At 32.1% G+C, this 57,671-nt stretch carries 60 protein-coding genes and 1 tRNA gene (2 of these 61 cut by a window edge); 27 read left to right on the top strand and 34 right to left on the bottom strand.

Annotated elements, in window-relative coordinates; all coding sequences use genetic code 11:
* Positions 1–731, bottom strand: the 5' portion of a protein-coding gene (gene nadC / locus ACYU7A_RS09530) for a carboxylating nicotinate-nucleotide diphosphorylase (protein WP_460576055.1). 127 nt of this gene lie to the left of the window's left edge; only the first 731 of its 858 coding nucleotides appear in the window; it begins with the start codon at positions 729–731; its stop codon lies beyond the left edge, outside the window.
* Positions 732–871: 140 nt separating this feature from the next.
* On the opposite strand from nadC, the gene ACYU7A_RS09525 reads away from it, so the two are divergent.
* Positions 872–2,521 (top strand): XAC2610-related protein, encoded by a 1,650-nt coding sequence (locus tag ACYU7A_RS09525; protein ID WP_460576053.1) that lies wholly within the window; start codon positions 872–874, stop codon positions 2,519–2,521.
* A gap of 225 nt (positions 2,522–2,746) precedes the next feature.
* Here the strand turns inward: ACYU7A_RS09525 and ACYU7A_RS09520 are convergent, their stop codons facing one another.
* The 3 genes from ACYU7A_RS09520 to ACYU7A_RS09510 all read right to left on the bottom strand — a co-directional run bounded on the left by ACYU7A_RS09520 (position 2,747) and on the right by ACYU7A_RS09510 (position 6,108).
* The gene (locus ACYU7A_RS09520) at positions 2,747–3,220 is read right to left on the bottom strand and encodes a porin family protein (protein ID WP_460576051.1); all 474 of its coding nucleotides are present in this window, start codon (positions 3,218–3,220) and stop codon (positions 2,747–2,749) included.
* Positions 3,221–3,298: 78 nt separating this feature from the next.
* A complete protein-coding gene (locus ACYU7A_RS09515) occupies positions 3,299–4,702 on the bottom strand; it encodes an FAD-binding oxidoreductase (protein WP_460576049.1) in 1,404 nt (467 codons plus the stop codon).
* 122 nt (positions 4,703–4,824) lie between these two features.
* Positions 4,825–6,108 (bottom strand): MFS transporter, encoded by a 1,284-nt coding sequence (locus tag ACYU7A_RS09510; RefSeq protein WP_460576047.1) that lies wholly within the window; start codon positions 6,106–6,108, stop codon positions 4,825–4,827.
* A gap of 45 nt (positions 6,109–6,153) precedes the next feature.
* On the opposite strand from ACYU7A_RS09510, the gene meaB reads away from it, so the two are divergent.
* The gene (meaB, locus tag ACYU7A_RS09505) at positions 6,154–7,236 is read left to right on the top strand and encodes a methylmalonyl Co-A mutase-associated GTPase MeaB (protein WP_460576045.1); all 1,083 of its coding nucleotides are present in this window, start codon (positions 6,154–6,156) and stop codon (positions 7,234–7,236) included.
* Here meaB and ACYU7A_RS09500 read toward each other — a convergent pair whose 3' ends face one another.
* The 4 genes from ACYU7A_RS09500 to ACYU7A_RS09485 form a co-directional block, all read right to left on the bottom strand.
* Positions 7,237–7,464 (bottom strand): hypothetical protein, encoded by a 228-nt coding sequence (locus tag ACYU7A_RS09500; protein ID WP_298115261.1) that lies wholly within the window; start codon positions 7,462–7,464, stop codon positions 7,237–7,239.
* An 11-nt stretch (positions 7,465–7,475) separates the two neighbouring features.
* Positions 7,476–8,054 carry an NUMOD4 domain-containing protein gene (locus ACYU7A_RS09495; RefSeq protein WP_460576042.1) on the bottom strand — a complete coding sequence of 193 codons (579 nt, stop codon included), beginning with the start codon at positions 8,052–8,054 and terminating at the stop codon, positions 7,476–7,478.
* The gene (locus ACYU7A_RS09490) at positions 8,038–9,444 is read right to left on the bottom strand and encodes an MATE family efflux transporter (protein ID WP_460576040.1); all 1,407 of its coding nucleotides are present in this window, start codon (positions 9,442–9,444) and stop codon (positions 8,038–8,040) included. The genes ACYU7A_RS09495 and ACYU7A_RS09490 overlap by 17 nt, the downstream gene beginning before the upstream one ends.
* A gap of 82 nt (positions 9,445–9,526) precedes the next feature.
* On the bottom strand, positions 9,527–10,402 hold the full coding sequence (locus ACYU7A_RS09485; RefSeq protein WP_460576038.1) for a PPK2 family polyphosphate kinase: 876 nt from the start codon (positions 10,400–10,402) through the stop codon (positions 9,527–9,529).
* Positions 10,403–10,461: 59 nt separating this feature from the next.
* Between ACYU7A_RS09485 and ACYU7A_RS09480 the strand changes: the two genes are divergently transcribed.
* From ACYU7A_RS09480 to ACYU7A_RS09460, 5 genes are all read left to right on the top strand, one after another.
* A complete protein-coding gene (locus tag ACYU7A_RS09480) occupies positions 10,462–11,295 on the top strand; it encodes a DUF6929 family protein (RefSeq protein WP_460576036.1) in 834 nt (277 codons plus the stop codon).
* Between the two features lie 136 nt (positions 11,296–11,431).
* The gene (locus tag ACYU7A_RS09475; RefSeq protein ID WP_344814936.1) at positions 11,432–11,932 is read left to right on the top strand and encodes an RNA polymerase sigma factor; all 501 of its coding nucleotides are present in this window, start codon (positions 11,432–11,434) and stop codon (positions 11,930–11,932) included.
* Positions 11,933–11,935: 3 nt separating this feature from the next.
* Entirely contained in the window at positions 11,936–12,841 is a 906-nt protein-coding gene (locus ACYU7A_RS09470; RefSeq protein WP_460576034.1) for a hypothetical protein, read from the top strand.
* Positions 12,842–12,871: 30 nt separating this feature from the next.
* Entirely contained in the window at positions 12,872–13,267 is a 396-nt protein-coding gene (locus ACYU7A_RS09465; protein WP_460576032.1) for a carboxypeptidase-like regulatory domain-containing protein, read from the top strand.
* A 45-nt stretch (positions 13,268–13,312) separates the two neighbouring features.
* Positions 13,313–15,625, top strand: a complete 2,313-nt coding sequence (locus ACYU7A_RS09460; RefSeq protein ID WP_460576030.1) for a vWA domain-containing protein — start codon at positions 13,313–13,315, stop codon at positions 15,623–15,625.
* A 110-nt stretch (positions 15,626–15,735) separates the two neighbouring features.
* Here ACYU7A_RS09460 and ACYU7A_RS09455 read toward each other — a convergent pair whose 3' ends face one another.
* A complete protein-coding gene (locus ACYU7A_RS09455; RefSeq protein WP_345089460.1) occupies positions 15,736–17,370 on the bottom strand; it encodes an ABC-F family ATP-binding cassette domain-containing protein in 1,635 nt (544 codons plus the stop codon).
* 236 nt (positions 17,371–17,606) lie between these two features.
* Between ACYU7A_RS09455 and ACYU7A_RS09450 the strand changes: the two genes are divergently transcribed.
* The gene (locus ACYU7A_RS09450) at positions 17,607–18,830 is read left to right on the top strand and encodes an MFS transporter (protein ID WP_460576028.1); all 1,224 of its coding nucleotides are present in this window, start codon (positions 17,607–17,609) and stop codon (positions 18,828–18,830) included.
* Between the two features lie 2 nt (positions 18,831–18,832).
* Here the strand turns inward: ACYU7A_RS09450 and ACYU7A_RS09445 are convergent, their stop codons facing one another.
* From ACYU7A_RS09445 to ACYU7A_RS09375, 15 genes are all read right to left on the bottom strand, one after another.
* Entirely contained in the window at positions 18,833–19,354 is a 522-nt protein-coding gene (locus ACYU7A_RS09445) for a hypothetical protein (protein ID WP_460576026.1), read from the bottom strand.
* A gap of 31 nt (positions 19,355–19,385) precedes the next feature.
* Positions 19,386–19,739 carry a cupin domain-containing protein gene (locus ACYU7A_RS09440; RefSeq protein ID WP_460576024.1) on the bottom strand — a complete coding sequence of 118 codons (354 nt, stop codon included), beginning with the start codon at positions 19,737–19,739 and terminating at the stop codon, positions 19,386–19,388.
* Positions 19,740–19,746: 7 nt separating this feature from the next.
* Positions 19,747–19,962 carry a DUF2007 domain-containing protein gene (locus ACYU7A_RS09435; RefSeq protein ID WP_298307043.1) on the bottom strand — a complete coding sequence of 72 codons (216 nt, stop codon included), beginning with the start codon at positions 19,960–19,962 and terminating at the stop codon, positions 19,747–19,749.
* 56 nt (positions 19,963–20,018) lie between these two features.
* Complete coding sequence (locus tag ACYU7A_RS09430) at positions 20,019–20,639, bottom strand: DEAD/DEAH box helicase (protein ID WP_460576022.1); 621 nt, start codon at positions 20,637–20,639, stop codon at positions 20,019–20,021.
* 75 nt (positions 20,640–20,714) lie between these two features.
* Positions 20,715–21,878 (bottom strand): sigma-54-dependent transcriptional regulator, encoded by a 1,164-nt coding sequence (locus ACYU7A_RS09425; protein WP_460576020.1) that lies wholly within the window; start codon positions 21,876–21,878, stop codon positions 20,715–20,717.
* A 156-nt stretch (positions 21,879–22,034) separates the two neighbouring features.
* Positions 22,035–22,436 carry a hypothetical protein gene (locus ACYU7A_RS09420; RefSeq protein WP_460576018.1) on the bottom strand — a complete coding sequence of 134 codons (402 nt, stop codon included), beginning with the start codon at positions 22,434–22,436 and terminating at the stop codon, positions 22,035–22,037.
* Positions 22,437–22,441: 5 nt separating this feature from the next.
* Complete coding sequence (locus ACYU7A_RS09415; RefSeq protein WP_460576016.1) at positions 22,442–23,749, bottom strand: ABC transporter permease; 1,308 nt, start codon at positions 23,747–23,749, stop codon at positions 22,442–22,444.
* Positions 23,750–23,837: 88 nt separating this feature from the next.
* Positions 23,838–24,758, bottom strand: coding sequence for an ABC transporter ATP-binding protein (locus ACYU7A_RS09410; protein ID WP_344814944.1), 921 nt, complete (start codon positions 24,756–24,758; stop codon positions 23,838–23,840).
* 163 nt (positions 24,759–24,921) lie between these two features.
* Positions 24,922–26,043 (bottom strand): molecular chaperone DnaJ, encoded by a 1,122-nt coding sequence (gene dnaJ, locus ACYU7A_RS09405; RefSeq protein WP_460576013.1) that lies wholly within the window; start codon positions 26,041–26,043, stop codon positions 24,922–24,924.
* 67 nt (positions 26,044–26,110) lie between these two features.
* Complete coding sequence (locus ACYU7A_RS09400; RefSeq protein WP_460576696.1) at positions 26,111–26,629, bottom strand: nucleotide exchange factor GrpE; 519 nt, start codon at positions 26,627–26,629, stop codon at positions 26,111–26,113.
* A gap of 483 nt (positions 26,630–27,112) precedes the next feature.
* A complete protein-coding gene (locus ACYU7A_RS09395) occupies positions 27,113–28,018 on the bottom strand; it encodes a TIGR01777 family oxidoreductase (RefSeq protein WP_460576011.1) in 906 nt (301 codons plus the stop codon).
* Positions 28,019–28,302: 284 nt separating this feature from the next.
* The gene (locus tag ACYU7A_RS09390; RefSeq protein ID WP_460576009.1) at positions 28,303–29,037 is read right to left on the bottom strand and encodes a head GIN domain-containing protein; all 735 of its coding nucleotides are present in this window, start codon (positions 29,035–29,037) and stop codon (positions 28,303–28,305) included.
* A gap of 2 nt (positions 29,038–29,039) precedes the next feature.
* On the bottom strand, positions 29,040–30,785 hold the full coding sequence (locus ACYU7A_RS09385; protein WP_460576007.1) for a PspC domain-containing protein: 1,746 nt from the start codon (positions 30,783–30,785) through the stop codon (positions 29,040–29,042).
* A gap of 5 nt (positions 30,786–30,790) precedes the next feature.
* Entirely contained in the window at positions 30,791–31,120 is a 330-nt protein-coding gene (locus ACYU7A_RS09380) for a PadR family transcriptional regulator (protein WP_035126226.1), read from the bottom strand.
* 69 nt (positions 31,121–31,189) lie between these two features.
* On the bottom strand, positions 31,190–31,645 hold the full coding sequence (locus ACYU7A_RS09375; protein ID WP_460576005.1) for a DUF4870 domain-containing protein: 456 nt from the start codon (positions 31,643–31,645) through the stop codon (positions 31,190–31,192).
* 198 nt (positions 31,646–31,843) lie between these two features.
* Here ACYU7A_RS09375 and ACYU7A_RS09370 point away from each other — a divergent pair, with 198 nt between their 5' ends.
* A complete protein-coding gene (locus ACYU7A_RS09370) occupies positions 31,844–32,296 on the top strand; it encodes a DUF4442 domain-containing protein (protein WP_460576003.1) in 453 nt (150 codons plus the stop codon).
* A gap of 66 nt (positions 32,297–32,362) precedes the next feature.
* Complete coding sequence (locus ACYU7A_RS09365) at positions 32,363–33,196, top strand: GIN domain-containing protein (protein ID WP_460576001.1); 834 nt, start codon at positions 32,363–32,365, stop codon at positions 33,194–33,196.
* A 100-nt stretch (positions 33,197–33,296) separates the two neighbouring features.
* On the opposite strand, the gene ACYU7A_RS09360 is transcribed toward ACYU7A_RS09365, so the two are convergent.
* A tRNA-Pro gene (locus tag ACYU7A_RS09360) sits at positions 33,297–33,371 on the bottom strand.
* A 152-nt stretch (positions 33,372–33,523) separates the two neighbouring features.
* Here ACYU7A_RS09360 and trxB point away from each other — a divergent pair.
* Positions 33,524–34,471 carry a thioredoxin-disulfide reductase gene (trxB, locus tag ACYU7A_RS09355; RefSeq protein ID WP_460575999.1) on the top strand — a complete coding sequence of 316 codons (948 nt, stop codon included), beginning with the start codon at positions 33,524–33,526 and terminating at the stop codon, positions 34,469–34,471.
* A gap of 281 nt (positions 34,472–34,752) precedes the next feature.
* Here the strand turns inward: trxB and rho are convergent, their stop codons facing one another.
* Positions 34,753–36,501, bottom strand: a complete 1,749-nt coding sequence (gene rho / locus ACYU7A_RS09350) for a transcription termination factor Rho (RefSeq protein ID WP_460575997.1) — start codon at positions 36,499–36,501, stop codon at positions 34,753–34,755.
* 182 nt (positions 36,502–36,683) lie between these two features.
* Between rho and ACYU7A_RS09345 the strand changes: the two genes are divergently transcribed.
* Positions 36,684–37,097: a DUF4293 domain-containing protein gene (locus ACYU7A_RS09345; RefSeq protein WP_344814957.1), complete on the top strand. Its 414-nt coding sequence runs from the start codon at positions 36,684–36,686 to the stop codon at positions 37,095–37,097.
* 181 nt (positions 37,098–37,278) lie between these two features.
* Here the strand turns inward: ACYU7A_RS09345 and ACYU7A_RS09340 are convergent, their stop codons facing one another.
* Positions 37,279–37,773: a metallophosphoesterase family protein gene (locus ACYU7A_RS09340; protein WP_460575995.1), complete on the bottom strand. Its 495-nt coding sequence runs from the start codon at positions 37,771–37,773 to the stop codon at positions 37,279–37,281.
* Between the two features lie 137 nt (positions 37,774–37,910).
* Here ACYU7A_RS09340 and truA point away from each other — a divergent pair, with 137 nt between their 5' ends.
* From truA to ACYU7A_RS09285, 11 genes are all read left to right on the top strand, one after another.
* Positions 37,911–38,657 carry a tRNA pseudouridine(38-40) synthase TruA gene (gene truA, locus ACYU7A_RS09335; RefSeq protein ID WP_460575993.1) on the top strand — a complete coding sequence of 249 codons (747 nt, stop codon included), beginning with the start codon at positions 37,911–37,913 and terminating at the stop codon, positions 38,655–38,657.
* Positions 38,658–38,715: 58 nt separating this feature from the next.
* Positions 38,716–40,470: an ABC transporter ATP-binding protein gene (locus ACYU7A_RS09330; RefSeq protein WP_460575991.1), complete on the top strand. Its 1,755-nt coding sequence runs from the start codon at positions 38,716–38,718 to the stop codon at positions 40,468–40,470.
* A gap of 45 nt (positions 40,471–40,515) precedes the next feature.
* Complete coding sequence (locus ACYU7A_RS09325) at positions 40,516–41,154, top strand: DUF2238 domain-containing protein (protein WP_396144673.1); 639 nt, start codon at positions 40,516–40,518, stop codon at positions 41,152–41,154.
* A gap of 4 nt (positions 41,155–41,158) precedes the next feature.
* Positions 41,159–41,668 (top strand): hypothetical protein, encoded by a 510-nt coding sequence (locus ACYU7A_RS09320; RefSeq protein ID WP_460575988.1) that lies wholly within the window; start codon positions 41,159–41,161, stop codon positions 41,666–41,668.
* Between the two features lie 163 nt (positions 41,669–41,831).
* Positions 41,832–43,220, top strand: coding sequence for a dihydrolipoyl dehydrogenase (gene lpdA, locus ACYU7A_RS09315; protein WP_460575987.1), 1,389 nt, complete (start codon positions 41,832–41,834; stop codon positions 43,218–43,220).
* 140 nt (positions 43,221–43,360) lie between these two features.
* Positions 43,361–44,143, top strand: coding sequence for an MlaE family ABC transporter permease (locus tag ACYU7A_RS09310; protein ID WP_298306790.1), 783 nt, complete (start codon positions 43,361–43,363; stop codon positions 44,141–44,143).
* A complete protein-coding gene (locus ACYU7A_RS09305; RefSeq protein WP_460575985.1) occupies positions 44,140–44,889 on the top strand; it encodes an ABC transporter ATP-binding protein in 750 nt (249 codons plus the stop codon). Before ACYU7A_RS09310 ends, ACYU7A_RS09305 begins: the two co-directional genes overlap by 4 nt.
* Before the next feature lie 8 nt (positions 44,890–44,897).
* Positions 44,898–45,863: an MlaD family protein gene (locus ACYU7A_RS09300; RefSeq protein WP_460575983.1), complete on the top strand. Its 966-nt coding sequence runs from the start codon at positions 44,898–44,900 to the stop codon at positions 45,861–45,863.
* Between the two features lie 56 nt (positions 45,864–45,919).
* Positions 45,920–47,311, top strand: a complete 1,392-nt coding sequence (locus ACYU7A_RS09295; protein ID WP_460575981.1) for an alpha-amylase family glycosyl hydrolase — start codon at positions 45,920–45,922, stop codon at positions 47,309–47,311.
* Positions 47,312–47,419: 108 nt separating this feature from the next.
* Complete coding sequence (locus ACYU7A_RS09290) at positions 47,420–48,133, top strand: SIMPL domain-containing protein (RefSeq protein WP_460575979.1); 714 nt, start codon at positions 47,420–47,422, stop codon at positions 48,131–48,133.
* Between the two features lie 81 nt (positions 48,134–48,214).
* A complete protein-coding gene (locus tag ACYU7A_RS09285) occupies positions 48,215–48,568 on the top strand; it encodes an iron chaperone (RefSeq protein WP_460575977.1) in 354 nt (117 codons plus the stop codon).
* A 1-nt stretch (position 48,569) separates the two neighbouring features.
* Here the strand turns inward: ACYU7A_RS09285 and ACYU7A_RS09280 are convergent, their stop codons facing one another.
* The 3 genes from ACYU7A_RS09280 to ACYU7A_RS09270 form a co-directional block, all read right to left on the bottom strand.
* Positions 48,570–49,691, bottom strand: a complete 1,122-nt coding sequence (locus ACYU7A_RS09280; RefSeq protein WP_460575975.1) for a cysteine desulfurase family protein — start codon at positions 49,689–49,691, stop codon at positions 48,570–48,572.
* Between the two features lie 79 nt (positions 49,692–49,770).
* Positions 49,771–50,328: a Smr/MutS family protein gene (locus ACYU7A_RS09275; RefSeq protein WP_460575973.1), complete on the bottom strand. Its 558-nt coding sequence runs from the start codon at positions 50,326–50,328 to the stop codon at positions 49,771–49,773.
* Positions 50,315–50,497 (bottom strand): hypothetical protein, encoded by a 183-nt coding sequence (locus tag ACYU7A_RS09270; protein ID WP_460575971.1) that lies wholly within the window; start codon positions 50,495–50,497, stop codon positions 50,315–50,317. The genes ACYU7A_RS09275 and ACYU7A_RS09270 overlap by 14 nt, the downstream gene beginning before the upstream one ends.
* 97 nt (positions 50,498–50,594) lie before the next feature.
* Here ACYU7A_RS09270 and ACYU7A_RS09265 point away from each other — a divergent pair, with 97 nt between their 5' ends.
* Positions 50,595–50,876 (top strand): DUF2752 domain-containing protein, encoded by a 282-nt coding sequence (locus ACYU7A_RS09265; protein ID WP_298306769.1) that lies wholly within the window; start codon positions 50,595–50,597, stop codon positions 50,874–50,876.
* A 26-nt stretch (positions 50,877–50,902) separates the two neighbouring features.
* On the top strand, positions 50,903–51,235 hold the full coding sequence (locus ACYU7A_RS09260) for a CCC motif membrane protein (RefSeq protein WP_298306765.1): 333 nt from the start codon (positions 50,903–50,905) through the stop codon (positions 51,233–51,235).
* Positions 51,236–51,293: 58 nt separating this feature from the next.
* On the opposite strand, the gene ACYU7A_RS09255 is transcribed toward ACYU7A_RS09260, so the two are convergent.
* The 4 genes from ACYU7A_RS09255 to ACYU7A_RS09240 all read right to left on the bottom strand — a co-directional run bounded on the left by ACYU7A_RS09255 (position 51,294) and on the right by ACYU7A_RS09240 (position 55,145).
* Positions 51,294–51,752, bottom strand: coding sequence for a hypothetical protein (locus tag ACYU7A_RS09255; RefSeq protein ID WP_460575968.1), 459 nt, complete (start codon positions 51,750–51,752; stop codon positions 51,294–51,296).
* A gap of 35 nt (positions 51,753–51,787) precedes the next feature.
* The gene (gene rocD / locus ACYU7A_RS09250) at positions 51,788–53,068 is read right to left on the bottom strand and encodes an ornithine--oxo-acid transaminase (protein ID WP_460575966.1); all 1,281 of its coding nucleotides are present in this window, start codon (positions 53,066–53,068) and stop codon (positions 51,788–51,790) included.
* A 169-nt stretch (positions 53,069–53,237) separates the two neighbouring features.
* Complete coding sequence (locus ACYU7A_RS09245) at positions 53,238–54,497, bottom strand: NRAMP family divalent metal transporter (RefSeq protein ID WP_460575964.1); 1,260 nt, start codon at positions 54,495–54,497, stop codon at positions 53,238–53,240.
* A 114-nt stretch (positions 54,498–54,611) separates the two neighbouring features.
* Complete coding sequence (locus ACYU7A_RS09240) at positions 54,612–55,145, bottom strand: DUF1697 domain-containing protein (RefSeq protein ID WP_460575962.1); 534 nt, start codon at positions 55,143–55,145, stop codon at positions 54,612–54,614.
* Between the two features lie 160 nt (positions 55,146–55,305).
* On the opposite strand from ACYU7A_RS09240, the gene ACYU7A_RS09235 reads away from it, so the two are divergent.
* Positions 55,306–56,388, top strand: a complete 1,083-nt coding sequence (locus ACYU7A_RS09235; protein ID WP_460575960.1) for a Fic family protein — start codon at positions 55,306–55,308, stop codon at positions 56,386–56,388.
* A gap of 169 nt (positions 56,389–56,557) precedes the next feature.
* On the top strand, positions 56,558–57,671 hold the 5' portion of the coding sequence (rlmD, locus tag ACYU7A_RS09230) for a 23S rRNA (uracil(1939)-C(5))-methyltransferase RlmD (RefSeq protein ID WP_460575958.1). Its footprint extends 302 nt past the window's final position; 1,114 of the gene's 1,416 nt are visible here — the first part of the coding sequence; it begins with the start codon at positions 56,558–56,560; the stop codon falls past the right edge of the window.

The raw sequence follows: 57,671 nt of genomic DNA, 5'->3' as shown, positions 1-57,671 counted from the left end.
GTTAAACATTTTGTTCCAATTAATTCCACTGCTTTTTTTGTATCTTCAAAATTAAAATTGTCAATTAAAATTCTATAAACTCCATCGTTTTGCAAAATTTCTTTTATTTCATCGAGATTTCTTGCTTCAACGATAATTTTCAAATCTTTATTGTTGGCTTTTAAATATTCTTTTGTTTTGTTGATTGCTTTTGTAATTCCACCAGCAAAATCGTTATGATTGTCTTTTAGCATTACCATATCGTACAATGCAAATCGGTGGTTTTCACCACCACCAATTTTTACAGCCCACTTTTCACAAGCTCTAAAACCTGGGGTTGTTTTTCTTGTGTCAAGAACTTTAGTGTTAGTTCCTTCTAGTAAATCAACATATTTTCTTGTTTTAGTTGCAATCGCACTCATTCTTTGCATCGAATTCAATACTAATCGTTCTGCTTTTAAAATCGATTGCGAACTTCCTGAAACATGGAAAACTACATCACCATATTTCACAGTTGAACCATCAGTGATAAACGTTTCTACTTTCATGTTGGCATCAACATAATTGAAAACCATTTTGGCAAATTCAACTCCGGCAATTATTCCATTGTCTTTTACTAATAGTTTAGCTTTTCCTTGTGCATCAGCCGGAATACATGCTAGTGAAGAATGATCGCCATCGCCAACATCTTCACGGATGGCATTTTGTATAATTAATTGGAGTTCGTTTTGAAATTGTGCTTCTGAAATCATAATCTAAATTTGAATGGCTAAAATAATTAAAAATGTTGATTTGCGTTATGATATAAATCTGAAATTATAAATAGATTAACTAAAACTATTCAATTACATTTTTTTATACATTTGATAGCGTTTAATAACTTCAAAAACTCATGAAGAATAGTAATTATTTTATACTTTTTCTTTACATTCTTCTGCTGATAAACGGTTGCAAATCTGTTGTCACCAAGCAAATTGAAAAAACCAACACTTCTGAAGAAGTTGAAGCAAAAATCCCACCATTTCAATATAAACGAACTGACTCAGATTCTATTTTATTAAAACGCTTTTTAGGTCATTACAAAGATATTTATAATAAAGACTCAACACAGTTAAATTATTATGGTGCCGAAATATTCTACGAAAAAGATTCCATTTTTAAAGTTATAAATCTTTATGGAGATTATGTTGGAGCAACCTATAATCCGGTTGCTGAAAGTCATATTGCTTATAGAGATAACTTGTATAAGGAATATGTTAGTGGCGAAACCTTTAGAATTGACAAATTATCGCCTTCTAAATACCTTTTATATACCGATGATTATAATAGATTATCAAGTAATTTTCATTTTTATAACGTAACATTTAACAACGATTCTATAGTAATTGAAGAAACTACAGAACACAAAAATTTCATTTACAATTTTATTGACAAGAAAAAAGAATCCATGGATAACTATCTTGAAGACATTAAAAATTCAAGAAAATTGGAGAGAAATGAACTTTATCAACTTGGAATAGATTCTACAAAAGTTGAAATCAATGAAAAATATTACAGATCACCTGATGCCTTTTTATCTAGAGAAAATCCATATTATTATGGCTCGATTTATTATCGTCAAAAATATGGTGATGAAACTATGAAAGTGCTTCAATTCAATCATAATGACACAATCAAAGAAATTACTTTAGGAATAGTTGGAGGTGATTCTGATAGTTATAAAATGACTTCAGAGTTTGTAAATGATTCTATTTTTATTCAATCACTTGTTAATCAAGAAACCATTGTGGATACCAATGATACTATGGGTTATGCTTTCGATTCAATTGTTACAAAATTCAAGTACAATGAAAAATTTGAATTAGACACTGTTAGCGTAGACACTTTTAAATATAAAAAATACCAATTTAAAAGATATGGTGCACCAGTAGAAAATCATATTTATTACAGTAAACCATTCAAAATCAATAATCTTGAATGTTATTGGGAAACCACACTCGAAATTACTTTTGATGACAATAAAAAACCTTTAAAAACCAAAAATATTACAAGAAAATTAATAAATAGTAAAACTAGAAAGACTCTTTTGATTTCTCAACCAGACATGATTATTGGTGATAAGAAAAGTTTATTCTATTCGTCATCCGATGATTTTAAAGATTTTAATTTTGATGGATATGCAGATTTTTCTATTTATAATTCTACAAGTTCAGGAGCTAGTCATGCGTTTTATGACAACTATTTATTCAATCCCAAGACTAAGAAATTTGATTACAGCAAAAAACTATCTGGTTCAGAAATAACTGTCGATAATAAATTAAGAACCATAACTTTATACTACAATATGGGAAGGTCTTATCATGTTGAACATATCATCCATTATGATTTAAAAGGTAAAATTTTATTTGAAGAAAAATTCATTGAAGAATTGTTAAAAGAAAAAAACTCAGACGAATATTACTATTTGAAAACGTATCAGAAAATTAAAAACAATAAAATTATTTTGAATAAAACTGAAAAAGACAAAAATCTAAGCAGATAAAACTGTAATTCTTACAAATATTTACTACATTTACTTATTAGCAATATTAAAACCATAAATCATGGCAAAAAGTCAAGACGCAAAAAAGACCGTAAAAAAAGAACCTCTTAAAACGGCGAAAGAGAAAAAAGAAGAAAAAAGAATTAAGAAAAACACTCCGAAAAGAGATTAAATAGAAAAGGCACAAATTTTAAAGTTTGTGCCTTTTAATTTTTGAAATTTATATTAAAATTTATATTCAGTTCCAATGAATATTCCACTAATGTTCACATCTCCCATTCCCATAGAATATTTTGCATTTATTCCGAAATCCTCTGAAATTTCATAAGTAGCACCAAAATCTAAATTAAGTTTAAATTGATCTTCCGTAGCATCAAGATAATAATTCAAACTTGGTCCTGCTAAAACACCAAATTTTTCAGAAACAGAGTATTTTCCTAAGATAGGAACACTTAAAAAATTGAAATCTGTAATAGCTACAAACAAAAGTTCTGGTTGCACAGAAAAAGATTCTGAAACTCCAATATTTGCAAATCCACCTGCAAAGTATCCAGTTTCACTTGCTGTAGCTGTAGTTCCTCCAAATTTTACTTTAACTGTTGCTATGTCAACACCAGCTTTAGCACCAAAGGTTGTTTCTTGTGCATTTGAATAAAAAATTGTTCCTAATAAAATTGCTGTAAAAAATAATTTTTTCATCATGAAAATATTTAAAGATTAGTATGATGTAAAACTATTTTACTTTGAAAAGACATGAAATACGTATAAAATCGTATTTTAAACTTCATCAGGAAATATCTTTCCAGGATTTAGAATATTATTTGGGTCAAAAACATATTTAATGCGTTCCATTAATTCTAAATGAACTTTTGAAAAAGCAATATCCATAAAGTTTTTTTGAACAAAACCGATTCCGTGTTCGCCAGAAAGTGTTCCTTTTAGAGCAACAGTTAATTCAAAGATTTCACGAATACCTTTAGGCACTTCTTTCTCCCAATTTTCATCACTCATTTCACCTTTGATGATATTTACGTGAAGATTTCCATCACCTGCATGACCATAACAAACCGATTTGAATCCGTATTTATTTCCTATTTTTTTGATTCCGTTTAATAATTCAGGTAACACATATCTTGGAACAACAGTATCTTCTTCTTTATAAATTGAATTCGATTTTACTGCTTCAGCAACAGAACGTCTCATTTTCCAAAGTGCGTTTTTTTGGTCTTCAGTATCAGCAAATAAAACCTCATCAATTTCAAATTGCTCCACTACATTCATAATCTTTTCAGCTTCTTGCATCAAGATTTCTGGATAATTTCCGTCAACTTCAATCAATAAATGTGCTTGAACATTGTCTTTGACAGTGATGTTAATATTGTCATTGTATTTCAACGTCCAATCAATGGCATCGCGTTCCATAAACTCTAAAGCACTTGGAATAATTCCGGCTCTAAAAATGGCAGAAACGGCTTCACACGCTTGACTTGCTTTGAAAAAAGGAACCAACATTAAAACATTATGTGTGTTTTGAGGAAGAAGTTTGAGTACAATTTTTGTAATCACACCCAGAGTACCTTCACTACCAACCATTAGTTGTGTCAAGTTATAACCTGTTGAATTTTTTAGTGTATTTGCTCCTGTCCAAATGATTTCTCCGTTAGGCAAAACCACTTCCATGTTTATTACATAATCTTTTGTAACACCATATTTCACGGCACGTGCACCACCAGAATTTTCGGCAACATTTCCACCAATCCAGCAACTTCCTTGACTACTTGGATCAACTGGATAAAACAATCCTTTTTCAGCAACTGCTTCACGTAAAACTTGAGTGATTACAGCTGGTTCGACAGTAACTTGAAGGTTTTGTTCGTCAATTTCAATTATTTTATTTAAGCGTTCCATAGAAAGCCCAATTCCTTGATAAATAGACAAAGCACCGCCACTCAATCCAGTTCTTGCACCGATTGGCGTTGTTGGAATTTTATATTCGTTGGCAATTTTCAAAATTTCTGAAATTTCCTTTGTATTTGCTGGTTTTAGAACAACATTTGGAGGAAAAACATAATCTTCTGTTTCATCATGACCGTAATGATTGCGGGTTTCGATATCGGTAAAAATATAAGACTCACCTACAATAGACGTTAGCTTATTTAATATTTCTGGATTTAATTGCATTTTGTATAAATTGTGAAGTAAAAATAGAAAAAGAAAATAGAATAGTGAATAAAGAAAATAGATTTTTACAGCTTAATTGCTTTTGAAATTTTTCATTTACAAAATACGACCTCAAACTAGCCTTAATCTATCTTTTTTTTCAAATTTGGTAAAAAATAACAAATGATACCTATTAATGGCAGGAAAGAACAAACGTGGTAAACGTATTGTATTGAAGTTGCATCGGCAAGTTTTCCGAGTAAAGCCGAGCCTAATGCACCCATTCCGAAGGCAAAACCATAGAATAATCCAGAGACCATTCCGAGTTTTTTGGGAACTAACTCTTGTGCATAAACCAAAATTGCTGGAAAGGCCGAAGAAATAATGATTCCGATTACAACCATTAAAACATCAGTCCAAAATAAATTCACATAAGGTAATACTAAAGCAAAAGGAAAAGCTCCAAAAACAGACAGCCAAATGACATACTTTCTTCCAATTTTATCGCCTAAAGGTCCGCCAATAATGGTTCCAACCGCATACGAAAACAAGTAAATAAACATGTGAAACTGTGCTTGTTTTATGGTTAATCCGAATTTATCGATGATGTAAAATTGATAATAACTTGAAAGACTTGCAGAATAGAAAAACTTTGAAAAAATTACTATCAATAAAATCGCAATAGAAATTTGAACTTTCTTTTTAGGCAGATTGTGCAAATCGATGAAAGGTTGGACTTTATTTTTTCTAAAAACGAGATGCTCTTTGTACCAAAAAGCAATTTTGCTTAAAATTAGTAGCCCTAAAGCAGCAACAATAACAAACCAAAGGATATACTTTTGAGAATTTGGAACAACAATTAAAGCAACCAAAAGTGGACCAAGAGCAGTTCCGAAGTTGCCTCCTACTTGAAAAATAGATTGAGCCAAACCGCGTTTTCCGCCAGAAGCTAAATTAGAAATTCGAGCCGACTCAGGATGAAATATAGACGAACCAGTTCCTATTAAAACTACAGAAGCAATTATCCAATAAAAATTATTGGCAAAAGAAATTGAAATGATTCCTGCCATTGAAAAAAGCATTCCATAAATTTGAGAAAATGGTTTTGGATTTTTATCGGTGTAATAACCAACCAACGGTTGAAAAATAGAAGCAGAAAATTGAAAAGCAAAAGTGATTAATCCGATTTGAGAAAATGTTAGATGATAACTTTCCTTAATTATTGGATAAATGGATGGAATAATGGCTTGAATTAAATCGTTGAGCAAGTGAGCAAAACTGATAGAAAACAGAATAGAGTAAACCGTTTTATTAAGTAAATCCTCTTTGTTTAAAGTTGCAGATTGATTTTGCACAGTTGTAAATTTTGATACTGCAAAAATACTTTTTTTAACGGCAAAGAAGCAAAATTTTATTGCAAAGTTCATAACGAAAATATTTTACCTAAATTTGTAATAGAAATACCATTACTATTGGAACAATCATCAAAAAAATCGGCTTTATCGGAAAAAGATGGCGTTAATCAACCACAGAGTTTGAGTAATTCTTCGGTTGAAGTAATTAAACAAATGCGAAGAAAACAACCTTCTGCGCAAGAGTTAATTGATGGTATTTTGTCAAAAGATAAAGTAGCTTTAAGTCGAGCTATAACTCTCGTAGAAAGCACCAACCCTGAACATTTAGAAAAAGCTAATACCATAATTCAAGCTTGTTTACCTCATGCCAATAAATCAATACGTATTGGAATTACAGGCGTTCCTGGCGTTGGAAAAAGTACCTTTATAGAAGCTTTTGGAAAGCATATCACTTCCTTAGGAAGAAAAGTTGCCGTTTTGGCCGTTGATCCAAGTAGTACTATTTCGCACGGAAGTATTCTTGGTGATAAAACCCGAATGGAAGAATTGGTAAAAGATGAAAATGCTTTTATTCGTCCGAGTGCTTCTGGTGAAACACTTGGAGGTGTTGCAAGAAAAACTCGTGAAACCATAATTCTTTGTGAAGCTTGCGGATTTGATACCATTATCATTGAAACTGTTGGCGTTGGTCAAAGCGAAACCGCTGTTCATAGCATGGTAGATTTCTTTTTACTTTTGAAAATTTCTGGTGCAGGCGATGAATTACAAGGTATAAAACGTGGCATTATGGAAATGGCAGATGCAATTGTAATCAATAAAGCTGATGGCGATAATATTGCAAAAGCTAAATTAGCCAAAACGGAATTCAACAGAGCATTACATTTATTCCCAGCAAAGCTAAGTGGATGGATTCCAACTGCAGCAACTTGTAGTTCTTATACCAAAGAAGGAATTGATAACGTTTGGAAAACAATTTCAGAATATTTTGAATTGGTAAAAACCAATCATTATTTTGAAGAAAAACGTCAAAATCAGAATCAATTTTGGATGATGGAAACCATAAACGAGCAATTAAAATCCAACTTCTATAATCATCCTGAGATTATGAAACAATTGGAAGAAAACAAAAAAGCAGTCCAAAATGATGAAATTTCACCCTTTGCAGCTGCTATGAATTTGTTGGAAAAGTATTTTAGATAATTACTCTTCGTAAGCTTCCATTTCTTTATCGTAGAATTCACCTGCTAGTGTAATTAAATGTTCCATTTCGGATTCTAATTCGGTTTCGTCTTCTCCTTCTAAATCTTCTAAAAACTCCACTTCATCGTCTTTTAAATTGATTATAAAACGTGGAAAATCTAAATGTATAACGAATATATCATCTGGAAAATCGGAGTTGTCGGCTAGTACAAACTTTGGTAATTGCATAGTATTTATTTTTAAACTTTAATGTGTCCCCAGTTTTCGCCAGTTCTTATGCGATATAATTGTTGGGTTGAAATATTGAATTGTTTTGCAATCATAACCAAACGAGTTTTATTCTCTGGTCGTTGCAACATTTTTTTTATTCTTATTACTTGTGTTGAAGTTAACTTAGCTCCATCAGCTTTTTTGTTAAATTCGATAATTCGAGCTTTATTTGCTATAACGTTAGGGTTTTTCGATTGAAAATCAATTTGTTCTCTTTTTGTAGCCCATATCAAATTTTCAACTCTATCATTGTCTTTGCTAAAATCTAAATGAATTACCATCGTTCGCTCTGGATTATCATTAGGAATAAAATATTGAGCTACCAATTTATAAACCAGAAAACCTTTGTCTTTGCGTTTGCCATTTTCTCTAGTTTGATACCTAAAAACTCTGAAACCTTCAGTCAACGCGCATTTTATTTCTCTTCCACTCAAAAAATCATCTGTATAACTAATAATTCTTCCTTGATTGGAAACGGCATATTTCTTTTGCAATGGATGTTCAATAATAATTTGTTTGAACTCTTCTCCTCTATTTAGTTGTATCATTTGGGGTTGATTTTAAACTATCTTTCAAAATTAATGAATTTGTTAGATAATGAAAACGAATGTACAAAAATAATGCTGCAGCTGTTAATCCTGCTAAAAGCCCTAACCAAACGCCTACAGCTTTCAATTCAGTATATTCACCTAAATAATAGGATATTGGAAAGCCAATAATCCAATAAGCTACAAAGGTTAAATACATAGGAATTTTCACATCCTGTAATCCGCGTAAAGCTCCAAGAACTACGACTTGAATTCCATCTGAAATTTGAAAAATGGCGGCAACTAATAATAATTTAGCAGCAATAGTTACAACTTCAGTATTATCAACCAATTGAACTTGATCTTTCATATCCATAAATAATGGCGGCAAGATTTGATGAAAAGCTACAAACAATATGGCAAAAACTACTTCAATTATTATGGCTAATAAAAAAATAGAACGAGCCACCACAACTAAATTTTTATAATCTTGCAATCCTTTTTGATTACTAATTCTAATCATTGAAACTACGCTCAATCCCATAGCAAACATAAAAGTCATTGAAGCCAAACTCAAAGCAATTTGATTAGCAGCTTGACTCGTTTTTCCGATGTTTCCACAAAGCCAAATTGCAGCTGTAAATAAAACTACTTCAAACAACATTTGCATGGCTGAAGGCATTCCTAAATTTACAATTTTGACAATAGTTGCTTTCTTAATTTCATCAAAACTAAATCCTTTGAAGTATTGTTTCAAGCGTTCTTGTTTTGCCAAAATGAAGTGCATAAAAACTACCATAGCAATTCTGGAAATTACAGTTCCAAGAGCGGCGCCAATAATTCCCATCTTTGGGAAAATCCAAATTCCGTAGATTAATAAATAATTGATAATAACGTGAATAATATTTGCTCCAACTATAGCATACATCGAGTATTTTGTCATCGATAAACCATCGGCAAACTGCTTGTATCCTTGATAAATTATTAGTGGAACTAACGAAAAAGCAACCCAATCTAAGTAAGGTTTTGCTAATTCAATAACTTCTTTTGGTTGATGCAGCATTTCCATAATTGGTTTGGCAAAAACAACCATTCCGAATAATGCGAAACCTAAAATGGTACACAAAAGCATTCCGTGATGAAAAGCTGAACGGATTTTATTGTTATCTTTTTCTGCATCAGCTTCACCAATAATTGGTGTCAAAGCAGTTGAAAATCCTATACCAATTGACATTGCAACAAAAATCAAACTATTTCCAAGAGAAACTGCAGCCAATTCGGTGGAACCTAATTTTCCAACCATAATGTTATCTACAATTCCAATTAAAGTATGACCAAGCATACCCAAAATTACTGGATAAGCTAGTTGAAGATTATAACGAAATTCTTTGGTATATTGAGATAAATTCACAGTACTTTTTTTGAGTGCGCAAAGATAATAGAAAGGAACACAGATTTTAGAAATTTTAGAAATTAATAAAATCTGTATTGACTTATTTTTTTAGCTGTTCTCTATAAATCTCAATATTTACTGCAACTTTTGGATCCAACTTTGGTTCGGTGATATCGGTTAATTTTTGCATTTCTTCCCAAATGGTTTTGGCTACAATGTAACGAGCAACTCCTTTATCATCTGCCGGAATAATATACCAAGGTGCAATTTCTGTCGAGGTTTTATTAATAGCTTCTTCGTAATACTTCATGTAATCATCCCAACGTTCGCGTTCTTTTAAATCACCTGTTGAAAATTTCCAATTATCTTCTGGATTTTCCAAACGCTTTAATAATCGTAAACGCTGCTCTTCTTTACTCATGTGAAAATAAAACTTCAGAATTTTAGTTCCGTTCTGCGAGATATGTTTTTCAAAATTGTTGATTTGCTCAAAACGATTTTCCCAAAATTGAGGTTTGATATCTTCTACTTTTTCGATTCCAGGAAGGTTTTCAAATAAAATATATTCTGGATGAACTCTTGTTACCAATACATTTTCATAATGTGTTCTGTTAAAAACAGCAAATTTTCCTTTCTCTGGTAAAGCCAAATAATGACGCCATAAATAATCGTGTTCCAACTCAGTAGAATTTGGAGTTTTAAAACTATGAACCACTACTCCACGTGGATTAAATTCTTTAAAAACTTCACGAATCAAACTATCTTTTCCGCTGGTGTCCATTCCTTGCAAGCAAATTAAAAACGCATGACGATTGTGTGCATACATAGCATCTTGCTTTTTGCTCAACTTTATCTGAACTTTGTCCAACTCTTCTTCCTCTTGTTCTTTATCGGTATCAATATCTAATTTTGTTGGGATTTTTGACAAATTTATGTTTCCAACAACTTTAAAATCTTCTATGTTAATTGATTTCATTTTTAATTCATTTAATTATTGTAAAAATAGTATTTTTGGTTTCTCATACACTACACAAAATGGAAAAATTTCAACTTACGTTACTATTTAAAATCATTGGTCTTGGCTCGGCTTCTGGATTGATTTATCAAGATAATACTATTTTTGCTATTGGTGACAATAGCTCCTACTTATATGAATATCATATCGATAGCAACAAACTTGAACGTCATGCATTAGCTGAAAATTCAGAAGAAAATATTCCTAAAAGCATTAAACCCGATTTTGAAGCCATTACAAAACATCAAGATAGTTTATACCTTTTTGGCTCAGGTTCAACCGTAAATAGAACTATTATGGTTCAAGTTGATGCTAAATCTAAAAGTGTAATTAAATCGCAAGATTTATCCGATTTATATTTGGCTATGCAATCTTTTGGAAAAATAGCTGAAGAAGATTTTAATCTAGAAGGTGCTATTTTTAATGGTGAAACTTGGTTTTTATTTAACAGAGGTAATGGAAAAACCAATAAAAATGTAGTTTTTACTATCGACGGAAAAAACTTAGCCAATGAATTCCGAATTGTATCAAACGAATACAAACTACCTAAAATAAAAGGTATAAGAACTAGTTTTACCGATGCAATTCTTGTTGATGACAAAATCTATTTTCTAGCAACTGCAGAAAATACTGACTCAACTTATAATGATGGTGAAGTGCTTGGAAGCATCGTAGGAAGAATTGATGTAAAGAAAATGAAAATTGATTTTACAAAGAAAATTACCAATACACAAAAATTTGAAGGAATAACGCTTTTCAAAAAATCGGAAAAAGAAATTGAGTTTTTACTTTGTGAAGATAACGATACCGAAGTTTTAGAATCTAATATTTATAAGTTAGTGATTAGTAAATAGTGAAAAGTGAAAAGCATATAGAATAAAACTTTAAAACTTTTTTTCATCTCTTCCCAACCTTTTTATAAAAAATGTTCTCTTTATAATAAATACCTTAATTGTGATAAACGAAACGATACTTATTAACTGCCGAAAAATGCAACGCGATGCACAGCGACAAGTTTACGAACTGATGTCGCCTAAGTTGTATCGCACTTGTAAAAGGTATTTAAAAAAGGAAGAAGAAATTGAAGAAGTATTAGCCGATGCTTTCTACACTATTTTTACCAAAATGGATCAGTTGAAAGAATTGGGCGCTTTTGAAGCTTGGGCAAGAAAAATAACAGTAAATCAATGTTTGCATCAATTGAAAAGAAATGTAAACTTTAATATTTACATTGAAGACGCAAGTATCCAACTGCAACCGGAAACGTTGCCGGAAACTCATTTGGAGGAAGAAGATTTGCTGAATTTACTCAATTTTATTCCAGAAGGATGCAAAACTATTTTTAACCTCTTTGTGATTGAAGGTTACGGTCATAAAGAAATAGCGAGCATGCTAAAAATATCGGAAGGAACATCAAAATCACAATTGAATGTGGCTAAAACCAAACTGAAAGAATTAGTCAACAATCACTATTATCAACAAGTAAAATAAGTCATGGATAATCAAGATAATTTATTCAACAAAATAAAATCGGCTGCTGAAAATGCTGAAACCAAAGATTTTCCCTCGATGGAAAAAGTTTGGTCGAGAATTGATGCAAAACTAGATACCAAAGTTGAAAAGAAACATAACAACAATTGGAAGAAACTTTTAGTTGCAGCCTCAATTGTATTAGTAGTTACCATTGGTTATCAGTTTTTAAAAACCGAAAAAGAAATTGTTTCACCCAATAATGAAATCGTAACAAAAGAAGCTGAAAGACCAATAATTCAAGATTCATTAGAAAATCAAAATGCCATAGTTTCTACAGAAATTGAAAATCCGAATATTAAAGAAAACGCTGATGAAATTTTGAAAGAACAAATTACTGAACCAGTAGTATTTAAATACCATACAGTACCTTCAATTTCAAAAAAATCTGACGACGAAATGATGAAAGCTCCAAGTGTTGGAGCATACAATCAATCAACAAACGCAGCAAATTCAACTTGGTATGGAAATAACAATTTTGAATCACGTGGAGTAACGTATGAAGAAGTTAAGGCAGAAAAGAATGATGATAATTTAAAAAAGAATAAGGATACTAAAAAACAAGATCCAATTGTTGTAATAGATGGTGAAATTTCTAGAGAAAAATTATCTAATATGAATGATGAAGACATTGAATTTATTTTGGAACTACCTGATCCTCTCTATATCATCAATAAAATATATTACACAGAACAAGAATTATTTGGTCCGAATCCGACAAGTCCTTATGCGCCTTTGAATAAACAAAAGATTGAAAGTATTTCTATTTTACCTCCAGAAAAAGCAGTTTCAATTTATGGAGAAAAGGGAAAAAAAGGCATCGTAATTGTCACAACAAAAGACGGAAAACCGTTGCCCAAAAAGGAATAAACCATATTTACATATTAAAAAAACTAAACCATGAAAAGCCTTAAACATATTTCATTAGCCATAACTATGCTTTGTTGTTTCCTTAGTTTTAGCCAAGAAAAAACAATTACAGGAATCGTTTCTGACAAAAACGAAGTACTTCCATTTGTAGTTGTTCAAATAAAAGGAACTAAAACAGTTACTCATACCGATTTTGACGGAAAATTTTCTATCAAAGCAAAGGTTGGTGATACATTGCTATTTAGCTTTATCGGATACGATTCTCTTAAAGTAAAAATAAAGAAGAGAACTAATACATTAAACATAGTTTTAATAAATAATACCATTTTATTGCAAGAAACTTATCCAGTTGAGAGTTCCATTAGAAAACAAAAAAATCAAACAGAAATAATCAAAATTTCAAAAGAAGCTATTGAAAAAACGTAGCTAGAATAACACTTCACACATAGTCTAACCTTAAAATTTAATATTATGAAAAGTTCAAAACTTATTTCATCGGCCATTGCTATGCTTATATGTTTCCTAACATTTGGGCAAGAAAAAAACATCACTGGTACTGTAACCGACAAGAATGGTCCACTACCAGGCGCATCAATTGTTATTAAAGGAACTACCAATGGAGTTGCTTCAGATACTTATGGAAAGTATGCCATAAAAGCTAAAAGTGGTGACGTATTAGTCTTTAGTTACATTGGATACCAAACAAAAGGCGTTACAGTTGGTACTTCAAATACAATCAATGTAGTTTTAAATGAATTATCCAATCAATTACAAGAGGTTGTGGTTGTAGGTTCTGGAAGAAATGCAATTTATTCTGATGATAATAACATAAAATCTGCACCTCAACAATCTGAAATTTCGGAGGTTGTGTATGACAAAAGTGAAAAATCAACTGTATTGAATAATGTAGTTGTTGTTGGTGCATTAGGAATAAAAAGAACAAAAGATGCAACAGTTTCTTCTCAAAAAACAATTAGCTCTAGAGAATTAAACCAAACCTCTAATCCAAATGTTTTACAATCATTGAATGGAAAAGTTTCTGGTTTACAAGTAAATGCTACAAGTAATGGTGTAAATGGAGAAACAAGAGTTGTTTTGAGAGGAAATCGATCAATAACTGGAAATAATCAAGCATTAATTGTGATTGATAATGTTATTTCATCAACTGAAGCATTAAATCAACTTCCACCAAATATTGTTGATAATGTAAATGTTATTAAAGGAGCTCAAGGAGCTGCATTATATGGTGAACAAGGTGTTAATGGAGTAATAGTTGTTACTACAAAAAAAGGATATAATAATAAAACGACCATTGAATATGATGATACAGAAGAGGAAGAAAAAACACCTGTAAAACCAAAATCGACCAAAATTGAAGTTGATCAAGAGGAATATGAAAACTTTATCGAAAATCAATTTGAAAGTCCAAAAAGCGCACCACTTTCTACATTTTCAATTGATGTTGATAATGCTTCTTATACAAATGTAAGACGATTTATAAATAATGGTCAAACAGTTCCAAAAGATGCGGTAAGAGTTGAAGAAATGGTTAATTTTTTCAAATATAATTATCCTCAACCTCAAAATGAACATCCTTTTTCAATAAATACCGATTACAATGATTGTCCTTGGAACAGCAACAATAAAATTGTTCGCATTGGCTTGCAAGGAAAAGATATTCAAACAAAAGATTTACCAAATTCAAATTTGGTTTTTCTTATTGATGTATCGGGTTCAATGAGTGATACTAACAAATTGCCATTACTAAAACAATCTTTAAAAATATTGGTGAATCAACTTCGCAAAGAAGATAGAATATCAATTGTAGTCTATGCTGGAGCAGCAGGTTTAGTTCTGCCTTCTACGTCTGGAAGTGAGAAAGAAACCATAATAAACTCTTTAGATAAACTAAATGCTGGTGGAAGCACTGCTGGTGGCGCTGGCATTGAATTGGCTTACAAAGTAGCACAAGAGAATTTTATTAAAAATGGAAATAACAGAGTAATTCTAGCAACAGATGGCGATTTTAATGTTGGAGCATCATCGAATACTGATATGCAAACTTTAATTGAAGAAAAAAGAAAATCAGGTGTTTTCTTAACATGTTTAGGTTATGGAATGGGAAATTACAAAGACAGTAAAATGGAAGTTCTTGCCGACAAAGGAAACGGAAATTATGCTTATATCGACAACATTCAAGAAGCCAATCGTTTTCTTGGTAAAGAGTTTAAAGGTTCGATGTTTGCTATAGCAAAAGATGTAAAAATTCAAATTGAATTCAATCCGAGTTTAGTTCAAGCTTATCGTTTAATTGGATATGAAAACAGAAAATTGCGTCCTGAAGACTTTAAAAATGATGCCATCGATGCTGGTGAATTAGGAAGTGGTCATACCGTTACGGCTTTATATGAAATTATTCCAACAGGTGTAAAAAATGAATTGTATCAAGAACCATCTGATTTAAAATATACTAAAACAGATGCTTCAAGTACAAATTTCAATAACGAATTAGCTACAATTAAATTCCGTTATAAAAAACCTGATGGTGATAAAAGTACAGAAATGACTGCACTTATTTCTAACAAACATGATGCCTTTTACACTGCATCGTCAGACTTTAAATTTAGTGTAGCTGTAGCATGGTTTGGATTAAAACTAAGAGACTCAAAACTAGTTCTTAATAAATCATCAATAGATATTGCTGCTTTAGCTAAAGAAGGATTGGTAAATGATTCAGAAGGTTACAGAGCTGAATTTATCAGACTAGTTGAAGCAATAAAATAAATAGTTAGGTTAAATTGGTTAATTAAAAAACCCGATAAGTTCATAGAATTTATCGGGTTTACTTTATATGATAGTCTTAATACTTAATACTAAAGTCTTAATACTTAAAATTACTTCTCAATTTCTTTCAAAGAATCCATTTTCTTGTGAGCTAAGAAACCTTTTATGTCTTCAAAATGCTCTTTCACTCGTTTGTTTCCGAATTCAAATACTTTGGTAGCCAATCCGTCAAGGAAATCTCTATCGTGTGAAACTAGAATTAAAGTTCCATCAAAATCACGCAAAGCATCTTTGATAATGTCTTTAGTTTTCATATCTAAGTGATTTGATGGCTCATCCAAAATTAGAAGATTTACAGGTTCTAACAATAATTTAATCATTGCCAAACGCGTTTTTTCACCACCAGAAAGTACTTTTACTTTTTTGGTTGTATCATCGCCATGAAACATAAAAGCTCCAAGAATATTTTTTATTTGAGTTCGAACATCACCAACGGCAATATTATCAATTGTTTCAAAAATAGTAGCGTTTTCGTCTAATAAAGCCGCTTGATTTTGAGCAAAGTAACCAATTTGAGCATTATGTCCGACCTCAACCGAACCACTATTGATTTCGATTTCTTTCATGATGGCTTTAATCATAGTTGATTTTCCTTCACCATTTTTACCAACAAAAGCTACTTTATCGCCGCGTTCAATTACGATATTAGCATCTTTGAAAATCAATTTATCGCCATACGATTTCTCTAAATCTTTAACAATTACCGGATATTGACCTGAACGAATTGATGGTGGAAATTTCAACTTCAAAGCCGAATTATCAATTTCATCCACTTCGATAGGAACAATTTTTTCTAACATTCTAACACGCGATTGAACGGCATCGGTTTTTGAAAAAGTACCACGAAATCTGTCAATAAATGCTTGATTATCTGCGATGTATTTCTGTTGCTCGTCGTATGCTTTTTGCTGATGAACGCGTCTGTCTTTTCTTAATTCTAAATAATGAGAATATTTGGCTTTGTAATCATAAATTCTTCCCATTGTAACTTCGATAGTTCTATTTGTAATGTTATCTACAAAGGCTCTATCGTGCGAAATTACCATTACGGCTTTAGCTTGATTGATTAAAAAATCCTCCAACCATTCGATACTATCCATATCTAAGTGATTAGTTGGCTCATCTAGAAGAATTAAATCTGGTTTTGTTAGTAAGATTTTTGCTAATTCAATTCGCATTCTCCAACCACCTGAAAATTCTTTTGTTGGACGATTGAAATCTTCTCTTTCAAATCCTAATCCTTTTAATATTTTTTCAACTTCGGCTTCATAATTCACTTCTTCAATTGAATAGTATTTTTCAGATAATTCCGAAACTCTTTCAATCAATTTCATATAGTCATCACTTTCATAATCGGTACGAATGGTCAATTGTTCGTTGATTTCGTCGATTTCTTTTTTCATATTTAACACCGCAGCAAACGCTTTTGATGTTTCTTCCATTACCGTACAATTATCTTCTGTTAATAAATGTTGAGGCAAATAGGCAACAACCGCATCACTTGGCGCTGAAATATTTCCACGTGTTGGTTTATTTGCACCGGCAACAATTTTTAACAAGGTAGATTTTCCTGCACCATTTTTACCCATTAAGGCAATTTTATCAGTTTCATTGATAGCAAATGTTACTTCACTAAAAAGAGTTGTTCCACCAAATTCAACGGCAATATCGTTAACTGTAATCATTTTAGATTGTTAGATTTTTAGATAATTAGATTATCAGATTTTTTTTTTGAAGGTGCAAAGATAGATTAATTAAGGAATTTATCAATTTCAATATCAGAAAAAAAAGGTTTGTTTTTCAATGATTTATTAATTGAAATGCTAATTTTTTAAAGTTTAAATAATTCGGAAGATTTAGTTACACAATTTGAAAGGCAAAAAATAAATTTAGAGTAATTTTGAAAATCTAATGAAACCTTATGCCATTAATTGACTATAGTTTTTTAAGCAAAATTTTACCGAAAGCGAAGATTAAAAAATCGTTCCAAAAAGCGAAACAATCTTATCTTATTCGAATAAGAATAGCAACTTCGTTATTTTTCTTCGGAATGGGTTTTTGCTTTGCAACTTGGGCAAGTAGAATTCCTGATTTAAAATTAAGTTTGAATTTAAGCGAATCTGATTTAGGTTCAATTTTATTTGCTTTACCAGCAGGTCAATTAATTGCAATGCCTTTATCTGGAATAGTTGTAGCAAAATATGGCAGTAGAAAAATAGCCATTTTAGGACTTTTTGTTTATGCTTTTTTCTTGACTTTATTAGGTTTACCGACAGAAAGTTGGCAATTAGCTTTAGGTTTATTTCTCTTCGGATTTTTTGGTAATTTTTGCAATATTGCTGTAAATAGTCAAGGCGTTTTTACACAGCAATTGTTTGACAAACCTATCACAGGATCGTTTCATGGTTCATGGAGTTTGGCTGGATTTTCTGGAGCTTTATTAGCTTTATTAATGCTTTATTTAAAATTATCTCCATTTCAACATTTCCTAATAGTTTTATTGATTATAACTTTATTAATTGCAACTAATTATAATTATTTAGTAAAAGTCAAACCTCAAAAACCAGTAGAAAAAGAGAAAACCTCATTCTTCAAAATTCAAGATAAGACTTTGATTTGGTATGGCTTGATTTGCTTTTTATGTATGGCGAGTGAAGGAATAATGTTTGATTGGAGTGGTGTTTATTTTAAAGAAATTGTAAATGCACCTGGCGCATTAGCTATTTTGGGTTACACTTCCTTTATGATAACTATGGCAATTGGACGCTTTTTAAGTGATGTTTTAGTTCGAAAATTTGGTTCAAGAAATGTGATTCTTACCAGTGGATTTGTGATATCAATCGGATTATATTGCGCTGTTTTATTTCCTTATTTGATTCCCTGTACAATGGCTTTTATGTTAGTTGGATTTGGAGTTTCTAATGTAATTCCGATTGTATTTAATGCAGCTGGAAACAGCAAAAAAGTTTCAACAAGTGTTGCGTTAACAATAGTCTCAAGCATCAGCTTTGTCGGATTTTTAATTGGACCACCAGTAATAGGTTACATTGCCGAACTTACAAGCTTGAAATATTCGTTTGCCTTTATTGGAGTTTTTGGCGTTTTAATTTCGACTTTATCCTATAAACTGAATTTGTTTAGATAACATTACTTAATATCTGAAGCTTCAATAATTTTAATTAATTCTTCTTTCTTTTCAGAATATTTTTCAAAACCACAGTTAGTTCCCATTTTTGAATAATACTTTGTATAATTTTCAAATTGATTTTTATAATACTCTGATTTTAAATAAAAATATAAAGTTTCATTATCTAAAACATCTAATTTTTCTGAGGAAAGTTTGTTTAATTTGTATTCAGAATTAAGATTATTTATTTCTTTTATAAACTTGTCTTGAACAGTAACTTTCTCTTCTTTATTTTTTGACTTTAAGTCTATAAATAATTTATCAAGCTTTATTGTTATTTGATTTAATGTATCCAATTTTCCTGATTTATAACCAAAATCTTCTTGTTTTGCACTAATTGCTTCAGAAATTTGCTTGGCTTGAATTTCATAAAAACTAGAAGTTTCTTTTAAATTTTCAAGAAGTAAACTTTCTGTAGTATATTTTTCTTGTTTACATGAAAAACATAGTAGAACTAAAAATAGAATTACAAATTTATTCATATATTCATAATTAGTTTTCTTTAAATAGCTTTTAATCAGCAACAAAATAATCTAAATCATTATGTCTTGGAACAATATAAACTCGTTCCCAAACATCTCCATCAAGAATTTTCCAAGAATGACCTTCACCGTCAATATCTTTTGCTATTAGAATAATTCCAGGCTCAATTATAAACGTATTTCCTTCGGAAGTTGTGAACTCTAGTTTTCCTTTTAAAGTTACTACAAATTGTTCTCTTGGTGCTGTGTGTTGCTCTTGTTGCCAAGGTTCAATCTTGGTTTGAATGTTGAAATATTCGACTTCAATTTTATGGTATTCTGGCAAAGTTCCTGTTTCAAAATAGGAATTTCCAAGATCATCATTTAGTAATCGAATTGCTTTCATATTTAATTTATAAACTCAATCTAAATTCCTCAATTACTGGACTTGCTTTTCCGTAATCAACTTCTTGAATGAATAATTCAGCAGCTTTTGAAGTTTGAATACTTGGTAGAACATTCGCTTGATTGTTGTGTCTTAAAACTGTATTTATCCCAACTGCTTCTATTTTTTCTTGTAATGAAATAGCTAGAACTTCTTCTCCTGAAAATATTTTGATTAAACCCATTTTTGTGTTTTATATTGTATAGATGTATATTGTAAACTGCGACTGAAAACTAAAAACTACTCCTCGTCTTCCATTTCGAAGAAAAGCGGTTCAATCATAATTTTATCTGCTAATACTTCAACTCTTTCTGTAATTTCTGAGCAAAAGAAAATGCGTTGTGTTTTTTCTACACTTGCTGAAAGGCGCAAAATGATGGCATCCATTCGTTGCTTGAATAATAAATCAGCATCATCAACGATAAACATTTTTATTGTATTCATATTGAATCCTGCTGACGAAAATAAGGCGTTGATTTTATTTGGTGTTCCAATAAGTATATCTAAACCCATAGAAATTACATTTTTGTCATAATCGGTATCGCCTTTATCGTGAACTCCAAAAATACTTAAATCCGTATAATTTCCGAATTTTAAGAAAAGTTCTTCCATTTCTAGAACTCGCTCTTTGTTTTCAACAATGATTAAGGCACGCGTACTCTCGTCGTGGGTTTTTTCTAATCGCTGAATCACATTTAAAACAATAGTTGTAGTTTTTCCTGTTCCACTTGGTGATTGAATTACAGCGTCTTTTCCACTTTTAATTGTAGAAAATGTTTCTTGTTGCATTTCATTGGCTTCGATTAAATCGTTTTCAATTAGTGCTTGCTGTAAGTTTGGGTTTATTTTTTTTAATTGCATTTCTTTTAGTTGTCGGTTGTCGGTTGTCGGTTGTCAGTTCTTTTTAGTGACTGATAACAGATAACTGACAACAATTTATTTACTCGCAAATAACTTCACGTCTGTTTCAGAAATTTCGTTTCCTCCTAATATTATAAGGCGTTCTACTACGTTTCTTAATTCACGAATGTTACCTGTCCAATCGTATTCTTGTAATAATTTGGTAGCTTCAGTTGAAAATGTTTTTTGTGCGTTTCCTTGTTCTTCAGCTATTTTTGAGGCAAAATGTTCGATTAACAAAGGTATGTCATCTCGTCGGTCATTCAATGCTGGAACTTTAATTAAAATTACAGCCAATCTGTGGTACAAATCTTCACGGAAACGTCCTTCTTCGATTTCTTTTTTCAAGTCTTTGTTTGTTGCAGCAACTACACGAACATTGACTTTTATATCTTTATCAGCACCAACTCTTTGAATTAAACTTTCTTGTAAAGCTCTTAAAACTTTAGCTTGTGCAGCCAAACTCATATCGCCAATTTCATCAAGAAAAATAGTTCCGCCATCGGCTGCTTCGAACTTTCCTGCTCTATCTTTAACTGCAGAAGTAAAAGCACCTTTTACGTGACCAAACAATTCGCTTTCAATTAATTCTGATGGAATTGCAGCACAGTTTACTTCAATTAATGGATAAGACGCTCTTTCGCTTTTTTCGTGCAATTGATGAGCTACTAATTCTTTTCCAGTTCCGTTTGGTCCAGTGATTAAAACTCTTGCGTCAGTTTGAGCTACTTTTTCAATCATTTGTTTGATGTGATTGATTGGTTCTGAATTTCCAATCATTTCGTAGTTTTTGCTGACTTTTTTCTTCAGAATTTTGTTTTCAACAACCAATTGTTTTTTGTCTAAAGCATTTCGAACGGTGTTCAAAAGACGATTTAAATCTGGTGGTTTTGAGATGTAATCAAATGCGCCAAGACGCATAGTATTGATAGCTGTTTCCATATCGCCGTGACCTGAGATCATTACGATTGGAATTTCGGGTTTGATTTTTTTTACGGCTTCTAATAATTCTTCACCGTCCATTTTTGGCATTTTGATGTCGCAAAGAACTAAATCGTAATCGGAATTTTTTATTTTTTCAAGTCCTTGAACGCCATCTTCGGCTTCTTCTACTTGGTAAGTATCATTTTCTTCAGAAAGGATTTTGGTTAAAACTCTTCTGATGGATGCTTCGTCTTCTATGATTAATATTTTTGACATACTCTTTTATATGTTGTAAATTGGATGTTGAGAGTTCAAAGGTAACAAAAATTAAAATGGTTTTTCTCTTAGCCCTGATTGGAGCAGTTACCGTGTAACGCGGAAAGCAGGAACAAGGATTACTGATAAAGCCCGAGCCATTCGCTTCAAATAATTTTACTTTTTCTTTATAACAGCAATACCTGAAAAGGATACCGCTTGAAAAGTTTGATTAGGTTCTGTTGTAAAAACCAATCCCATTTCTCTTGTTACATAACCTTTTTTAATTCCTATTACGGCATCACAACATTTTGATTTTGCTAGATTAGTAAGTGTTTTTAGTTGGTCTTCTTCTCTTCCTGTATATTCTGCTTGTACTTCTATTAAACCGACTCTTTCGTATTCAAAATTGACTGGTTCGCCTTCAAAAAGTAATTGAACTTCGGTTGGTGGTGATGGACAATTATCTTTGTAATCAGTTTTTAAAGGAGTAAAAATTTCATGAGGATTATATCCAACACACGAATGAAGCAAAATAGATATAGTTGCTACAGAGAATAATCGAAAAAAGGTTTTCATTTTAATTAATATTTAAGCCATTTATAAAGTTCTTTCCAAGATGGTTTTTTACCGTACATTAGAATTCCGACGCGGTAAATTTTACTTGCAAACCAAACTACACCAAGAAATGTACCAAAAAGTAAGGTCATTGAGATTGCAATTTGCCACCAAGGCACACCAAAAGGAATTCGCATCATCATTACGATTGGTGATGTGAGTGGAATCATTGAAAAAACGGTTGCCACTGTTCCGTGTGGATCGTTTATTACGGTGAAAAATCCGATGTAAACTCCCAAGATTAAAGGCATTATTATAGGTAACAAGAATTGTTGTGAATCGGTTTCGTTGTCAACCGCAGCTCCAATGGATGCGTAAAATGAACTATAAAGAAAATATCCTCCTATGAAATAAATAATGAAAGATATTAGAATTGTCGCTATTGGCAAATTCCATAATTCTTTAATATACATTTGAATATCGCTACCCATTCCTTTTTGAGCCATTTGCATTGCTTCTTGTGTTTGTACTGATGCTGTTGCTCCCATTTGAACACCAAAAATGGACGACATGATGAACATCGCTGTCATACCAAGTAATGCCCAAATAAGAAATTGCAAAATTCCTGCTAATGAGGTTCCAATAATTTTTCCCATCATTAACTGGAATGGTTTTACTGACGAAATGATGACTTCAATAATACGAGACGTTTTCTCTTCAATAACGCTTCGCATAACCATGTTTCCGTAAATAACTATAAACATCATGATTAAATATCCAAATGCGCCACCGATTCCGATTTTGATTTCGTTTAATCCTTTCAAGGCAGTTTCACCCGATGCTTTGTTTAGTTTTATAGAAACATCTGCTTTCGATTGATTGATTTTTAAGGTATCTAAACCTTGTTTTTGATAATTTTCAGCCGTAATTCTTTTAGCTATCACGTCTTCAATATCTTCCACGAACATAACACCTGGACTATCATTAGAAACATATTGAATGTTCTTTTGAAGTGAAGTATTATCAGTAGATTTTGGAATAATTAAAAGGCCTTCATAGCTTTCGCTGATGATGCTATCCTTTAGGACTTTTAAATCTACGTTGGATAAATTTAAGTATTTGTATTCTTCATCGCTTTTGAAATCATTGACAAATCTTCCGGTTTCGTCGTGTATGGCAATGGTTTTTAAATCGGCTTTCATTTGGCTCAAATAACCAACAAAAACTCCAATTCCGACAAATAACAAAGGACTCAAAAACGTCATTACAATGAAGGATTTATTGCGAACTTTGGCAATGAATTCTCTTTTTATGATTAGTAGTAGCTTGCTCATATATATTTTAAATTCCAATATTTAAAATTCCAAATTCCAAAATTTATTTTGCTTCTTTCTTGGAATTTGGGATTTGAAAATTGATTTTTTATTCCGTTACAGTTTTAATAAAAATATCGTTTACACTTGGGATTTTTTCCATAAAATGGGTTACTTGCCCACGTTGAATTAAAGTGTTTAGTAATTCATTAGGAGTTGCGGTTCCAAGGTTGATTTCTAGTTTTAATTCGTCATTTAGTGATTTAAAATCGGTTTGAGAAAGTGTGAATTTTTGTGATAAATCATACATTAAACCTTCGATATTGTTGCTTAGAATTCCGACTTCGTAACTGTTGGTTCTGAATTGTTTTTTGACATCAGTTAGTTTTCCTTCAATCAGTTTATTGGATTTGTGAATCAACGCAATGTAATCGCACATTTCTTCAACGCTTTCCATTCGGTGTGTTGAAAAAATTACAGATGTTCCTTGCTTGTTCAATTCGATGATTTCGTCTTTAATCAAATTGGCATTTACTGGATCAAATCCTGAGAAAGGTTCGTCTAGAATTAATAATTTGGGTTTATGTAAAACAGTAACCACAAATTGTACTTTCTGAGCCATTCCTTTGGAAAGTTCTTGCATTTTTTTGTTCCACCAACCTTGAATTTCTAGTCTATCAAACCAATAATCTAATTGCGTTTTGGCTTCTTGCTTAGATAAACCTTTTAATTGTGCTAAATATAAACATTGCTCACCAACTTTCATGGTTTTGTATAAGCCTCGTTCTTCTGGCATATATCCGATGAAGGCAACGTGTTCTGGTTTTAAAGGTTCGCCATCTAGGATTACTTCACCACTATCGGGCATTGTAATTTGGTTGATGATTCTAATTAAGGATGTTTTTCCGGCGCCATTCGGACCAAGAAGTCCGTAGATGCTGCCTTTTGGAACTGAAAGAGAAACTTCGTTTAGCGCGGTATAATCACCATATTGCTTTACGACATTTTTTACTTCAAGTATATTGCTCATTATGAAAATTAATTTGTGTAAAAGTACAGAATTAGTAGCTATTTGAAAGTTTTTGTTACAAAAAAAACCCACCCTTATTTTGACACAAGGATGGGAAAAATTGCTATGAAAAAGAAATTACCTGTTTCCAAGTAATTAGTCAAATGTAGAAATAATTTTATAATTATGAAAACATATCTTTAACTTTTTCAAAAAAAGATTTATCGCTCTTTTCTGGATGCGGAATAAAGTTATCATCCGTTAGCGATTTTTCAAAGAATTGTCGTTGTTCTTTGTTTAATGTCTTTGGTGTCCAAACGTTTACGTGAACTAATAAATCACCACTTCCGTAGCTGTTTAAACTCGGAATTCCCTTACCTTTTAATCGTAAAATCTTACCCGATTGGATTCCTTCTTCTAGTTTGATACGAACTTTTCCGTTTACTGCTTCAATTTCTTTAGAAACTCCTAAAGCTGCTTCTGGGTAACTTATATATAAATCGTAGTGAAGATTTTCACCTTCACGTTTCAAAAATTCGTGTTCTAATTCTTCAATGGCTACAATTAAGTCACCTGCAATTCCATTTCCTGGTGCGTCATTTCCTTTTCCGGAAACTTTTAGCTGCATGCCATCAACAACTCCTGCTGGAATTTTGATTGAAACAGTTTCGTCTTCTAGAATCATTCCGTGCGCATCGGCATTGTTGGGTTTGCTTTCAATTGTTTGCCCTGCGCCACCACATGTTGGACAAGTCGTTGCGGTTTGCATTCTACCCAAAATCGTATTGGTTACTCTCAAAACCTGACCTTGACCATTACATGCCGAACAGGTTTTATAACGAACACCCGGAGCTTGGATTTTTCTTTTAACTTTTACTTTTTTCTCAACACCATTGGCAACTTCTTCCAGAGTTAATTTAACTTTGATACGAAGATTGCTTCCTTTTACGCGACGTTGTCCTCCAGAATTTCCTCCGAAACCACCAAATCCGCTGCCACCAAAAGCGCCACCAAAAATATCACCGAATTGGCTGAAAATATCATCCATATTCATGTGACCGCCACCACCATAACCTCCAGCGCCATCGAATGCTTGATGTCCGTATTGGTCGTATTTTGCTTTTTTGTTTGGATCGCTTAAAACTTCATAAGCTTCTGCACAAGATTTAAAATTTTCTTCTGCTTCAGCATTTCCTGGATTTTTGTCAGGGTGAAATTCTATGGCTTTCTTTCGATAAGCTTTTTTTATTTCTTCTGGTGAGGCACTTTTTGTGATGCCTAATATTTCGTAAAAATCTTTTTTCATGTTGTTGTATTAAGATTTAAGTATTAAGTAGTAAGACAATGCAGAAAACTTAATACATAAAAATATATTATTGTCCTAAAATAACCTTTGGGAAACGGATAATTTTGTCTCCTAATTTGTATCCTTTTTCTATGACATCGACAATTTTACCTTTTAAATCGTCTGATGGTGCTGGAATTTGGGTAATTGCTTCTGCGAAATCGGCGTCAAAGGAGTCACCTGCTTTTATTTCAACTTCTTCTAATCCTTTGGAAACTAGTGTTGATTTTAATTTTTCGTGAATTAATTCTACTCCTTTTAAAAGCACTTCGTCATCAGATTTGGCAATCTGTGTCATAGCTCTGTCAAAATCGTCAAGAACTGGCAACATGGCTTGTAAAACTTCTTGATTGGCAGTTCTGAATAAATCGATGCGCTCTTTTGAAGTACGTTTTTTATAGTTTTCGAATTCGGCAAAAAGGCGTAAAAATTTATCTTTTTCTTTAGCTAATTCTTCCTCTAGTTTTTGCTCAACGGTTAATTCTTCTGCTGCTTCAACTTCTGGCGTTGCTTCATTTGTAGGGTTTCCTTCAGATTGAGTTGCCATTTCATTTTCATTTTCAAGAATTTCTTTATCAGTATTTTCAGTACTCATTGTGCTTTTGTTTTTAAATATATTTTTGATGTTCATTATTGACTTTTTATCACGAAGATTTAGTTTGCAAAAGTACTGCCATTTCTTTAAAAATGTCAAATTGTCACAAATTTTTACCATAAAGTCACAAAGAAATCGAGAAGAACACAAAGATTTTAATTGATATTTAAGAATAATATCTCGTGAAAAACTGAATTTAGAAACCTAAAGATGGAGTTTAGCCGTGATGGGAGAAGTTACCATGTAACTCGGACAGCGCGAAAATGGATTAAAAAATGCCTGAAGTGATGCTTCTTAAAAACTTTAATAAAACTTTAAGAGTTTTGCTCCTCGAAATCGTTATATTTGAATTTATAAAAGGTTATGATTCGCTGAAAAGCAAAAGATATTATTAATTCAAGTTGAAAAAAGTTCTAGCAAAAACTAGAACTTTTTTTATTTTATGATGTTTTCAAGCGCTTCGTTAAGTGTTGGAAATTGATATTTAAAACCGATTTCTTGGGCTTTTTTTGGAAGAATATTCTTGTTGTTGAAAAGCAGAATATGCATTTCGCCGAGGATTAATTTCATAACAAATTGAGGAACATTTGGCAAAAACAAAGGTCTTTTTAGTTGTTTTGCGATGGCTTTTGTTAACTCTTGATTACTAACAGGATTCGGTGAAACTGCATTGATAATACCTTCCGTTTGATTTTGAATCACAAAATAATAAAGATTAGCTACATCGGTTAAATGAATCCAAGATTGCATTTGTTTTCCTGAACCAAAACCTGAACCAACATACATTTTGATAGGTTTTATCATTTCTAGAAGCGCACCGCCTTTTTCGGAAAAAACGATTCCCGTGCGAAGTTTGGTGACTTTTAAATTTAGTAATTTGAATTGATTAGCACTTTCCTCCCATTTTTGAACTACATGACCGAGAAATGTATTGTCTATTTGGGTTGATGTTTCGTCATAAATGTTGGAATAGCTATCAGGATAGATGGCTGTTCCAGATGCTGAGATAAAATGTTTTACCTGATGTGGTGCTTTTTTGAGTAAATTGAACAGTAAATTGGCAGACAAAACGCGACTTTCAATTAATTCTTGTTTGTAAGAATCGGTCCATCTTTGTGAAATGGATGCACCTGCAAGGTGAACAATAGTATCGACACCATCGAGACAATTATCATCAATTTTTCCTTCTTGTGGATTCCAATAAAAGCCATAGTAATTGTCTTTATTTTGGATTTTTTGTGACGATGTTGTAAGATAGTGAACGGTATGATTGTTTTTGAGAAGCACTGCTACCAATTCTTTTCCAATTAAACCTGTTGCACCTGTAATTAAAACTTTCATTTTCTTTTTTATTCAAAATTACGATTTATGATTCTAAAATCTAAGTTAATTGGTATTGGTTTAACTTTTGTTGAATAATTATATTTAATAAAGTTGCCACGAATTGCACAAATTGCCACGAATGAATTTAACACAGATTACACGAATTTAAAAGCACTTCGACTGCGCTCAGTGTGACAAAATCAACTGAAACGAGTTCTTGAGAATCTGAAACGAGTTCGGATTAAATTAAAAATCCCAACTTTCGCTGGGATTTTCGGTACAACTAAAACTATAAATAAATTCTAAATACTTGAAGATACACTTCCTCCAGAATCTTCTTTTTTTATGATGGTTTTGGGTTTGGAATTGTATTCAATTGAACCTCCACTATCGGCATCAGCATTTAAACTTACAATTGGATGAACAGTTATTGAAGCTGCGCTATCTGCGTGAGAAGTTACTTCGTTTGCTAATAAATTTGAAGCATCAATTTCAGCTCCACTATCGGCATGAGTTTTAAGTTTTAATGCTTTCCCTTCTGCTTTAATTTCTGCTCCGCTATCAGCATGAAGTTCAATAGCATCATACTCTAAAACGACATCGATATTTGAACCACTATCTGCTTCTAATATGATGGTTGTATTTCCTAACAAAGTGTTTTTGCTTGTGACTTCTGCTCCACTATCTGCAGAAATACCTTCAATTTTAGGCATACGAATTCTTACTGTTTCAGCACTTGTATTGTTGATATTACCTTCAAATTTAACAACTAACGTTCCGTTTTCAACTTTGGTAATCAATTGTTTTTGAAGATTTTGATCGGTTTCAACTTCAACCATTACTGATTCTCCTTGCTCTACAATAAGTTCAATTCCGTGACTTACTTCAACTTTGGTAAACTTATCGGATATGATTCTTTTTTCTTTTGTCACATTTCCGTTTCCTTCAATTCCCATATTGTATTTGCAGGACGAGAACAATAAAGCTACAATCGCTACAACCAATATTTTTGTACAAAAAACTATAAATTTTATCATGATTATTTAGTTTTAATGATTATTCCGTCTTTGTTGATTGTTAAGCTTCCTGGCTCATTTTTTCCTGTTGTGGTTTGAATTACTTCTTTACCATTTACCTTTACTGAAACCGTTTTGATAGAATCATTTTCTTCAATAACATTGATATCTTCTGTTTCTGCATCATTATTTTGAGAGTCATCGTCTGGACAATTTAAACAATCTAATTCTGAACCATTCACTTTATATTTATATCCTTCTGGACCATAATAGTAATCGAAATCAGCGTTGTTTCCACTTAAATATTGCTCTACATTTTCACTTGGATAATACACAATTCCTTCTGGTAAATAAAGATAAACCTCAACCATTTGACCTCTAAATTTATTTTTTGTCTCTGTAATAAAATAGTTGTCTAGAATTAATTCGTTACCAACAATTTTGTAGCTATATTTAATTTTTTGAGCTCTTTGATTGGCTTCTGCAAATGATTTTCCTTGGGCTAATTTTTCAACTTGAACATATGGAAAAGCTTTATCCGTTTTTTTCAAATGAATGGTAACGTTTGTTGAATGAATTACTTCATTTCCAAGTGAATCTTGCACAATTCTGTAATCGCTTCTATCGTCAATTCTTTTTGAATAAAAATCATTGTAGGCAAATCTTACTTTTAAGGTATCCGTTGCTGCAACAGTTATATTTTGTTTATCTAAAGCCTTTCCCGAATAAGCCAACTGATTAGCTTCGCTGATTCCTAAAGAAATTAAAATACCTATTGCTATAATCCAAATGGCTAACAAACTGTATTTAGCAATATTTCCAATTGATTTTAAATTAGTTACTAATAATTTCAAACCTAGAATGATAAGAAAAAACAATGGAATTCCTGCAGCAAGAAAGAATAAAATTCCTTGCGCCCATATTGGCGTTTCTAATCCTATGGGCGTTTTGATAAATTCAACTATTTTATTATCGGGCATTGAAGATGAAAATAACATCACCACTGAAACTACCGCAACAACTAAAAATAAAAATGATGAAAAAACAACTATTAATGCACCTAAAACTTTGGCAAAAGCTCCAAAAACTGATGTAAAAGCATTTCCTAATTTAGAACCTGCTGATTCAGCTCCTGACTTTATATGGTTTCCCATTTTGTCGTAATCTGCATTTTTTATTTTATCAGAAACGTTTTCAAACTCTTCTCTAACTTTTTTTTCAATGTTTGAAATGGTTACCGGTTCGCCTGTCATTTCTAATTTTTCAGAAGTTGTAATGGCTTTTGGAGTTGCAATCCAAAGGATTAAATACACAATTAAAAACCAACCAAAACTTACTAATGCAAAAATTAAGAAAATTATTTTTATCCAAACAGAGTCAATTCCTGTGTAATGACCTAAACCTGTACAAACACCTGCAATTAAACCTCTATCCTTATCACGGTATAATTTTTTAGTTTTATTTGGAACATAAAATGGTTCGTTTTTAGAAGCTTCAGCATCATCGTCAATTCGATAATCTTCTGGTTGTCCCATAACGGCAACTACTTGATCAACATCAACATTATTGATAACATGTTTGTCGCTTTTTTGTCTTTCTGTAAAAAGCTCAGCTACACGCATTTCAATGTCTTTCATGATTTCATCTTTACCTGATGAATTTGAAAGTGAACGTTTTATAGCATCAAAATATCTTGATAACTTTTGGTATGCATCTTCATCTATGTGAAAGAATAAACCACCTATATTAATATTTACTGTTTTGTTCATGATTGTTATTTTTGATTGGTTATGATGTTTACGGCGTCAGAAAGTTCTGTCCAAGTTCCGTTTAATTCGTTTAAAAATGTTTTTCCTAATTCGGTCAACTCATAATATTTTCTTGGCGGACCTGAAGTTGATTCTTCCCAACGATAGTTGAGTAAACCGTCATTTTTTAATCTTGTCAATAGCGGATAAACTGTTCCCTCTACTACAAGCAATTTTGCGTTTTTTAAAGTGTCTAGTATTTCAGATGTGTAGGCTTCTTTTTCTTTTAAAACAGATAAGATGCAGAACTCTAAAACACCTTTTCGCATTTGGGCTTTTGTGTTTTCAATGTTCATAATTCGATTTTGATTTTTTAATTAAACTGTTCATTTTTTTTGATTGATTTTATTGATGATTGAAACTTATTATTTAAAGAATGGTATTGTTAAAGGATATTTATAACGCTCACCATTGGAAGCTTTTACTGCGGCATATATAATTAGTATAAATTCAAATACTTTTAGAAACATAAAAAGTACAAATGCTACAATTGCGATTCCGATGAAAGTTGTGATTTCTTGATTTCTAAAACTATTGAATTCAATTTCAAAATTACTAAAGGTGCAATTGGTTCCTATCAAATCTACAAATCCATAGATTAAAAGCGGTAAAGAAATTAAAACTAAAATTAAACTATACATAAAAACGCTTAACTGAAAATTCAAAATTTGTTTTCCGTTATAGTCTACAAATTCAGAATCATTTTTTTTAGCACTCCATATAATTATAGGAGCAATAAAATTTCCTAATGGAAAAACATATTGAGCAAAGGAACTCAAATGTGTTACTGATGCAATGGTACGTTCGTTAGTTGGTGTCATTTTATTTTGATTTTTGATTGATGATTAAAATTTGATTTCAACAATACTATAGATAGCTTATTAATTTCTTATACAAAGATACAACCAAAAAAAGGTATTATGCATTACAAAGTACTTAAATTTAACATTTTATTAACATTAAGGTTTTAGTATGAGTGCATAGTATTTTTTGTATATTTACAACAAAATCAATACTTCATGAAATTTTCACCTTCAAAATTGAATACTTTTTTATTTTTCAAATTACCTTCTGCATTTTGGTGCGGAGTAAGAACAAAATACATTTCACCTGAAAAATGTGTTGCGACAGTAAAACACCGTTGGTTTAATCAGAATCCGTTTAATTCAATGTATTTTGCGATTCAAGCTATGGCAGCTGAGCTTACTACTGGTGCTTTAGTTATGTATCAAATAAAGAAGAGCGGTAAAAATATTTCGATGTTAGTTGCCAATAACAAAGGAAACTTTACCAAAAAAGCTAAAGGAAGAATAACATTTACTTGCAATGATGGCACTATAATTGAAGATGCTATCAAGAAAACCATAGCAACTGGAGAAGGACAAACACTTTGGCTAAAATCAATAGGCGTTGATGAAAAAGGTGACCAAGTTTCTGAAATGGATTTCGAATGGAGTGTCCGTGTGAAATAATTATGATAGATTTTATAATTCTATTAACATTGCTTTTCATAAATTTGACCTCAAATTAAATACATAATGAAAAAAACAATCTTCCTTACCTTATTATTGATAACTACTCTCTCCTATTCTCAAAAGAAAGAAAAAGTAAAAGGTTCAAAAATTGTAACTACAGAAATTAAGAAAATAGAACCTTTTGAAGCTATCGAAGTTTTAGATAACATCGAAGTTTTTATTGTAAAAGGAACTGAATGTGGATTAGAAATTGAAGCCGACGATAATTTACATGATGCTATTGATATTGTTTTAAATGGTTCAACTTTAAAATTATCAACTTTAAAAAATGCTTTTGGTTATAAAAAATTAAGCGTCAGAATTACATATACAGATACTTTTAAATCAATAATTACTAGAAACGAATCAAGTGTGACAGCTCTTGCAGACATAGAGTTAGAAAATATTACTCTTAAAAGTTATGACGAATCTAAGTTGTTCATTAATTCAAAAGCGAAGAATTTTACTTTAATTATGGATGATAAATCTAAAATTGAATTGAATTCAAAAGCGGATAAATCTTCGATAACGTTGAGTAAAAACGCTAAACTAAAAGCTTTAATCACTTCAAAAGATTTAACTTTTGATATGTATCAAAAAACGGATGCAGTTGTAGAAGGAGATGTTGACGATTTAAAACTTCGTTTAGACAATAATGCAACATTTGATGGAAAAAAATTAACTTCAAAAAATGTTTCCGTCATATCGGAATCATACACTAATGTTAGTGTTTTATGTACTTCAAATATAATTATAGAAGCTTCAGGAAAATCGGAAATTGAATTGTATGGTGATCAAAAAGTAGAATTGAAACGATTTGTTGACAGTGCTATTTTAAGGAAAAAACCAACGAAATAATTATTATAACCGAGTTTAGCTCGGTTTTTTTATTTTTAAAAATAAATATTGAATTTGTTAAAAAGAAAAAAGTCCTTTCAAATAAATGAAAAGACTTTTGTCGGGGTGGCAGGATTCGAACCTGCGGCCTCCTGCTCCCAAAGCAGGCGCGATAACCGGGCTACGCTACACCCCGAAAGCGAGTGCAAATATAATACTAAAAATTACTTCTCAAAATCTTTTCAAAGAATAATTAAAATTTATATTAAAATAGTTTTTTGTCAACTACTTTACATTAAAATATTTTAAGAAAAACTTACCTTTGCATTTCATAAAAACAAACTAGTCATGTCTGATACAATAGAAAAAGTAAAATGTCTTATAATAGGTTCTGGTCCTGCTGGTTATACAGCGGCAATTTATGCAGCTAGAGCTAATATGAATCCGGTTCTTTATCAAGGAACGCAACCTGGTGGACAATTAACCACTACCAATGAAGTAGAAAACTGGCCTGGAAATCCTGAAGGAATTACTGGACCACAAATGATGATTGGTATTGAAGAACAAGCCAAACGTTTTGGAACTGATGTTCGTGATGGTTGGGTTACAAAAGTTGACTTCTCTGGAGAAATTCACAAAGTATGGGTAAATGATTCTAAAGAAATTCACTGCGAAACCGTAATTATTTCAACTGGTGCAACAGCAAAATATTTAGGTCTTCCATCTGAACAACATTATTTGAATATGGGTGGCGGAGTTTCTGCTTGTGCGGTTTGCGACGGATTTTTCTACAGAAACCAAGAAGTTGTAATTGTTGGTGCTGGAGATTCTGCGTGTGAAGAAGCGCATTACTTATCTAAACTGTGTAAAAAAGTTACTATGTTGGTAAGAAGTGAGAAATTTAGAGCTTCTAAAATCATGGAACAACGTGTTAGAAATACTGAAAATATCACAATTTTAATGAACCACGATACAGTTGAAGTATTAGGTGATGGTCAAGTTGTTACTAGCGTAAAAGCTTTAAACAAAACTACAAACGAAGAACTTGAAATTCCTGCAACTGGATTTTTTGTAGCTATTGGACACAAACCAAATACGGATATTTTTAAAGACTATTTAACATTAGACGAAACAGGTTATATTGTAAACATTCCTGGAACTTCTAAAACTAATGTTGCTGGAGTTTTTGTGGGTGGTGATGCTGCCGATCACGTTTACAGACAAGCCATTACTGCTGCTGGAACTGGTTGTATGGCGGCTTTGGATGCTGAAAGATATTTAGCTGCAAAGGAGTAATTTGCCACGAAGACGCTAAGGCGCGAAGATTTTCAAAAAATAAATTACAGAAGCTGTTCCTTTATGGAATGGCTTTTTTATTTAGAAAAAAGTCTTTTGAAAACTGAATTTAGTGTTTAAAGATTACTATTTAGCCCTGATAGAAATGAAAATCTCGTCTTTTGGGACGAGATTGTAATGGATAGCAGGAACACGGAAACCAAAAACTCCCAAGCCTTTCGCTCCTAAAAACAAAAAAACCGAACATTGCTGCTCGGTTATTACATATTGAATAATTGAAATTAATCATTCATAGAAATTAAAAACTCTTCGTTATTTCTAGTTTTCTTGATTTTATCGTTTATGGTATCCATTGCTTCTACTGGGTTCATGTCGGCTAGGAATTTACGTAGAATCCACATTCGTTTTAATGTGTTTTCGTCTAATAATAAATCGTCGCGACGCGTACTTGAAGACGTTAAATCGATGGCTGGGAAAATTCTACGATTAGCAATTTTTCTATCTAATTGTAGCTCCATATTACCTGTTCCTTTGAATTCTTCGAAGATTACTTCATCCATTTTCGAACCAGTTTCAGTCAATGCTGTTGCGATGATACTTAACGAACCACCGTTTTCTACATTACGAGCTGCTCCGAAGAAACGTTTTGGTTTTTGCAATGCATTGGCATCAACTCCACCTGAAAGTACTTTTCCTGATGCAGGTTGAACCGTATTGTAAGCTCTTGCCAAACGTGTAATCGAATCTAAAAGAATCACTACATCGTGACCACATTCTACCAATCGTTTAGATTTTTCAAGAACAATATTGGCAATTTTAACGTGTTCCATTGGTTCACGGTCGAAAGTTGAAGCGATAACTTCTCCACGAACGCTTCGTTGCATATCGGTTACCTCTTCTGGACGTTCGTCAATTAATAAAACGATTAAATAAACTTCTGGATGATTGGCAGCAATGGCATTGGCGATGTCTTTTAGCAACATTGTTTTACCTGTTTTTGGTTGTGCCACAATCATTCCACGTTGTCCTTTACCTATTGGTGAAAATAAATCGATTATTCTTGTTGAAGTGCTGGCTTGTCTGTCGGCAATTCTGAATTTTTCTTGTGGAAATATTGGTGTTAAATGATCAAACGAAACTCTATCACGAACGACTTGCGGATCGTGACCATTTATTTTTAAAACTCTTACTAATGGAAAAAATTTCTCACCTTCTTTTGGCGGACGCACTACTCCTTTTACAGTATCACCAGTTTTTAATCCGAACAAACGAATTTGCGATGTTGAAAGATAAATATCATCTGGCGAAGCTAAGTAATTATAATCTGAAGAACGCAAAAATCCATATCCATCGGGCATCATTTCTAAAACACCTTCACTTTCAATGATTCCGTCAAACTCGTAATCGGCATCGCGGAAGTTGGGTTTGTTTTTATTCTTAAAATTTGGGTTTTGATTTGGATTCTGATTCGGATTTCCGTTACCATTACCGTTTTGATTAGGATTCTGGTTTGGGTTTTGATTAGGATTTTGGTTTTTATGCTTCTGATTAGGATTTTGATGTTTTACAGGAGCATTTTCTGTAGCTTGTTGAGTTCCTTCAGTTGAAGTTTCTTCTTCTTTTGGAGTACTTTCTGCTGTATTATCCTCTGATGTAACCTTTGCAGGTTTTACAAACTTAGGTTTCTTTTGAAATTTTTCTGGTTTAGAAGTAACTTCTTTTACTGGAGCGACTTCTTCCTGAACTGAAGGTTCTAACTGTTCAACAGGAGTTTCAGAAAATAAGTCTTTCGATTTTTTTTCAATTTTCGGAGAAGCTTCAGGAGCGATTCTAGCTCTTTTTACTTTCTCTTCTTTTGGTGCAGCTACTTTTTCCTGAGAACTATCAGATGAAGTTGCGGCTTGATGTTGTAAGATTTGCTCAATTAAAGCATCTTTCTTTACACCGTTAAATTTTATGGTTTTAGCCAATTTGGCAATTTCTTGAAGTTCAGATAACTTCATTCCTTTTAATGCAGAACTATCAAACATAAATGTTTATATATATTTTAATGGATTGAATGACAATACAAAATGTGTGGTGATTTTTTTATTGGAACATCCGTGTTTTTGAAGTACTTACGGATTTGTTATGCAATAATACGAATAATTTTCTATCAAGCAATAGTTTTTTAAAAAAAGAAAATATATTTTTGCGTTATAAATAAGTAATAATGTTACAAAGAATTCAAACCGTTTATTTAGCTATTGTATTCATTCTTGTAGGAGTGCTTCCATTTGTGTTTCCGCTTTGGAAATTTGAAGATGGAAAAGAATTCTATTTTATGAGTAAAATGCTATACCAAGTTTTGTTTGGATTGAGTACTGCTTTAACAGTATTAAGTATAATATCCTTTAAAAAAAGACAACAACAATTTGTTTTTAACAGATTGAATATGATATTAAATTTAATTTTATTAGGATTATTTGTTTATCGTTCACTAAATTTATCTGGAGAAACTCCTGTAGTTTCTGAGAAAGGTATTGGGATGTTTCTACCTATCATTTCTATCGTTATGCTGGTTTTGGCCAACAAAGCCATCAAGAAGGATGAAGATCTCGTAAAATCTGTTGACCGATTGAGATAAACCTATAAACTTAGTTTATTAGTGCGAAGAAAATCCTGAACGAAAGTTTGGGATTTTTTTGTTTGAAATAGTAGCCACAGATTCACAGATTATAATAAGATTACAAACAATCTGAACACTGATTACTGAACACTGATTACTGAACACTGATTACTGAACACTGATTACTGATTACTGAATACTACCTCTTCCCTATTTCCACAATCTCCAAATTCTGAATTTTATTGCCATCAATTTCAAATCGCAACATTGTTCGCACTTGGTGAAATCCTGAAATACCACATGCTCCTGGATTCATGTGAAGTAAATTCAAACTTTTATCAAATTGCACCTTTAATATGTGCGAATGTCCACAGATGAATAATTTTGGTGGATTTAACTTCAATTCCTCACGAACCGCTTGATTGTATTTTCCCGGATAACCGCCTATATGTGTAATCCATACATCAACACCTTCACACAAGAAGCGATTATTTAAAGGAAATTCCATTCGAGCTTTGTCGTCGTCAATGTTTCCGAAGACTGCTCGAAGTGGTTTTAGTTTTTTAATGGTATCGGTTACAACCAAATCACCAATATCGCCTGCGTGCCAAACTTCATCTGCTTGATTTACATATTTTAAAATTGTATCATCAATATGACTGTGCGTATCAGAAAGTAAAAGGATTTTTTTCATATTATTTGCCGCAAAGGCACTAAGTCGCAAAGTTAATTATTTAGGAAAACTTTAAACATTCAATCTATTAAAATCTTTGTAAATTTGCAAAAGTGTTTTAAACTGAACACTGCCAACTGAACACTGAATACTAAATTTTGAGATACTTTCTAGAATTTGCTTACAAAGGAACTAACTATCACGGATGGCAATATCAGCCAAACGCAACTTCTGTTCAAGAAACTTTGACCAAAGCACTTTCTACGATTTTGAAAACAGATATTGAACTTGTTGGAGCTGGTCGAACGGATTCTGGTGTTCATGCAAAACAAATGTTTGCGCATTTTGATTATGACCAAGAAATTGATATTCCATATTTAAGTCATAAACTCAATTCATTTTTACCAAAAGACATTGCCATTTTGAATATTCATATAGTTCACAATGAAGCTCATGCCCGATTTGACGCAACAAAACGAACTTACGAATACCATATCCATACCAAAAAAGATGCATTCGAAAGTGACGATTCATGGTACAATCAAAATAATTTGGACCTTGACAAAATGAATGATGCATGCAAAATACTTTTCAATTATATTGATTTTGAATGTTTTTCAAAAGTTCATACCGATGTAAATACATTTAATTGTACAATTTTTGAAGCTAATTGGACCAAGAATGACAATCGATTAGTATTCACAATTTCAGCAGATCGATTTCTGAGAAATATGGTTCGAGCAATTGTTGGAACTATGGTAAATATAGGATTAGAAAAAGTATCTTTGCAAGACTTTATTCAAATAATTGAAAGCAAAGACCGAAAAAAAGCTGGATTTTCAGTTCCTGCACACGGATTGTATTTGACAAAAGTGGAATATCCTTTTTTAGAAAATAAAGAATAGAATATAGACATCACTTTTTATATTTAAAATCTGATATCTAAAATCTAATATTAAATTAATGAAAGCAAAAGCGTTCGACATAAATTTATTTAAACGAATTTTAAAATACACCAAACCCTATAAAACAGTTTTTTATGGCGTAATTGCTGCTGCAGTTTTGTTAGCGGTTTTCGCTTCATTACGACCATATTTATTGAAACAAACCGTTGACCATTACATAAAACCTCATGATCAAAATGGGTTGTTACTTTATGTTTCATTGATGGGAGTTGTATTATTATTAGAAGGCGTTTTTCAGTTTTTCTTTGTTTTTTGGGCAAATCTTCTGGGGCAAAATATTATCAAAGACATTCGAACTAAACTTTTCAAACACATGTTGAGTTTTAGAATGAAATATTTTGACAACGCACCTGTTGGACAATTAGTTACGCGTTCAGTTTCTGATATCGAACAAATTGCTAGAATTTTTAGTCAAGGTTTGTTTATGATTATCAGTGATTTGCTAAAAATGTTGGCTTGTCTAATCATCATGTTTTACATGAACTGGAAACTAACTTGGATTGTAATTGCAGCTATGCCAATCTTGGTTTACATCACAAGAATCTTCCAACGTAAAATGCAAGTGGCTTTTGAAGAAGTAAGAAATCAAGTGGCAAATTTGAATACGTTTGTACAAGAACGTGTTACAGGAATGAAAATCGTGCAACTGTTTAATCGTGAAGATATTGAATATCAAAAATTTAAAGACATCAATCAAAAACACAATGTTGCTTGGATAAAAACCATTTTATATAACTCCATTTTCTTTCCAATCGCAGATATTATTTCGTCTTTAACATTAGGTTTTGTAGTGCTTTATGGAGGTTTTCATATTTTAGATGGTGACAAATTTACTACGTTTGGAGATTTATTTTCTTATACAATGTTCATCGGAATGTTGTTCAATCCGTTGCGTCAAATTGCAGATAAATTCAACGAAATGCAAATGGGAATGATTGCTGCCAATAGAGTTTTTGATATTTTAGACACCGAAGAAGATGTGCAACAAACAGGAACTATTGAAGCCAAACATTTTGCTGGAAACATCAGTTTTGAAAACGTTCGATTCAGCTACATAAAAGATGAGGAAGTTTTAAAAGGCATTTCTTTAGAAGTAAAATCGGGTGAAACTATTGCGATTGTAGGTTCAACTGGCGCAGGAAAATCTACAATTATTAATTTGTTAAATCGTTTTTACGAAATCAATTCGGGAACAATTTCTATTGATAACCAAGATATTAACACCTTTACTTTAGAAAGTTTACGTGCTCAAATTGCTGTGGTTTTGCAAGATGTATTCCTATTTGCTGATACAATCTATAACAACATTACCTTAAATAATACTAATGTTTCTCGTGAAGAAGTTATTGCAGCTTCCAAGAAAATTGGTGTTCACGAATTCATCATGAGTTTGCCTGACGGTTATGATTATAATGTAAAAGAACGCGGCGTGATGTTATCGTCTGGGCAGCGCCAATTGATTGCTTTTTTACGTGCTTATGTTAGTAATCCGAGTATTCTTATTTTGGATGAAGCCACGTCTTCTATTGATACCTATTCTGAAGAATTGATTCAAAGAGCAACAGAAACTATTACAAAAGATAGAACTTCTATAGTGATTGCGCATAGATTGGCAACCATTGTAAATGCTGACAAAATCATAGTTATGGACAAAGGTCAAATTGTAGAATCTGGAACGCATCAAGAATTGGTTACCAAAGAAAACGGTTATTACAAAAACTTGTACGATTCACAATTTTCGGAAGCAATCTAAAAACCATTTCGTTTTTATTATATTTGATAAAAATTAAATAAAACTATGGCATTTACTATTGCAATTTCAGACGAAAGAACTCCTTTAAAAAACAATACTTGGTTAAAAATTTTCATCGGATTTTTTCTGATAAATTGGATAAATTCTTATGTAGGAAATACCGATACAGCCAATTGGATTTTGGAAAATACTTTAGTCTTTCTATTTCTAGGTTTTATGATTTTTACCTATAAAAAATTTATTTTCAGTGATTTAAGCTATTTATTGGTTTGCATTTATTTATGTCTTCACGTTTATGGTTCTAAATATACTTATGCCGAAAACCCTTTTGGTTATTGGCTTAAAGATGCTTTAGATTTATCTCGAAATCATTACGATAGAATTGTACATTTCAGTTTCGGATTTTTATTGGCTTACCCAATGCGAGAAATGTTTTTGAAATGGTTAAAATTTCCATCGTGGGTTGCTTGGACATTACCTATTGAAGTTACACTTTCTATTAGCGGATTCTACGAATTGATAGAATGGGCAGTTGCCGACGTTTTCTTCAAAGCGCAAGGTGATGCATATCTTGGAACTCAAGGCGATATTTGGGATGCGCAAAAAGACATTTTCTTAGCATTTTCAGGAGCCATAATTGCAACCACTATTGTTTCAATAATCAAAAGAATGATTTCAAAATAATTTTATGAATTACAAAAAAGTAAAAACTAAAATTAAAGCCTATCACAATGAAGGAAAAACAATTGAAGCAGCAGAATGGTTGCTAAAAATGTTTGATATTCAAGATCATAATTTAAAAGGATTTGCACTTAGAGAAAAAGCGGAACCAAATTACATTCTCTTAACTGCAGAAGGCGATTTTGGAGAACAACAAGTCATAAGAGTCCCTGAAAATATTTTTCAATTTTCGTTACCTTTAGTTCTTACTCTAATTACGCACGAAATGGTACATGTACGTCAAAAATCAAGAAAACCATATGTTGAAGACCGATTGGAGCGAGAATGGCAAGCTTATTATGAAATGCTTTTTCACAAAATATTTCCCAACTATCTTGAAGTTTCAAATTTTCATAAAAAGTTCTTTGCAGAAAAGGCTTTTAGCTACTATAAGAGAATGGGAGAAGGTTCGGAATTACAATTAAAATATGCTGATCAAAAAAAAGAAATAGAAGATTTAATTGCTTCTTTAGGCTAGAAGTTGTAACCATTTAAACACTTAAACTTTTAAACTATTAAACTCATATACTTTTAAAGTTTTTTACTAATTTTGCAATCTAAATTAATTAAAAAATCACACGTATAATGACACGAGCGCAAGCGACTGCATTTTGTACAAATAAAAAATAAACACGAACAAAATGAAATACGATATTATTGTTTTAGGAAGTGGTCCAGGCGGTTATGTTACAGCAATCCGTGCTTCTCAATTGGGCTTTAAAGTAGCCGTTATTGAAAAAGAAAGTCTTGGTGGAATTTGCCTTAATTGGGGTTGTATTCCAACAAAAGCGCTTTTAAAATCGGCTCAAGTATTTGATTACCTAAAACATGCTTCCGATTATGGATTAACCATTAAAGAATTTGACAAAGACTTTTCTGCCGTTGTAAAACGTTCACGTGATGTTGCTGACGGCATGAGCAAAGGAGTTCAATTCTTGATGAAAAAAAATAAAATCGACGTTATTGATGGTTTTGGTAAAATAAAACCAGGTAAAAAAGTAGATGTAACAGCTGCAGATGGTAAAGTTACTGAATATTCAGCAGACCACATTATTATTGCAACTGGTGCACGTTCAAGAGAGTTACCAAATCTTCCTCAAGATGGTGTAAAAGTTATTGGATACAGACAAGCAATGACCTTACCTACTCAACCTAAAAAAATGATTGTGGTTGGTTCTGGTGCGATTGGTGTTGAATTTGCACATTTCTATAATTCAATGGGAACTGAAGTTACTATTGTTGAATTTATGCCAAATATTGTTCCTGTTGAAGACGAAGATATTTCGAAACAAATGGAACGTTCTATGAAGAAAGCTGGTGTAAACATCATGACAAATTCTTCTGTAGAACGTATTGATACTTCTGGAAATGGCGTAAAAGCTTATGTAAAAACAGCTAAAGGTGAAGAAGTTCTTGAAGCTGATATTTTACTTTCTGCAGTTGGAATTAAAACAAATATCGAAAATATTGGTCTTGAAGAAGTTGGAATTGCAACAGATAGAGACAAGATTTTAGTAAACGCATACAACCAAACTAATGTTCCAGGATATTATGCCATTGGTGATGTAACTCCAGGTCAAGCCTTGGCACACGTTGCTTCTGCAGAAGGAATTAATTGTGTTGAAAAAATTGCAGGTTTACACGTAGAACCAATCGATTACGGAAACGTTCCTGGTTGTACTTATGCAACTCCAGAAATTGCTTCTGTTGGTTTGACTGAAAAACAAGCTAAAGAAAAAGGATACGAATTGAAAATTGGTAAATTTCCATTCTCAGCTTCAGGAAAAGCAACTGCTGCTGGAACAAAAGATGGTTTTGTAAAAGTAATTTTCGATGCAAAATATGGCGAATGGTTAGGTTGCCACATGATTGGTGCTGGTGTAACGGATATGATTGCAGAAGCAGTTGTAGCAAGAAAACTAGAAACTACTGGTCATGAAATTTTAAAATCTATTCATCCACATCCTACAATGAGCGAAGCAGTTATGGAAGCTGTGGCTGCTGCTTATGATGAAGTAATACATTTGTAATAGTAAATACAAATTATAAATATCAATCCGTCTCGTTTATAAAACGAGACGGATTTTTTTGTTCATTTTTTTCACAATATATCCAATAAAATGTTGTAACTTTATTATAATCGTTTCATAATGAAACTAATTCTTTAAAAATGGACATGATTTCGAAGTTTATAGAATCTTTAAAATCGTTCTTTATTGAAATCGGTGAACTCTCCTATTTCACTGGTAAATTTTTTGTTGAGGTTTTCAAACGTCCATTTGAATTCAAAGAATTTATTCGACAATGCTACTACATGGGAAATCGTTCCTTATTACTAGTTGGAGTAACTGGCTTTATTATCGGATTAGTTTTTACCTTACAATCACGACCAACATTAGAAGAATTTGGAGCAGCTTCTTGGATTCCTTCAATGGTGAGTGTTTCATTAATTCGTGAAATAGGTCCAATTATAACAGCTTTGATTTGCGCAGGAAGAATTGGATCAGGAATTGGAGCCGAATTAGGTTCAATGCGAGTTACTGAACAGATTGACGCCATGGAAGTTTCTGGAACAAATCCTTATAAATATTTAGTAGTTACTCGAGTTTTAGCCACAACATTGATGCTACCTCTTTTAGTTTTTTTTGGTGATGTTATAGGAATTTATGGCTCTTATTTAGTTGAGAATCTAAAAGCAGATGTCTCTTTAACTCTATATATTAATCAAGTAATAAATATTTTAGAATTTAGTGATGTAATTCCATCAACCATTAAAAGTTTTTTCTTTGGATTTGCCATCGGAATTGTAGGATGTTTCAAAGGATACAATTGTAAAAAAGGAACTGCAGGAGTTGGAAAAGCAGCTAATGAAGCAGTTGTTTTCATTTCTATGTTGCTGTTTATTATTGACTTTATAGCGGTTTTTGTAACTAATATATTTTATGATTTATGATGCAAAAAACGAACATAAAACCAATTATAGAAGTAAAAGATTTACACAAAAGTTATGGAACAAATCATGTTTTAGATGGATTTCATTTAGACTTATATGAAGGTGAAAATCTTGTAGTTATGGGTAAATCGGGTTCAGGTAAATCGGTGATGATAAAATGTTTAATCGGTTTAGAACAATCTGATAGCGGTTCGATTATTATCATGGACAAAAACATGAACGATATTCATAGAGAAGATTTAGATGAAATTAGAACCGAAGTTGGATTTCTTTTTCAAGGAAGTGCTTTATATGATTCCATGTCGGTAAGAGAAAATTTAGAATTTCCGTTACGAAGACATACCAAAAAATTTGGAGTAATTGAAGATACAACTCCACTTGTTATGGAAGCTTTAGAAAATGTTGGCTTGGCAAATACTATCAATTTAATGCCAAATGAACTATCTGGCGGAATGAAACGTAGAATCGCTTTAGCACGAACTTTGATTCTAAAACCTAAAATAATTTTATACGACGAACCCACAACTGGTTTAGATCCAATTACATCAAAAGAAATTATTATGTTAATGAAATCAATTCAAGAAAAATATAAAACTTCGTCAATTATAATCACGCATGATATTGATTGCGCTAGAGTCATAGCAAATCGTATGATTTTATTAATCGACGGAATTAATTATGCCGAAGGAACTTTTACAGAATTATCTGCCTCTAAAGATCCTAAAATTGAAGCTTTTTTTAAATAAAATAGAACATGGAAAAATCAACAAATCAAAAAATTAAACTTGGAATATTTGTCATAATTGGCTCATTATTTTTCATAATTGCTATCTATTTTATTGGTAATAAAAAAGATATGTTCAATGAAACCATTCAAATAAGTGCCGTTTTCAAAAATGTAAATGGTTTACAACACGGAAATAACGTTCGTTTTTCAGGAATAAACGTTGGAACTGTGAAAAAAATTATTATTGTAAATGATTCACTTATAAAAGTTGATATGCTAATCGAGGAAGATATTGCATCCCACATTAAAAAAGATGCTATGGCTTCAATAGGTTCAGATGGTCTAGTTGGAAACATGATTGTAAATATAATTCCAGGTAAAAAATCTAATGAAATGGTTAAAGATGGTGATGTCATTTTATCGGAAAACAAAGCATCAACCGATGAAATTCTAAAAACAATAAATTCTACAAGTGAAAATGCTAAGTTAATTACAGATAATTTAGTAAAAATCACCAATCAAATTAATAGTAAAAAAGGTACTATCGGAATGTTGATAAACGATACCGTGATGAGTGACGATTTGAAACAAACAATATATAATTTAAAAGTAACAACCCAAAGTACTTCAAAATCAATGGCTAATTTGAATAAAATAATCAATGATTTAAACAATAAAGACAACGTTGTTGGAGCATTAAAAGATACTGTCACAGGAAGAAAAATAAAAATGATTATTGTGAATTTAGAAAAATCTAGTGAGCAAATCAATAAAACAATAACCAATTTAAAAGAAGGCAAAGGCGCTTTGAATTATTTATCAAATGATCCTAAACTAGTAAAACAAATCGATTCTACAATGACCAACATAAACCAAGCAAGTGGCAGATTGAATGAAAATTTAGAAGCATTGAAACACAATTTCTTTTTCCGCGGTTACTTTAAAAAACAAGAAAAAGCCAAAGCTAAAGCTGCCAAAGAAAACATAAAGTAAACTTTTAGACTCCATAATTTTTAGCTACTTTTATGGTTTGATTCAAAATTCAAATTATGAAATCGTATCTTAAAGCTTCCGCTTTTGCTCTATCGGCATTGTTTTTAAGCTGTAATACAACTAATAAATCGGAAAGTAACGACGACTTATCACGCTACCAACCTAAACCTTATGTTGAATTAAAACATCCTGATTGGAGTAAAAATGCTACAATTTATGAAGTAAACGTACGTCAATTTACCAAAGAAGGAACATTCAAAGCTTTTGAAAATCATTTACCAAGACTAAAAGCTATGGGAATTGACATCATTTGGTTGATGCCGATTAATCCGATTGGAGTTAAAAACAGAAAAGGAACTCTTGGAAGCGAATATTCTGTAAAAGATTATTATGCCGTGAATCCTGAATATGGAACTAAAGAAGACTTAAAAGCTTTAGTTAAGAAAATACACAGCATGGGAATGCACGTCATTGTAGATTGGGTTGCCAATCATTCCGCTTGGGACAATGAACTGACCAAAACCCATCCTGAATGGTATACAAAAACCAAAGAAGGAAACTTCCAACCAACTCCATGGTATGATTGGGGTGATATCATCGACTTTGATTACAACCAACCTGGTTTAAGAAAATACATGACCGAGGCGCTTAAATATTGGGTAAAAGAAACCGATATTGATGGTTACCGTTGTGATGTTGCAGGTTTCATTCCAGTTGATTTTTGGGATAATGCTCGAGCAGAATTAGACAAAATCAAACCTGTATTCATGTTAGCCGAATGGGAATCGAGAGATTTACACAAAAACGCTTTCGACATGACTTATTCATGGAGTTTGTGGGATAAAATGAAAGATGCTACTACCAATAATAAAGGTATTGGTGGTTTGGTAGAATACATGGCACACCACGAAAGTACGTTTCCAAGTGGCGGGTATCGCATGACTTTTACCGACAACCACGACAAAAATTCATGGGAAGGCAATCAATATACTAACTTCGGAAAAGGTTTGGAAACTTGTATGGTGATGTGTACTATGGTTAACGGAATGCCGTTGGTTTATAGCGGACAAGAAGCTGGATTGGATCGTTCGTTAAAATTCTTTGACAAAGATGAAATCGTATGGAAAGATCATCCAAATACCGCATTATACACTAAGTTATTTGCTTTAAAACACAAAAATCACGCACTTTGGAATGGTGATAATGGTGGAACTATGGTGCGCATTTACAACGACAAAATGGACAAAATTATTTCGTTTTCAAGAGAAAAAGAGAACGACAAAGTCATTCCAATATTGAATTTCAGTAACGAAGAAGTTACAGTAAAACTGGATTCTAAATACGATAAAGGCAATTATACCAACTATTTTACTGCTACAAAAGTCACCTTAAAAGGCGATGATGTAATAACATTAAAACCTTGGGAATACCTAATTTTAGTGAAATAAAAAAGCTATATCTTATTTCTAAATCCTCAATTGCAAAAGTGATTGAGGATTATTTTATACTATTTAATAAAATATATCGTTTTCAGAGGAAATCAAAACTATAACCAAATGAAAAACTTTTTCTTCTTAATTTGTTGCTTATTTAGCAGCATTGTATTCTCTCAAAACGCTATTAATGATGATAGTACCATAAGTGTTGTTGGTGTTGGAACCAAATCTACTTTCCCAAATGCTGCACATATTACTATTGCCGTTAGATTTGTAAAACCAGCACTTCGTGATGCTATGAACGAAACTCAAAAAACTTCAAAAGATGTACTTAGTATAATCAAAAAATACGTTTCAGACACTACTGATATTAAGGTAAGTCTGATTTATACTGACAAAGAATTCAAATACGACAATGCTCAAAAGAAAGAAGTTTTTGTAGGTTTTGAATCCAATCAAAAAATTATTTTTACACTCAAAGACATCAAAAGAATGCAAGATTTTACCGAAGAAATTCTAAAAACTAAAATCTACGAAATTGAAAAAGTAGCTTATTTCCATACAGAAGCGGCCACTTTTATGAAGCAAGCTCAAGAACTTGCAGTTGCTGATGCCATTGAAACAACCGAAAGATTAGCTAGAGCCGCAAAACTAAAAGTTGGAAAAATTACTTATCTAAAATCTACTAACAGTCCTGTGAATGCAATTAATATGTCGGTAAACTCAGGAAATCTTCAAACCTACAACAAAAGTATGGGAGGAGAAGGCGTTTCAGCAAGCGGTCAATTACTGAATTATACAGCAAATGTAAATATGAATACCAAGATTGATTAATCTTTTTAGATACCAAATACGAATCCTCAATTGCAAAAGTAATTGAGGATTTTTTTATATTTGATAGATTAAAACAAACAAATGGAAAAACCAAAATCTACAGACGAGTACATTTCTAGCTTTCCAAAAGCTACACAAATTATCTTACAAGAAGTTAGAAAAACTATAAAAAATGTCGCACCAAACGCCAATGAAAGCATCAGTTATGGAATGCCTGCTTATAAATTAGATGGAAAAGCTTTGGTCTATTTTGCTGGTTACAAAAACCATATTGGATTTTACGCAACACCAACTGGACATGCCGAATTTACTGAAGAATTAGCTAAATACAAACAAGGAAAAGGTTCGGTTCAATTTCCTATAAACGAACCAATGCCATTAGATTTGATAACAAAAATTGTGAAATTTAGAATTTCTGAAGTACTCAAAAAATAATTTAAATCCCTTTCAATCCATCAATCAGAGCATCAATATCTTCTTTGGTATTGTAATGACTGAAAGAAATTCTTAAACTTGGTTTTTTCAAATCTTCTTCTGCTAGAATTTCTGATAATACGTGTGATGGTTTTACACTTCCTGATTGGCAAGCACTTCCGCGAGAAACAGCTATTCCTTTCATGTCTAAATTAAATAAAATCATAGCCGTTTTTTCTTCTGAAAAAGGAAGTAAAACATTCAAAATATTATAAAAAGTGTCACTTCCGTTGACTTTAATCTCAGGAAAATGAAGTTTCAATTGTGCTTCACAATAGCTTTTCAAATCTGAAATAGCTTGTCGTTCTTCCACTAAATGTTCATAAGATAGTTCTAATGCTTTAGCCATTCCAGCTACTTGATGCACTGCTTCAGTTCCGGCACGAAGTCCTTTTTCTTGCTCGCCACCATATAAAAAAGGCTGCAAAACGATGCCTTTCTTTACGTAAGCAAATCCTGCTCCTTTTGGTCCATGAAATTTATGCGCACTTGCAACTGCGAAATCAATAGGAAGTTCGTGTAAATTAAACTCCTTTTTTCCAACAGATTGCACCGTATCACAGTGAAATAAAGCATCATGCTGATGACAAATTCTACCTACTTTTTCAATATCTAAAACAGCACCAATTTCATTATTAACATGCATTAAAGTCACCAAAGTCTTTCCGCTTTTAGCCAATAACGTTACCAAATGAGTAATATCAATAGTTCCAGACGGCAAAATATTTACGTAATCAACTTCAATTCCGAATTGCTTTTGCAAATTTTTAACCGTGTATAAAGTAGCGTGATGTTCTACTTTACTTGTTATGATTCTTTCTACTTTCAAGTCATTTACAGCGCTTTTAAGAATCCAATTGGTAGCTTCGGTAGCATTAGCGGTAAAAATAATTTCTTGCGCATTACAACCCATAATTTTGGCAACAGACTTTCTTGAAGTTTCTAAAATCGTTTTTGCACTTCTACCAAAACTATGTGTAGACGATGGATTTCCAAAATCATTTTGAAGTACACCAATCATTTCATTGATTACTTCTTGTCGAACTTGTGTTGTTGCAGCGTTATCGAGGTATATTTTTTTCATGAATTCTAAACTAGTTTCAACATCTTTTGTGTCGAATTTATATTTTATTTGGAAATTAGTATTGCAAAAATACTGATTATTATTTTACATTTTGCTTAAAATAAACTTCCGTTGCACCCAATCCATATTTTTGATAATTGGCATCTTGGAACGAAATATTCTCATATCGTTTTAACATAAAATCCAATTCGGCTTTCAAAACTCCTTCACCAACACCATGTATAAAAACGATTTTTGGAATGCGATTTCTTATAGCAAATTCAATGTGTCTTTTTGCCGTTTCAGTTTGAATATTGAGGATGTCAAAATTGTTCATTCCACGAAAATTTTTAACTAATTTTTCGATATGTAAATCAAATTCTGGGATGCCTTTTTCAATCTTATCCGACTTAAAAACTGGAACATTATTCTTTTTTTTAGATGTTGAATCAATATTTTTTTTATGTAAAGTATCAGTTGTATTGATTGCACCTAAATAATTGGTATTGTTTTCTTTAATTAATTCATTGACAAAATATGTCATCAAAAATCCATCTGTTGTTTCGATGGTGATTTCATTATTTTCAACAGTAACAACAACACCATTTATTGCTTCATCTAAAACCGAAACCCTATCTCCTACTTCAAATTTTTTCATTGTCATTTTCATCATCTTTTGGTGGAACTTTTGCCGATAATTTCATCATGCCAAACATAAAAATTAGGACGGCAATTATCGTAATATACAGGTTTGGCTTCTCACTATTTTGGTTCCAAAAAGCAACAAAAAAAGCAATCAGCAAAATGGGAATTAATATTTTTTTCATCATCATTATTTTAAAAATTCAAAAATAGAAAACTTAATATTAGAATGATGTATTTTAATTTTTTATTTGTAAAATTGTAAAGTAATAAATCAGAACGATGGAAGAATATATGCTGCCTTGTTTTTTTAAATCCTACACCGGACTAGATTGTATTGGTTGTGGAATTCAACGCTCCATTAATTTTCTGTTTCATGGAGAGTTTATAAAAGCACTCGAGATTTTTCCGGCTATTTACACCACAATCCTATTCTTTGTATTTATTGGATTGCACCTTTTAGACAAAAGAAGAGAATACCATAAAATGGTAATATTTTTAGCTATTGCAAATGCTAGTATTATGATTATTTCTTATGTTTACAAAATGAAATTTCTTTATTAAACTTTAAAACCAAAAACTATATAAAAATGGAAAATCGAAAATTACCCAACGCAACCGCAGTTTTAGTCTTAGGAATATTATCAATTCTTTTATGTTGGTGCTATGGTATCATAGGATTGATTCTAAGCATCATAGGGCTAGCTATTTCAAGAAAAGATTTCGCAATGTACAATGCTGCTCCTCAAGATTTTGACAATTATCAAAACTTGAACATCGGTAGAATTCTTTCAATAATTGGAATCGTCCTGAACATTCTTGTACTTGCTTATTTCATTTGGATTATTTCAATGATTGGAATGGATGCATTAAGTGATCCTGCAGTATTACAAGAAAGAATTAAAGAATTACAAGGAAACTAATTCACATAAAAAAACCGTCTCGTTTTACACAAGACGGTTTTTTTTATAATTACAATAATTACATACCTCTACTTCCAGCGAAAGCAATTCCTGCTATAATAGCAACAATAAAAATTAAAATATATAACGAAATTATCACAATAGCAGTTATCCCAAGAAATTTATGGTGTGATTTTAAGTTAACCAATGCATTAGAAACTGTATCGCTATCTGACATCAACAAACCTTGTTTCATTCCGCTCGCATAACGATATAAATATAAAATCGGAAAGAAATAAATTAGCGCAATAATGATGTAAAAAACCGATATAAATCCTTTCATCATTTCAAGAGGTCCACTTTGTCCATAAGGATTACTTGGCATAGCTGCCATTATTGAGCCCATAAAAAGAGCTGCAAGTACCATAAATCCTATTCCGATGAATCCTAAAATGGATAAAAAGTAAGACCATTTGGCACTTTCTCTCAAAGCAGCAACTGCTTGTTCGTTTAATTGTAAATTGTTTTGGTTTTCCATAAAGTGATTGTTTTGGTTATTGGTTGGTTAAAATTTTACTTTTCAAATTGCTTCAAAGTGGTGATAATAATCGAAATACAATCTAACAATTGTTCTTCGTTCATCACCAATGGCGGAGCAAAACGAATAATATTTCCGTGAGTTGGTTTAGCTAACAAACCGTTATCTCTCAAAGCAAGGCAAATATTCCAAGCTGTGTCACTTTCTTCAGTATCGTTGATTACAATCGCATTTAGTAACCCTTTTCCACGTACTAAAGTTGCGATATTGGATGATTCAACAAATTCTCCTATTTTTTCTCTGAAAATTTTTCCTAAACGACGTGCATTTTGAGATAAATTTTCATCATTAACAACTTCCAAAGCAGCAATGGCAACAGCACCTGCAACAGGATTTCCACCAAAAGTAGAACCATGTTGACCTGGTTTGATAACATTCATAATGTGATCATTAGCCAAAACAGCCGAAACTGGATAAGCACCACCTGATAAAGCTTTTCCAAGAATTAAAATATCTGGAGCTACATAAGTCGCTTGTTTTTCGCAAGCATTTTCACAAGTACAATTTCCGCAAACTGCCAATATTGAACCTGTTCTTGCAATTCCGGTTTGAACCTCATCAGCGATAAACAAAACGTTGTTAGCTGCACAAAGTGCTTTAGCTTTCGCCAAATAATCTTCTGCTGGTGTATACACTCCTGCTTCACCTTGAATAGGTTCTACAAGGAAACCTGCGATATTTTTAGACGATTTAAGCGCGTTTTCTAACGCTTCGATGTCATCATAAGGAATTTTGATAAATCCTGCTGTATAAGGTCCGAAATTCTTTCTTGCGTTTTCATCATTAGAAAACGAAATGATAGTCGTAGTTCTTCCGTGGAAATTTCCATCACAAACGATAATTTGTGCTTCGTTTTCATTAATTCCTTTTTTCTCATACGCCCATTTTCTACAAAGTTTTAAAGCCGTTTCTACCGCTTCAGCACCAGTATTCATTGGAAGTACTTTATCAAATCCGAAGTATTTTGTTACAAACTCTTCATAAACACCCAACTTATCGTTGTAAAAAGCTCTTGAAGTTAAAGTTAAAGTCTGCGCTTGATTAACCATTGCTCCAACAATTTTTGGATGGCAATGTCCTTGATTTACTGCAGAATAAGCCGAAAGAAAATCGTAATACTTTTTTCCTTCAACATCCCAAACATAAACACCTTCTCCTCTACTCAAAACTACTGGTAGTGGATGATAATTGTGAGCTCCGTATTTATCTTCTAATGCAATAGCATCGGCTGAACTCATTTTTTCTAAAACTGACATAATTTTTCTTTTTTTACCCAAACTCGTTATGGGCTATTCTAAAATATCAATTCCTTCTTGTGGAGAGAAATCATCCATAAACTTTAGCAAAAGTAGTAAAAAAGATTGTTAGATTATTAGATTGTTAGATTGTTAGAAAACATTTTTTACCCTTTTTATTTGACAAAAATCAATCACCGGCTAACTGAAAGTATAGTAAAACAATAGCGGCTACCGACATTATAATCAATGCTGTAAAACCAAGAATATTTGAAATTCTACTATTTGTAAATCTTCCCATTACACTTTTGTTATTGGAAATATGCAAAATGATAGCTATCAAAACTGGAGCGGTCATTCCGTATAAAATTGCAGTATAAATTAATGCCTGAACTGGAGAAATCCCTATATAATTTAATGACAATCCTAAGATTAATGAAATTGCCATTACTATATAAAAAGCTTTGGCTTCATGAAACTTTTTATCTAAACCTTGTTGCCAACCAAATGTTTCTGTGATTATATAAGATAATGAACCACTCAAAACTGGAATTGCCAACAATCCAGTACCAATAACACCAATGGCAAAAAGTAAATAAGCAAAATTTCCTGCTAAGGGTTTCAAAGCTGCTGCTGCTTGTTCTACAGTTTCAATTTGATGGATACCACCTTTGAACAAAACAGTTCCTGTTGTTAAAATTATAAAAAACATAACTACGCCTGAAAATGACATTCCAAAATCGACGTCTTGTTTCATTTCGCTGATAATCTTTTTATTCACAATTAAATGTTTACTTTTATGAGCCATTTCCTCAACTTCCATTGAAGCTTGCCAAAAAAACAAATAGGGAGATATTGTTGTTCCTAAAATACCAACCAAAACACTAATAAATTCTTTATTAAAATGAATAGTTGGAATAAACGTATTTTTTGCAATATCTAACCAATCTTGTTTGTATAAAAAAGGCACCACCAAATAAACCAAAAGCACAATACATAAATATTTTAATGTTTTGGCAATCTTTTGATAAGGCAAATAAACAATCAAAACCAACAATAAAACTGTAAAAAAGACACTAAAATAAGTAGCTTCAATTTTTGGGAAAAGTAAATTCCCAACTGCTCCCATTCCAGCGATATCAGCACCAATATTCATGACAATTGCAGGAAAACTGAACAACAACATCAAATATAAAATTGGTCTAGGATAGTGCGTTTTTAAAGCGCCTGTTAATCCTTGAGAAGTTACCAAACCAATTTTGGCGCACATTTGCTGAATAGCTGCCATTAATGGAAAAGCTATTACAGAAGTCCACAAAGTTGAAAGACCATAAGCAGCTCCAGCTTGTGAATAAGTAGCAATACCAGATGGATCGTCATCGCTTGCGCCAGTTATTAGTCCTGGACCTAGAACTTTCCAAAAACGTGTTAGCTTGTTGTCTTTTTTCACAATGATTTATTTTATTGCTAATTTACAAAAATTTTATGAGTTGTACATTGTGAGTTGTAAGTAATAAATTGTGAGTTCCACAGTTTGTCATTTTATTTCAAAAAAATAAAACTTCTAATACATTTCCAACAACTTTGTAACAGTATTCCAATTTCTGATGGTTGCTGTGACGTTTAGTTTTTTCTCGATGTATTTTTGGTCAAGTCGAGTTTTTCCTGCGCCGATGTCGTATTTTATGAAGATTCTGTTGCCGTCAATTACGGCTTCGTCGGGTTTGAATTGGCTTATTTTTAATTCGTTTATGGCAGAACTTGATAATTCTTTAGAAATAAAAGCTACGTACAATTTCTTAGTATCAACATCTTTTTGTTTCAAAAAGGGATTGTTTTTAAAACACAACTCCAAATCATTTTTTCCAATTACAATCACCGGAACTTCGTGACCAAAAGTTTTGAAGATTTCTTGTTTGATTTTGAAACCCACACCAAAACCGCTTTCTTCCTCGGTTTCTACAAAGACATTTCCACTTTGAATATAAGTAACCACATTAGTAAACCCAATGGCTTCCAACGTAGTTTTGAGCGCTTCCATTTTTATCATGTTGTGTCCTGAGACGTTAATGCCGCGAAGTAATGCTAGGTGTTTCATGGTGTAAATATAATCAAAAGATAAATCAAACCAATTTTACAAAATGCGGTGATTATAAAACTTATTTACCGCATTTTTGCGGTGATTAAACAAAATAATCACCGCAAAACTTCTTATTTCAGTAAAAATATTGTATTTTTACCGCAAATATGCGGTGATTATGTACATACATCAACTTAAAAATTGGCCAAATTTCACTTGGGATTCAGACGAAGTAAGTTCATTACTTGGAGTTGTGCGTCACCAACAAGGAAAAATATTGGGACAAATGCAAGCTCTTGGCTTTGGTCAATTAGAAGAAAATATGCTAGTTGCTTTAACAATGGACGCACTAAAAACAAGCGAAATAGAAGGTGAGCTTCTAAATCCAGAACAAGTGCGCTCTTCTATAGCAAAACGTTTAGGAATAGAAATAGCTGGAATAGTTAAATCTGATAGAAATGTGGAAGGCGTTGTAGAAATGTTATTAGACGCAACTCAAAACTATAACAAACCTCTAACCGAAGAACGCTTGTTTGATTGGCATGCGGCTTTATTTCCAACGGGAAGAAGTGGCATGCACAAAATAATAACTGGTGCATGGCGCGATGGAACAATGCAAGTAACTTCTGGCGCAATGGGAAGAGAAATAATACATTTTGAAGCTCCAAAAGCCGAAAAAGTACCATCCGAAATGAACCATTTTTTAGATTGGGTTGAAAACGAAAACAAACTTGATAAAGTACTAAAAGCGGCATTAGCACATTTGTGGTTTGTAACAATACATCCGTTTGATGATGGAAATGGTCGTATAGGAAGAGCTGTAACCGATATGCTTTTGGCACAAGCTGATGACAGTTCGCAACGATTTTATTCGATGTCGGCGCAAATACAGATAGAACGAAATACGTATTACTCGTTATTAGAAAGCACCCAAAAAGGCGATTTAGATTGTACCGAATGGATGGTTTGGTTTTTAAATTGCTTACTGCGTTCGATGAAACAAACCGATGAAACCATAGCCAAATCAATGGCTCGTACTAAATTTTGGGAAGTCAACAAAACAACAGTTTTTAATGCACGTCAACAAAAAATAGTACAAATGCTATTAGATGATTTTTTTGGAAACCTCAACGTTTCTAAATATGCCAAAATAACCAAAACCTCAACCGATACGGCTTTGAGAGATTTGCAAGATTTGGTTAAAAAAGAGGTTTTAGAGCAAGTTGGAAAAGGTCGAGGAACTTGTTATAAAATTAAGTAATGAGTTATTGATAACTAATTCTTCTATTTTACCCTTTTTATCATGTTGTGTCCTGAGACATTGATGCCGCGAAGTAATGCTAGGTGTTTCATAAAATTAAATATTCTGCTAAATTATATTTTTTTCTTAAAGATTCTTATAAAACAAACCAATACATTATTTTTGCCTCATGGGAAAAAAGAAGACAGACAGAATTATATTTGAAAACGTTACCGTGCTTGATGCTGGTGCTAAAGGTGTTTCGGTAGCCAAAGCTCCTGAAGGACAAGTAATATTTATACCTAACGTTGTGCCTGGCGATGTGGTGGATGTGCAAACGTTCAAGAAACGTAAATCGTATTTTGAAGGAAAAGCAATAAAATTTCACTCCTTTTCAGAAAATCGTATTGAACCAGTTTGCGAACATTTTGGTGCTTGTGGCGGTTGCAAATGGCAAAACATGAAGTATGAACAACAATTGTTTTACAAAAATAATGAAGTCTTCAATAACCTAAAACGCATTGGTAAAATCGATTTACCTGACTTTGAACCCATTTTAGGTTCAGAAAAACAATTGTTCTACAGAAACAAAATGGAATTCGGATTTTCTGATACGCGTTGGTTGACCGAAAGTCAGATTCAATCGAGTGAGGAAAATTTGAGCAAGAAAAATGCTTTAGGGTTTCACGTTCCGAAAATGTGGGACAAGATTTTAGACATTGAAAAATGTTGGTTGCAAGAAGATCCATCAAACGATATTAGAAATTCGATAAAAGAATTTGCCGATAAAAACGGAATGACTTTTTTCAATGCTAGAAATCACGAAGGTTTGTTGCGTACCTTAATGATTAGAACCGCTTCGACTGGCGAGATTATGGTTTTGATTCAGTTTTTTGAAGACGACAAAGCCAATCGTGAGTTGATGATGGATTTTATTCACGAGAAATTCCCACAAATTACTTCGTTGCAATATGTCATCAATAGCAAAGCTAACGACACACTTTACGACCAAGACATCAAATTATATAAAGGAAGAGATTATATTTTGGAAGAAATGGAAGGTTTGAAATTTAGCATCAACGCTAAATCGTTTTACCAAACCAATTCCGACCAAGCATATGAATTATATAAAATCACAAGAGATTTCGCCGGTTTAACTGGAACCGAAGTCGTTTATGATTTATATACTGGAACCGGAACAATTGCGCAGTTTGTTTCTAAAAAAGCGAAAAAAGTAATTGGTGTAGAAGCCGTTCCAGAAGCAATTGCTGATGCTAAAGAAAACGCCAAACGCAATGAAATTA

It is taken from the genome of Flavobacterium koreense (assembly GCF_054776075.1).
The sequence above is the reverse complement of the archived record's forward strand: the minus strand, read 5'-3'. Positions and strand labels throughout refer to the sequence as shown.

Bases quoted from the DNA above. Each gene is read 5' to 3' on its own strand.
- ACYU7A_RS09525 (WP_460576053.1), top strand. From the start codon at position 872: ATGAAGAATAGTAATTATTTTATACTTTTTCTTTACATTCTTCTGCTG.
- ACYU7A_RS09520 (WP_460576051.1), bottom strand. From the start codon at position 3,220: ATGAAAAAATTATTTTTTACAGCAATTTTATTAGGAACAATTTTTTAT.
- ACYU7A_RS09515 (WP_460576049.1), bottom strand. From the start codon at position 4,702: ATGCAATTAAATCCAGAAATATTAAATAAGCTAACGTCTATTGTAGGT.
- ACYU7A_RS09510 (WP_460576047.1), bottom strand. From the start codon at position 6,108: ATGAACTTTGCAATAAAATTTTGCTTCTTTGCCGTTAAAAAAAGTATT.
- ACYU7A_RS09500 (WP_298115261.1), bottom strand. From the start codon at position 7,464: ATGCAATTACCAAAGTTTGTACTAGCCGACAACTCCGATTTTCCAGAT.
- ACYU7A_RS09495 (WP_460576042.1), bottom strand. From the start codon at position 8,054: ATGATACAACTAAATAGAGGAGAAGAGTTCAAACAAATTATTATTGAA.
- ACYU7A_RS09485 (WP_460576038.1), bottom strand. From the start codon at position 10,402: ATGAAATCAATTAACATAGAAGATTTTAAAGTTGTTGGAAACATAAAT.
- ACYU7A_RS09480 (WP_460576036.1), top strand. From the start codon at position 10,462: ATGGAAAAATTTCAACTTACGTTACTATTTAAAATCATTGGTCTTGGC.
- ACYU7A_RS09475 (WP_344814936.1), top strand. From the start codon at position 11,432: ATGCAACGCGATGCACAGCGACAAGTTTACGAACTGATGTCGCCTAAG.
- ACYU7A_RS09470 (WP_460576034.1), top strand. From the start codon at position 11,936: ATGGATAATCAAGATAATTTATTCAACAAAATAAAATCGGCTGCTGAA.
- ACYU7A_RS09465 (WP_460576032.1), top strand. From the start codon at position 12,872: ATGAAAAGCCTTAAACATATTTCATTAGCCATAACTATGCTTTGTTGT.
- ACYU7A_RS09460 (WP_460576030.1), top strand. From the start codon at position 13,313: ATGAAAAGTTCAAAACTTATTTCATCGGCCATTGCTATGCTTATATGT.
- ACYU7A_RS09455 (WP_345089460.1), bottom strand. From the start codon at position 17,370: ATGATTACAGTTAACGATATTGCCGTTGAATTTGGTGGAACAACTCTT.
- ACYU7A_RS09450 (WP_460576028.1), top strand. From the start codon at position 17,607: ATGCCATTAATTGACTATAGTTTTTTAAGCAAAATTTTACCGAAAGCG.
- ACYU7A_RS09445 (WP_460576026.1), bottom strand. From the start codon at position 19,354: ATGAATAAATTTGTAATTCTATTTTTAGTTCTACTATGTTTTTCATGT.
- ACYU7A_RS09440 (WP_460576024.1), bottom strand. From the start codon at position 19,739: ATGAAAGCAATTCGATTACTAAATGATGATCTTGGAAATTCCTATTTT.
- ACYU7A_RS09435 (WP_298307043.1), bottom strand. From the start codon at position 19,962: ATGGGTTTAATCAAAATATTTTCAGGAGAAGAAGTTCTAGCTATTTCA.
- ACYU7A_RS09430 (WP_460576022.1), bottom strand. From the start codon at position 20,639: ATGCAATTAAAAAAAATAAACCCAAACTTACAGCAAGCACTAATTGAA.
- ACYU7A_RS09425 (WP_460576020.1), bottom strand. From the start codon at position 21,878: ATGTCAAAAATATTAATCATAGAAGACGAAGCATCCATCAGAAGAGTT.
- ACYU7A_RS09420 (WP_460576018.1), bottom strand. From the start codon at position 22,436: ATGAAAACCTTTTTTCGATTATTCTCTGTAGCAACTATATCTATTTTG.
- ACYU7A_RS09415 (WP_460576016.1), bottom strand. From the start codon at position 23,749: ATGAGCAAGCTACTACTAATCATAAAAAGAGAATTCATTGCCAAAGTT.
- ACYU7A_RS09410 (WP_344814944.1), bottom strand. From the start codon at position 24,758: ATGAGCAATATACTTGAAGTAAAAAATGTCGTAAAGCAATATGGTGAT.
- dnaJ (WP_460576013.1), bottom strand. From the start codon at position 26,043: ATGAAAAAAGATTTTTACGAAATATTAGGCATCACAAAAAGTGCCTCA.
- ACYU7A_RS09400 (WP_460576696.1), bottom strand. From the start codon at position 26,629: ATGGCAACTCAATCTGAAGGAAACCCTACAAATGAAGCAACGCCAGAA.
- ACYU7A_RS09395 (WP_460576011.1), bottom strand. From the start codon at position 28,018: ATGAAAGTTTTAATTACAGGTGCAACAGGTTTAATTGGAAAAGAATTG.
- ACYU7A_RS09390 (WP_460576009.1), bottom strand. From the start codon at position 29,037: ATGATAAAATTTATAGTTTTTTGTACAAAAATATTGGTTGTAGCGATT.
- ACYU7A_RS09385 (WP_460576007.1), bottom strand. From the start codon at position 30,785: ATGAACAAAACAGTAAATATTAATATAGGTGGTTTATTCTTTCACATA.
- ACYU7A_RS09380 (WP_035126226.1), bottom strand. From the start codon at position 31,120: ATGAACATTGAAAACACAAAAGCCCAAATGCGAAAAGGTGTTTTAGAG.
- ACYU7A_RS09375 (WP_460576005.1), bottom strand. From the start codon at position 31,645: ATGACACCAACTAACGAACGTACCATTGCATCAGTAACACATTTGAGT.
- ACYU7A_RS09370 (WP_460576003.1), top strand. From the start codon at position 31,844: ATGAAATTTTCACCTTCAAAATTGAATACTTTTTTATTTTTCAAATTA.
- ACYU7A_RS09365 (WP_460576001.1), top strand. From the start codon at position 32,363: ATGAAAAAAACAATCTTCCTTACCTTATTATTGATAACTACTCTCTCC.
- trxB (WP_460575999.1), top strand. From the start codon at position 33,524: ATGTCTGATACAATAGAAAAAGTAAAATGTCTTATAATAGGTTCTGGT.
- rho (WP_460575997.1), bottom strand. From the start codon at position 36,501: ATGTTTGATAGTTCTGCATTAAAAGGAATGAAGTTATCTGAACTTCAA.
- ACYU7A_RS09345 (WP_344814957.1), top strand. From the start codon at position 36,684: ATGTTACAAAGAATTCAAACCGTTTATTTAGCTATTGTATTCATTCTT.
- ACYU7A_RS09340 (WP_460575995.1), bottom strand. From the start codon at position 37,773: ATGAAAAAAATCCTTTTACTTTCTGATACGCACAGTCATATTGATGAT.
- ACYU7A_RS09330 (WP_460575991.1), top strand. From the start codon at position 38,716: ATGAAAGCAAAAGCGTTCGACATAAATTTATTTAAACGAATTTTAAAA.
- ACYU7A_RS09325 (WP_396144673.1), top strand. From the start codon at position 40,516: ATGGCATTTACTATTGCAATTTCAGACGAAAGAACTCCTTTAAAAAAC.
- ACYU7A_RS09320 (WP_460575988.1), top strand. From the start codon at position 41,159: ATGAATTACAAAAAAGTAAAAACTAAAATTAAAGCCTATCACAATGAA.
- lpdA (WP_460575987.1), top strand. From the start codon at position 41,832: ATGAAATACGATATTATTGTTTTAGGAAGTGGTCCAGGCGGTTATGTT.
- ACYU7A_RS09310 (WP_298306790.1), top strand. From the start codon at position 43,361: ATGGACATGATTTCGAAGTTTATAGAATCTTTAAAATCGTTCTTTATT.
- ACYU7A_RS09305 (WP_460575985.1), top strand. From the start codon at position 44,140: ATGATGCAAAAAACGAACATAAAACCAATTATAGAAGTAAAAGATTTA.
- ACYU7A_RS09300 (WP_460575983.1), top strand. From the start codon at position 44,898: ATGGAAAAATCAACAAATCAAAAAATTAAACTTGGAATATTTGTCATA.
- ACYU7A_RS09295 (WP_460575981.1), top strand. From the start codon at position 45,920: ATGAAATCGTATCTTAAAGCTTCCGCTTTTGCTCTATCGGCATTGTTT.
- ACYU7A_RS09290 (WP_460575979.1), top strand. From the start codon at position 47,420: ATGAAAAACTTTTTCTTCTTAATTTGTTGCTTATTTAGCAGCATTGTA.
- ACYU7A_RS09285 (WP_460575977.1), top strand. From the start codon at position 48,215: ATGGAAAAACCAAAATCTACAGACGAGTACATTTCTAGCTTTCCAAAA.
- ACYU7A_RS09280 (WP_460575975.1), bottom strand. From the start codon at position 49,691: ATGAAAAAAATATACCTCGATAACGCTGCAACAACACAAGTTCGACAA.
- ACYU7A_RS09275 (WP_460575973.1), bottom strand. From the start codon at position 50,328: ATGAAAAAATTTGAAGTAGGAGATAGGGTTTCGGTTTTAGATGAAGCA.
- ACYU7A_RS09270 (WP_460575971.1), bottom strand. From the start codon at position 50,497: ATGAAAAAAATATTAATTCCCATTTTGCTGATTGCTTTTTTTGTTGCT.
- ACYU7A_RS09265 (WP_298306769.1), top strand. From the start codon at position 50,595: ATGGAAGAATATATGCTGCCTTGTTTTTTTAAATCCTACACCGGACTA.
- ACYU7A_RS09260 (WP_298306765.1), top strand. From the start codon at position 50,903: ATGGAAAATCGAAAATTACCCAACGCAACCGCAGTTTTAGTCTTAGGA.
- ACYU7A_RS09255 (WP_460575968.1), bottom strand. From the start codon at position 51,752: ATGGAAAACCAAAACAATTTACAATTAAACGAACAAGCAGTTGCTGCT.
- rocD (WP_460575966.1), bottom strand. From the start codon at position 53,068: ATGTCAGTTTTAGAAAAAATGAGTTCAGCCGATGCTATTGCATTAGAA.
- ACYU7A_RS09240 (WP_460575962.1), bottom strand. From the start codon at position 55,145: ATGAAACACCTAGCATTACTTCGCGGCATTAACGTCTCAGGACACAAC.
- ACYU7A_RS09235 (WP_460575960.1), top strand. From the start codon at position 55,306: ATGTACATACATCAACTTAAAAATTGGCCAAATTTCACTTGGGATTCA.